This is a genomic window from Actinophytocola sp. (assembly GCF_036555685.1).
Classification (GTDB): Bacteria; Actinomycetota; Actinomycetes; order Mycobacteriales; family Pseudonocardiaceae; genus Actinophytocola.
In genome coordinates this window covers 1-56,091 of record NZ_DATBKY010000160.1, presented here as the reverse complement: position 1 = coordinate 56,091, position 56,091 = coordinate 1, and the positions used below count along the sequence as shown (strand labels likewise).

The following is a 56,091-nucleotide window of genomic DNA, read 5'->3' as shown; positions in this document are numbered from 1 at the left end:
GGCGGCGGACACCGCCTCGGCGAGCGTGACGCCGTCCGGGTCGGTGAGCCGGCGGGCGGCGTCCGGGTCGATGGCGCCGGTCAGCAGCCGCGAGCCGAGGCACGGCACGCCGAACCGGCCGCCCTCCTCCTCGGCGAACACGACCACGGCGACCGGCCGCACGGGCCGGAAACCCTTGGCGCGCAAAGCGTCCACGGCGGCCAGCGCGGCCGTCACGCCGAGCGGGCCGTCGAACGCGCCGCCGCCGGGCACCGAGTCGAGGTGGCTGCCGGTGACCACCGCGTCCGGCCCCGGCTCGCCCCACCACGCCCACATGTTGCCGTTGCGGTCCGTGCGCACCGCGAGGTCGCGGCTCAGCGCCTCGGCCGCGAACCACTCGCGCAGTTCCAGTTCGGCGCGGTCGAAGCCGTGCCGGGAGAAGCCGCCGCGCCGACGGTCCGCGCCGACGTCCGCGATGGCGGCGAGGAGGTCCGTCGCCGTGTCAGGCATGCGGCATCGGCACCCGGACGCCTCGCTCGGCGGCAACCTCGTCGGCGCGGTCGTAGCCGGCGTCGACGTGCCGGATGACGCCCATGCCCGGGTCGTTCGTCAGCACCCGCTCGATCTTCTGGGCGGCGAGCGGCGAGCCGTCGGCGACCGTGACCTGGCCGGCGTGGATGGAGCGGCCCATGCCGACGCCGCCGCCGTGGTGGATCGAGACCCAGCTGGCGCCGGACGCGGTGTTCACCATCGCGTTGAGCAGCGGCCAGTCGGCGATCGCGTCGGAGCCGTCGGCCATCGACTCGGTCTCCCGGTACGGCGAGGCGACCGACCCGCAGTCGAGGTGGTCCCGGCCGATCACGACCGGCGCGGACAGGTCGCCGGACGCGACCATCTCGTTGAAGCACTCGCCGGCCAGGTGCCGCTCGCCGTAGCCGAGCCAGCAGATGCGCGCCGGCAGGCCCTGGAAGGCGACGCGCTCGCCGGCCAGGCGGATCCAGCGTTCGAGGGACTCGTTCTCCGGGAACAGCTCGAGGATCGCCCGGTCGGTCGCGGCGATGTCGGCCGGGTCGCCGGAGAGCGCCGCCCACCGGAACGGGCCCTTGCCCTCGCAGAACATCGGCCGGATGTAGGCGGGCACGAAGCCCGGGAAGTCGAACGCCCGGTCGAAGCCGCCGAGCTTGGCCTCGCCGCGGATCGAGTTGCCGTAGTCGAACACCTCGGCGCCGCGGTCGAGGAAGCCGACCATCGCGCCGACGTGCTCGGCCATCGAGTCGCGGGCGCGGTCGGTGAACTCGTCGGGCTTCTTCGCGGCGTAGTCGTGCCAGTCGTCGAGGTCGACGCCCTTCGGCAGGTACGCGAGCGGGTCGTGCGCGGAGGTCTGGTCGGTGACGATGTCGATCTCCACGCCGCGGCGCAGCAGTTCGGGCACGACCTCGGCCGCGTTGCCGATGACCGCGACCGACAGCGGCCGGCCCTCCTTCCTGGCCGTCTCGACGCGGCGGATCGCGTCGTCCAGGTCGTCGGCGACCTCGTCGAGGTAGCGGGTCTCGACGCGGCGGTGTGCGCGGGCCGGATCGACCTCGACGCACAGGGCGACGCCCTCGTTCATCGTGATCGCAAGCGGTTGCGCGCCGCCCATGCCGCCGAGCCCGGCGGTCAGCGTCAGCGTCCCCTTGAGACTCCCGCCGAACCGTTTCCGGGCGACCGCGGCGAACGTCTCGTAGGTGCCCTGCAGGATGCCCTGGGTGCCGATGTAGATCCACGAGCCGGCGGTCATCTGGCCGTACATCGTGAGCCCCATGGCCTCCAGCCGGCGGAACTCGGGCCAGGTCGCCCAGTCGCCGACGAGGTTCGAGTTGGCGATCAGCACGCGGGGCGCCCACTCGTGCGTGCGCATGACGCCGACCGGCTTGCCGGACTGGACGAGCAGCGTCTCGTCCTCGCGCAGCGTGGTCAGCTCCCGGGTGATCGCCTCGAAGCTCGCCCAGTCGCGGGCGGCCTTGCCGGTGCCGCCGTAGACGACGAGGTCGTCGGGACGCTCGGCGACCTCGGGGTCGAGGTTGTTGTGGAACATGCGCAGCGCGGCCTCGGTCTGCCACGTACGCGCGGTCAGCTTGGCACCACGAGCAGCGCGAACGCGACGGGGCTTTCCCGCCTCCCCGGAATTAACCCTTGTGGTCACTGTGGCTCGTCCCTTCAGATCGGCACGTGCTTGTGGCTGGGTTGCTTCCCGTTCCCCTAAGGTGCGGTTGACGGCCACTTGCTTCGCGCAAGGTCATGGAAGTTCTCCTGAGCGGATCAGGGTTTCGGCGGCGTGGATCTCGGGGGCGAGGTGGCGGTCCGGGCCGGGCCCGGGCACCCGCTCGCGCAGTGTGGCGACGACGCGGCCGGTGGCCGGGGCCGGGGTGAGCGGCGCCCGCAGGTCCAGCGCGCGGGCGGCGGTGAGCAGCTCAATGGCGAGCACGGTGGTGAGCCCGTCGATGGCCGTGCGCAGCTTGCGGGCGGCGGACCAGCCCATGGAGACGTGGTCCTCCTGCATGGCCGAGCTCGGGATCGAGTCGACGCTCGCGGGCACGGCGAGGCGCTTGAGCTCGGAGACGATCGCGGCCTGCGTGTACTGGGCGATCATGTGGCCCGAGTCGACGCCGGGGTCGTCGGCGAGGAACGGGGGCAGGCCGTGGCTGCGGGTGGCGTCGAGCATCCGGTCGGTCCGGCGCTCGGCCATGCTGGCGACGTCCGCGACCGGGATGGCGAGGAAGTCGAGCGGGTAGGCGATCGGCGCGCCGTGGAAGTTGCCGTTGGACTCGACCCGGCCGTCCGGCAGCACGACAGGGTTGTCGATGGCCGCGGCGAGCTCGCGGTCGGCGACGGTCTCCACATAGGACACCGTGTCGCGGGCGGCGCCGTGCACCTGCGGCGCGCAGCGCAGCGAGTAGGCGTCCTGGACGCGGTTGCAGTCCGGCCCGCGGTGGCTCTCGACGACGGCCGAGCCCCTGAGCAGCTCGGTCATCCGCCTCGCGCTCGTCGCCTGGCCGGGGTGCGGGCGCAGGCGCTGCAGGTCGTCGCTGAAGACGCGGTCGGTGCCGAGCAGCGCCTCGACGCTCATGGCGGCGGTGAGGTCGGCGACGTCGAGCAGCTTGGTGAGGTCGGCGAGGGCCATGACGAGCATGCCGAGCATGCCGTCGGTGCCGTTGATGAGCGCGAGGCCCTCCTTCTCGGCCAGCTGGAGCGGCTCGATCCCGCTGTCGCGCAAGGCTTCCCGCGCTCGTGCGGGCGCGCCGTGCACGGTGACCTCGCCCTCGCCCATGAGCGCGAGCGCCACGGCGGACAGCGGCGCGAGGTCGCCGGAGCAGCCGAGCGAGCCGTACTCGTGCACGACCGGGACGATGCCGGCGTTGAGCAGCTTCGCCATCGTCTCCACTGTGGACTGACGGACGCCGGTGCGGCCGGTGGCGAGCGTGCGCAGCCGCAGCAGCATGAGCGCGCGCACCACCTCGGGTTCCACGGGCCGTCCCGCACCCGCGGCGTGCGAGCGGATCAGCGAGCGCTGCAGGGCTGCGCGCCGGCCGGGCGGGATGTGGCGGGTGGCGAGCGCGCCGAAGCCGGTGGAGACGCCGTAGGTGGGGGTCTCGGCGCCGGCCAGCTGCTCGATGTGGGCGCGGGACTTGGCGACCGCGTCGAGCGCCGCCGCGCCGACCGTGACGGTAGCCCCGCCCCGGGCGACCGCGACCACGTCCGCACGGGTCAGCGGCCCGCCGTCGATCTCGACCTGGTGCATGCGTTCATCCCAGCCTCTTTGCCGCGCGCGCACGACCCGGGATGGCGGTTCTTGGTCTGGTATTCCAGACTGATACACGTGGGAGCCAGTTCCGACGTGCCGGCACTGCGCCGCGGCCTGGCGGTGCTGCGCCTGCTGGCGACGAAGGCCGGCCCGGTCACGGCGGGCGCGGTCGCCCGCGAGCTGTCGCTGCCGCGGTCGACGACGTACCACCTGCTGGCGGAGCTCGCGGCGGCCGGTTTCGTCACGCACCTGCCGGAGGAGCGGCGGTACGGGCTGGGGCTGGCGTCCTTCGAGCTGGGTTCGGCGTACCTGCGGCACGACCCGCTGGAGCGGCTGGCCCGGCCGGTGCTGCGCGCGCTGATCACGCGGACCGGGCACACCGCGCACCTGGGCATCCTGCACGGCAGTGAGACGCTGTACCTGCTGCGCGAGCAGCCGCCACACCCGCACGCGACGGTCGTCACCGACGTCGGCGTCCGGTTGCCGGCGCAGCTACCGGCCTCGGGCCGGGCGATGCTGGCGCTGCTGCCGGCGGCGCAGGTGCGGGCCCTGTTCCCCGGGCGTTTCGTCAACCGCACGGGCCGGGGCCCCCGGCACCTGCCCGACCTGCGCCGGCTGCTCGCCTCCGGACGGCGCCGAGGCTGGTCGGTCGAGGACGGCTACGTGACGGCGGGATTCGCCTCGGTGGCGGTTGCCGTGCTCGATCACGGAGGCCGGCCGGTGGCGGCGATCAGCACGACGTTCCGGCACTCCTGCGCGGACGAGTGCGGGGAGACCTGGCCGTCGCTGGCGGCGCAGACCCGGCGGGCGGCCGAGGAGCTGACGTCCCGCATCGGCGGCAGCCCCGGGTGATCGCGCGGCCCGGCATCTCGCTTCGAAATGACCGCACGGGGTGGACGGGTCGAACTCGTCGGACCCCGGGCCAGGGGAGCCAGTTCGGCTCGGCCGGCCGCCAACAACGTGCACCGGAGTCCGCGCGGCGCCGTTCGGGTCGACGATCCGTGCGGTGGCCGGGCGTGGATGTCCGGCCGGCAGTCGCCGCAGCGCGGCCGGATCGCCGGTCCGAATGGCATGCACGGCCACGCGCTCGTTTACCCCGTCTTCTTGCCCACACCAACCCAGATGGCCGCGTGACTCGGTGAGTCGAACGTGATGGGCCGTGCGTTCGGACCTGTCTCCTCGGGATGCCATTCCGGCGTCCAGACGGTGCCCGGCGGCAGGATCTCAAAGCCGCCGAACAGGGCATCGATCTCGGCACGAGGTCGCCAGATCACGTTGCTGCTGCTCGACGTGTCATACATACGTTTCAGCTCGACGAGCTTGGGCCCGAGTTCGTCAGGAACGCCCTCGTCCGTGATATGAGAAATGGCGAGGAAAGAGCCGGGCGGCAGGAGCTCGCGGTATCGCCCGACGGCCTGCGCGCCCATGTCCTGCCCGTCGGGCCCCGGCTGGTGGACATGAAGCACGGCGATGAGCAGGAGCGCGACGGGTTCCCCGGGATCCAGGACTCCGGTCGCGATCGCCTTTTGCCATAGCTCGTCCGGAGCTCGGAGATCACCCTCGATCACCGCATGGAGACGCGGATCGCCTTGTTCGTCCAGCAGCATCTTCCCGTGCGCGACCGCCATCGGATCGTTGTCGACGTAGACGACTCGGGTATCGGCGGCTGTTTCGGCGGCCACCTGATGGGTGTTCCCGGCGGTCGGCACGCCCGCGCCGATGTCGAGGAACTGGCGGACGCCGAGCTTTGTCAGGTGGCGGACGACCCGGTTGAGGAAAAGCCGGTTGGCGAGCGCAATGCTTTTCAGCAGCGGAAACTGCTCGAGGACGCGATTCCCGAACTCACGATCGATCGGCCAGTTGGCCGTGCCGTCGAGATAGTAGTCATAGACCCGTGCGACGCTCGGGCGCGTGGTGTCGACACCCGCGGGCGGAGTTCGTTCAGGCTTGGACTCGGACACGGGAATGAATCCCCCATTTCATGTCGCCGGGCGCGTGGTTTCGCATGCTATCCAACTGAACACGGGTAGCCGCCGAGCCTGCCGGCGCGCGCGGCGCCGTGTGCGAGCGCGGGCTCGGCCGCGCGTCCAGTGGGTCGCCGACGTGGCGAAAAGACAGCGGTCCCCCGCCCGCCGAGCGGCGCGCGGGGGACCGATCGAGCGGAACTACTTGGCCAGGCCGGCCTCGTCCAGCCACTCCTTCGCCACGTCCGCGTAGTCCGGCTTGTCCGGGGCGTTCAGGCGCGCGTTCAACTCCAGCAGGGACTTCGTGTCAAGCTTGGCCGAGATCGCGTTCAGGGCCTCCTTCACCGTGTCGCTCGCCTTGTCCTTCGCCACCAGTGGAACGACGTTCTGCGCGGCGAAGTTGTTCTTCGGGTCCTCGAGCACCACCAGGTCGTTCGCCTCGATGGCGGCGTCCGTGGTGAAGATGTCGGCCGCCTGCACGGTGCCGTCGAGCAGGGCCTTCGTCGTGATTGCGCCCGGCTCGAGCGAGCTGAAGCCCTTGAACGTGCAGTCGTACTTCTCCTTCAGGCCCGGAATGCCGTCCGGCCGCGTCTTGAACTCAGGCGCACCACCGAAGGTCGACTCCGCGCAGTGCGGCACCAGGTCGTCGATCGACTTGAGGCTCCACTTGTCCGCGGTCTCCTTGGTGACGACGACCGCGTCCTTGTCCTCGGCCTCGGCCTTGTCCAGCACGATGAGGTTGTCCGGCAGCGCCTTCTGCAGTGCCGAGTAGACCTCGTCCGGCGCGGTTTCCTTCGCCTCCTTGTCGATGAACTGCAGCAGCACGCCGGTGTACTCCGGGATCAGGTCGATCGACCCGTCCTTGAGGCCGTCGAAGTACTTCTCGCGGCTACCCAGGTCGAACTGCCGGTCGACCTTCACGCCCTTGGCCTCCAGGGCCTGGGAGTAGATCTCCGCGAGCAGCTGGCTCTCCGGGAAGTTCGCCGAGCCGACGGTGAGCGTCTCGTTCGAGCCGCCACCGCTGTCACCACTGTCCTCCGACAGGGGGTCGGAGTTGCCACAAGCCGTGAGTGCCAGCGCCGCCGCCACGGCGGTCGCCACACCGGCGAGTACGCGCTTCATGCCAAAGTCTCCTCGGTTGATGTTCCTAACTGACCAAATCCGGTGTCGGCCGCCGCCAGATGCGTGCGGTGCGCTTGCGGGTCGCCGCGTTGCGCAGGCCCGGCGACACGGCCATCCGCTGGACCAGCTCCAGCACGCCCTCCACGACCAGCGCCAGCACCGCGATCATGATGGCGCCCGCGGCCATCTGCGGGTAGCCGTCCGGCGAGCCGGCGCCCGAGTTGTTGCCGTCGATCACGAACCGGCCGAGCCCGCCCAGCGACACGTACGCGGCGATCGTCGCGGTCGCGATCACCTGCAGGGTCGCCCCGCGGATGCCGCCCAGGATAAGCGGAAGCGCGTTGGGCAGCTCGACCCTCCAGAGCACATGGGACTCCCGCATCCCCATCCCACGCGCGGCGTCCACAACGGACGGATCGACGTTGCGTACGCCGGCGTACGTGCCGGCGAGCACCGGCGGGATCGCGAGGATCACGAGCGAGATGACCACCGGCAGCAGGCCCACATACGTGAGCAGCACGAGCAGGGTCAAAAGGCCCAGCTCGGGCAGCGCACGCAGCCAGTTGGTCATGCCGGCCACCAGGAACGTGCCCTTCCCGGTGTGCCCGACGAACGCGCCGATGGGGATCGCGATGATCGCGGCGATCACCACGGTCAGCAGCGTGTACCAGAGGTGCTCGACTATCCGCGTCGGAAAGCCCTCCGGGCCGCTCCAGTGCGCCGGGTCGAACAACCACGACAAAGCGGAGTTCACGACTGTCCCGCCTCCCCGCGCTTCGTACGTTTGGTCGCGTCCTTATGCACCACGCCGTTGATCACGTACCTGTGGCCGGCTGCCGTCACGTTCCCCCGAGGTGCGGTCACGTAGCCCGCAACCTGATTCGACCTCGCGGTGGTCCCGAGAATTCTCATGGCTTCACCACCGCACGCCGGGCCCGCGTCCACGGGGTGATCGCCTTGCCGGCGAGCAGCAGCAGCGCGTCGATGACCAACGCGATGAGCACGATGAGCAGGATCGCCACGACCATCTCCACCGCGTTGTTGCGCTTGAAGCCCTCGGTGATCAGCCCGCCGAGCCCGCCGATGCCGATCAGGGCGCCGACCGACGCGAGGCTCATCGCCGACACGGTCGCCACGCGCAACCCGGCGACGATCACCGGGATCGCGAGCGGCAGCTCGACGGTGAGGAAGCGGCGGAACGGCCGGTACCCGACCGCGGTCGCCGCCGCCGTGACATCACCGGGCACCGCGATCAGTGCGTCGGAGATCGAGCGGACCAGGAGCGCGACCGTGTAGATCGCGAGCGGCACCTGCACGTTGAGCGGGTCGATGATCTTCGTGCCGAGAACCAGCGGCACCAGCGTGATCAGCGCCAGCGACGGGATCGTGTAGAGCACGCCGGCGAGCGGCACGAGGATGAGGCGGGCCCAGCCCCACCGGCTCGCCGCCCAGCCGAGCGGGATCGACACCAGCAGGCCGACGAGCACCGGGAGCAGCGCCAGGTAGAGATGCTCGCCGGTGGCCTCGACGATGTCGTCGATGTTGCGTGGCAGCCATGGCCACGGCCAGTCGACGTTCACGTGGGCACCTCACCGGACCGGCGCGCCTCGGCGAGCGCGGCCAGGACCTTGTCCGCGGTGACGCCGCCGACCACCGCCCCCTCCTTGTCGACCGCGATGCCCACCGCGGCCGGCGAGCTCAGGGCCGAGTCGAGCGCGTTGCGCAGCGAGCCCGCCGTACCGCTGGTCGTGGAGTCCACTTCGAACAGCGAACCGCCGGATACCAGCCCGTCGGCCGACACCGTGCCCTCCTCCGCGGCGTCCGGGGAGACCCAGCCGAGCGGCTTGTTGTCCGCGTCGACCGCGACCGTCCAGCCTTCCGTCGTGCCGCGCGGCTCGCCCACCTTGACCGTCGCAAGAGGACCGACCGGAACCCCGCTCGCGGTGAGGAAGCCGAGCGCGCGGTAGCCGCGGTCGCGCCCCACGAACGAGGACACGAACTCGTCGGCCGGCTTGGCCAGCAGCGCCGACGGCGTGTCGTACTGCGCGAGCCGGCCGCCCACCCGGAAGACCGCGACCTTGTCGCCGAGCTTGATGGCCTCGTCGATGTCGTGCGTGACGAACACGATCGTCTTGTCCAGTTCGGACTGCAGACGCAGCAGCTGCTGCTGCAGGTCATCGCGGACGATCGGGTCGACCGCGCTGAACGGCTCGTCCATCAGCAGCACCGGCGGGTCGGCCGCGAGCGCCCGCGCGACGCCGACGCGCTGCTGCTGGCCGCCGGAGAGCTGCGCCGGGTAACGCTTGGCGAACCCGGCGTCCAGGCCGACCAGCTCGAGCAGCTCGGCCGCCTTCTTGCGGGCGTCGCGCTTGCTCGTGCCGGTGAGCAGCGGGACCGTGGCCACGTTGTCGAGGACCGTGCGGTGCGGGAAGAGCCCGGCGTGCTGGATGACGTAGCCGATGCCACGCCGCAACAACGGCGGGTCGGACTCGCGAATGTCCTTGCCGTCCAACAGGATCGAGCCACCGGTCGGGTCGATCATCCGGTTGATCATCCGAAGGGACGTCGTCTTGCCGCATCCGGAGGGCCCGACGAACACGGTGATCTGTCCGTCCTCCACCGTGATGTCGAGACTGTCGACCGCGACGGTGCCATCGGGGTACTGCTTGGTCACGGCCTGGAACTCGATCACCCTCGAGGCTCCTCAGGTCGGAACGGCCACCTTCCGGCCGCAGGTCGCATGACCTTAGCCGGTAGCTCCGACAACGGCAGGCCGTTCCAGAATCTGACACGCACGCTCGGCCTAGTCAGACTAGCCCGGATGGCCCAGTCGTTGCCAAGTCGAAACGCTCGAACAATCTGGCCGGAACCGGCAGCCGTCCGGCGACCGGCGTGCACCGCTCGCCGATGCGCGCGGCGGTCGCCGGGAGGAACGGCGCGAGCTCGTCCGCGAGCGCGCGGCAGGCCCGGACCAGCGTGGCGAGGACGCCGTCGCGCGCCTGTTCGTCGTCGAGCGCCCACGGCCGGGCCTGGCTCACGTACCGGTTGGCCCGCGTGACGAACGCCCACACCACGCCGGACGCCTGACGGAAGTCGTACGCGGCCAAGGCATCGTCGACCCCGTCGTGGTCGAACGGCAGGTCCTCGCCGCCCTCGGGCACGACACCGTCGCGGTAGCGGTGGACCATCGAGGTGACCCGGTGCACGAGGTTGCCGATGCCGTTGACCAGCTCGTCGTTCGCGCGCCCGACCAGCCGCTCGACCGTGAAGTCGGTGTCGCCCACCCGTGGCACGTCGCGCAGCAGCCACCAGCGCACGGCGTCCGCGCCGAACCGCGTGGCGAGCTCGCCGGGGTCGGCGGTGGCGGGCCCGGACTTGCTGATCTTGCGGCCGTCGACGGTCAGGTAGTCGTGCACGGCGATGTCGGTCGGCAGCGGCAGGCCTGCGGAGAGCAGCGCCGCGGGCCAGTAGACGGCGTGGAAGCGCAGCACGCCCTTGCCGAGCAGGTGGATCCGCTTGTCCGCGGCGCGCCAGGCCGCCTCGCCCGGCGCGGTCACGTAGTTGCCGAGGGCGTCCCACCACACGTAGATCACCTGGTCCGGGTCGCCCGGCACCGGAATGCCCCAGCCACGGGCCCGGGCGGTGTCCCGCGAGACGGAGATGTCCTCGAGCCCGCCGGCGAGGAAGGCCAGGACCTCGTTGCGCCGCTGGGCGGGGTGGATACGCAGCCGGCCCTCCTCGATCGCCGCGCGCAGCGGGTCGGCGTAGCGCGAGAGGCGGAAGAACCAGTTCTCCTCGGCGACCCGCTCGGGTGGCACGCCGTGCTCCGGGCAGCGGCCGCCGACGAGCTCGGCGGCGGGGTAGAACTGCTCGCAGCCCACGCAGTAGCTGCCCTCGTAGTGCTTGCGGTAGAGGTCGTGCGCGCAGGCGTGCCACAGCCGCTCGACGCCGGCTCGATGCCGCGGGTCGCTGCTGGTGCGCAGCACGTCGTCGAAGCTCAGCGAGTACGGCTCGTGCAGCGCGACGAACGCGGCGGCGTTGCGGTCGACGAACTCACGCACCTCGACGCCCGCGGCCTGCGCCGCCAGGACGTTCTTGAGCGAGTTGTCGTCGGTGCCGGTCTGCAGCCGCACCGGCTCGCCACGCCGCCGGTGGTGCCGGGCGAGTACGTCGGCCTGCACGAGCTCGAGCAGGAAACCGATGTGCGGGCGGGCGTTGACGTACGGGATGGTGGTGGTCAGCAACATCGAAACCTCCCACGGGGCTCCGATGCCGTGCCGAGGCCCCGATTCGCGGGCCTGGCAAGGAAATGACGACGACTCAGCAGCCCCGGAAGCGGGGCATCATGGTCCGGAAGGTCGTCATGTTTCCAGACTAACCGCGCGCACCAGCGGTTTTCAGGCGCCGGTGGGGATGTCGAGCGGGCCGCGGCCCAGCAGCTCGCGGAAGTCGGCGGCCGCGATCGGCCTGGACAGCAGCCAGCCCTGGTAGGCCTCGATGCCGAAGCTGCGCAGGACGTGGAACTGGGAGTCGTTCTCCACGCCTTCGGCCACGCACGAGCGGCCCATCGCGCGGGCCATGTCGACCAGTGCGCGGACGACGGCGAAGTCGGCCGCCTGCGTGGCCACGCCGTTCACGAACGCGCGGTCGATCTTGATGATCTGCGCCGGCAGCTCCTTGAGCCGGGCGAGCGAGGAGTAGCCGGTGCCGAAGTCGTCGACGGCGAACCGCACCCCGCGGTCGGCCAGCTCGGCCATCGTCTCGCGGGTACGCGACGGCAGGTCGATCAGGCTGGTCTCCACCAGCTCCAGCACGACCCGGTCCCACTCGATGCCGGACTCCGCGACCGCGGCGGACACGATCTCCACGAACTCCGGGTCGCCCGGCACCAGCCCGGCGAGGTTGACCGCGACACCGGGCCCGCCACCCAGCACGCCGCCGGCCAGCACCGGCCACTTCGCGGCTTCGCACAACGCGGTCCGCAGCACCCAGCGATCCAGCTCGCGCAGCATGTCGCCCTGCTCGGCGACCGGCAGGAACTCGCCCGGGCCCAGCATCCCGCGCTCCGGGTGCGGCCAGCGCACCAGCGCCTCGGCCGACAGCACCGTGCCGTCCGGGCTGACCACCGGCTGGTAGTGCAGCACGAGGCCGTCGTTGGCGATCGCGTCGCGCAGCTGGCCCTCGAGCAGCATCTGGCTGTTCGCGTTCTTGATCAGCTCGGCGTTGGCGATCGACACCCGGCCGGCACCCTGCCGCTTCGCGCTGAACATGGCCGCGTCGGCGAAGCGCAGCAGGTCCGCGGCGGACGTGTCGTGCGCGCTCGGCACGGCCGCGCCGATCGTCGCGGACACCCGGAGCAGCTGGCCGCGGACGGGCACCGCGGTCCGCAGCAGCCGCGCCACCCGGTTGGCCAGCGCCTCCACCCCGCCGGCCTCCTGCACGTCCGAGCAGATGACGACGTACTCGTCGCCGGACATGCGGGCCGGCGTGCACGACGGCGGGAGCCCGCGCTCGAGTCTTCGGGCCAGCGCGATGATCAGCTCGTCGCCGACCTCGTGGCCCAGCGAGTCGTTGACCCGCTTGAAGTTGTCGACGTCGCACCACAGCAGCGCGACGCGGTCCGCGTCCGCCCCGCCCAGCAGCCGGCCGAGCAGCTCGTTGACCGCGGCGCGGCCGGGCAGCCCGGTCAGCTCGTCGTGCGTGGCCTGGTAGCGCAGCCGCTCGGCGGCCCGCCTGCGGTCGGTGACGTCGGAGAACACCACGAGCCAGAACCGCCGGCCGTCGTCGGCCACGGACTCGGTGACCCCGAGCTCGCAGTACAGCGTCTTGCCCGACGAGGTGATCAGCACCCGCTGGCCGGCCCGCAGGTCCGCGGTGACCGCGCCGTACCGGGCGGTGTCGTGCCTGGTCAGCAGCGGCTTGCCGCGGTCGGACGGGTGGGTCAGCTGGGTGGCGGTCGTGCCCCGCAGCCGCTCGAGGTCGAGCTCCAGCAGCCGGCAGAGCGCGTCGTTGGCGTCGACCAGCCGCTCGGACTCGTCGAACAGGCCGATGCCGACCGGCGCGATCGCGACCAGGTCGCTGAACCGCTGGCTCGAGCGCATCATCCGGGTCTCGGTGGACCGCTGCTCGGTGACGTCCTGCGCGGTGCCGATCATGACGGTGCCGCCGCGGTCCAGGGCGGCGCCACGGCAGCGGAACACGCGGGTCGCGCCGTCCGGCAGGATCACCCGGTGCTCGGCCTCGACGGGCCGGCCGCCGGTGGCGAGCTCACGCCACCGCTCGTCGACCCAGCCGCGGTCCTCGGGGTGTACGAACGTGAGGTACTCGGTGTACGAGATGGGCGTGCCGGGCTCGACGCCGAAGAGCTCGTACAGCATCGACGACCAGATACATTCGCCGGTTGCCGTATTCCACTCCCAAGTGCCCAAACGGGCCACCTGTTGCGCGTCGCCGAACAGCCGGCGATCCTGGCTCGCCCGGCGCTCGAACTCCCGGTACGGGCTGACGTCGTGGACGATGCCGAGGATGCGCACGACCTCGCCGGCGTTGTCGATCTCGGGCCGGCCACGGACCTCGAACGTGCGCTCGCCGTCCTTGCTGCGCACCTCGAGCTCGAGGGGCGACCCGTCGGGTTCGCAGAGGCGCGCGCGGAACGCGTCGAGGGCCTCCTGGTCGTCGGCGTGGACGCTCTCCAGGACCTGGTCGACCGTGCAGTCCGGGGGTAGCCCGCACAGCTCGCGCAGCCCCTCGGAGAGGTACATCGTGCCGGCCCGCAGGTCGACGCTCCAGACCCCGAGGCGGGCGAGATCCTCGACGTCGGCGAGCGGAAAGCTGCCGGTCGCGTCGGTGATGACGCGGTCGATCAGCGGGGCGGGTTGCGACTGGGTGGCGAGCGCGGGCACGGCTAACTCCCCGGCCTGTACCCCGCTGCGGGGCATGCCGGCACGCAAGACATGCTCGGCCACCACGCCATCCTCTCGCCCGCATGCCGGCGGGTCGGGCGAAGTCGCCGATCTTCCCGCCGGTGCTTAGGCTACCCCGTCCTCCCTGGCCGCCTGAGCCACAGCCGCGGCGACCTCGGGCGCGACCCTCGGGTCGACCCCGCTCGGCACGATGTGGTCGGGCGCCAGATCCTCGGCCGCGACCGCGGCGATGGCCTCGGCCGCGGCCATCTTCATGCGCTCGGTGATGCGCCGCGCACCCGCGTCCAGGGCACCGCGGAAGACGCCGGGGAAGGCCAGGGAGTTGTTGATCTGGTTGGGGAAGTCGCTGCGTCCGGTGGCCACGATCGCGGCATGCCGGCGGGCCACGTCGGGGTGGATCTCCGGGTCGGGGTTCGACAGCGCGAACACGATCGACTCCGGCGCCATCGTCGCGATCAGCTCCTCCGGCACGGTCGAGCCGGAGAGCCCGACGAACACGTCCGCGCCGTTCAGGGCCTCGGCGACGCCGCCACGCAGGCCGGTCTTGTTGGTCCGGGTGGCGAGCTCGGCCTTGACCGGGTTCAGCCCCTCGCGGCCGGAGTGGATGATGCCGCGCGAGTCGAGCACGATCACGTCGCCGGCACCCGCGGAGAGCAGGAAGTTCGCGCACGCGATGCCGGACGCGCCGGCGCCCGCGATGACGATCCGCTCGTCGCCGATCGGCCGGTCGAGCACGGCGTTCGCGCCGCGCAGGGCGGCCAGCAGGATGATCGCCGTACCGTGCTGGTCGTCGTGCATGACCGGGCAGTCCAGGGCCTCGATCAAGCGGCGCTCGAGCTCGAAGCAGCGCGGCGCGGCCACGTCCTCGAGGTTCACCGCGCCGAACGACGGGCGCAGCCGGACCAGCGTCTCGACGATCTCGTCGACGTCCGTCGTGTCCAGCACCAGCGGGATCGAGTTGAGCCCGCCGAACGTCTTGAACAGGGCGGACTTGCCCTCCATGACCGGCAGGGCACCGCGCGGGCCGATGTCGCCGAGGCCGAGCACCGCCGTGCCGTCGCTGACCACGGCGACGAGGCGGTTGGTCCAGGTGTACTTCTGCGCGAGCGAGGCGTCCTCGGCGATCGCGCGGCTGACCTTGGCGACACCCGGCGTGTACACGATCGACAGCGTCCGCGGGTCCGCGATCGGCCGGGTGACCGCGACGTCGAGCTTCCCGCCTTCGTGAGCGCGGAAGATCTCGTCGTCGGTGACCGGCACGCCCAGCTCGGACTGCACGAACGGATCATTCACGGTGGTCATTGCGTCCCTCCAACGGGCCGAAGCGGGGATAGCAGAAGGTAGCCCCGCGGGATCTCGGCGTGATCGAGCGCCGATCGGGTGCTGTCGGCGGTCGGAAACGTTGCCGGCCGGTCGGCCACCCGCCGATGGTTGGCGGGCAACCGCGGACGCTGCGGTGTCTCACATTGTGACAGGTGCGCCGGGCGAGGCCCGTGGGCGGGGCCAGTACTGTGCGTCACATGGAGGTGCGCGAGCTGGCGGTACCGGGCGCGTTCGAGTTCACGCCACGGGTGTTCCCCGACGACCGCGGGGTGTTCGCCTGCCCGTTCGAGGAGGAGCCGTTCCTCAAGGCCGTCGGCCACCCGCTGCGGCTCGCGCAGACGAACCACAGCAGGTCACGTCGCGGGGTCATCCGCGGGCTGCACTTCGCGGACGTGCCGCCGGGACAGGCGAAGTACGTGTACTGCCCGCAGGGCGCGCTGCTCGACGTCGTCGTCGACGTCCGGGTCGGCTCGCCCACGTTCGGCGCCTGGGACGCGGTGCGGCTCGATCCGGTCGAGTTCCGCGCGGTGTACGTGCCCGAGGGCCTGGCGCACGGCATGATGGCGCTCGAGGACGACTCGGTCATCTCCTACCTGTGCTCCACCGGGTACAACCCCGGCCGCGAGCACGGCGTGGACCCGCTGGATCCGGCGCTGGGCCTGCCCTGGCCGTCGGACATCGAGGTCGTCCTGTCGGCGAAGGACCGCGCGGCCCCGTCGCTCGCGGCGGCCGAGTCGGCCGGCCTGCTGCCCGGCTACGCCGACTGCCAGGCGTACTACCAGCGGCTACGCACGGCGTAGCGGCCAGATCCGCCGGCGCACCACGCCGTGCACGGTGGCCGGCCCCAGCTCTCGCGAGTCGGTCGAGGCGATCTCGTTGTCGCCCACGACGAACCACCCGTCCCCGTCCGGCCGCACCGCGCGCTTGATCGACAGCTGCCCCGGCCGGCCGGCCCACGTGACCACGACGACGTCGCCCGCTCGCGCTCTTTCACCGCGCCGCGCAAGCACGACGTCGCCGTCCCGGAGGGTCGGCGCCATGGACGGTCCGCGCACGCGGATCCGCCGGTAGGGCAGCCGTCCCAGCGGGTTCAGATCGATCACCTCCGTCGTGTCCGGACCGCATGCCGGGAGTAGTGTCCGGGCTGTCGAAGCGTCAACCCGTTCAGGAGGAAAGATGCGACTCCTGTCGCGCATTCTCGGCCCACGCCTGGAGGCCACCGCGCACTGCGACCTCCCCTGCGGCGTGTACGACCCGGCGCAGGCCCGCATCGAGGCCGAGTCCGTGAAGGCCATCCAGCAGAAGTACCAGGACAACGAGGACCCGGAGTACCGCACGCGCGCGATCCTCATCGCCGAGCAGCGCAGCGAGCTCGTGAAGCATCACCTGTGGGTCCTGTGGACCGACTACTTCAAGCCGCCGCACTTCGAGAAGTACCCGCAGCTGCACGAGCTGTTCAACAAGGCCACGAAGGCCGCGGGTGCGACCGGCACCAAGGGCTCCATGGACCCGTCCACCGGCCAGCAGCTCCTCGACTACATCGCCGAGATCGACAAGATCTTCTGGGAGACCAAGCAGGGCTGAGTTCGAGACCCCGAAAACGGCGCTCACCAGCGGCAACATGTTCCGCTGGGGGCGTCGTTTCTCGTTGTCCGGCGGTGTCCAGCGGCCCACGGGCGGCGCGGGCCGGTCCTCATTGGACGACGTCGCCAAGGCAACGAACGCCGATGCTTCCCCGCGCGCCAGCCGTCACTTCACGTCCGGGCTCCCCGGCGAGCCGCGGCACCGAGCCGATCGAGGTCGGCGGTCAGCCGCGCGTTCCGGTTCCGGTGGGCCGGGACCACCAGGGCGTAGAGCCGGTCGACCAACCAGGGCGCGTGGAGCACGGTGAACGACTGGGTGATCGCCGTCCCCTGCGCGGTGGCCGCGAGCTGGATCCGCCATTCCGTGCTGTCGGGGAAGAGCCATGTGGGGATCGTCCGCCAGACCAGCTCGCGGGGCTCCTCGACGGCAACGACCTCGGCCGTCCGGTTCCAGCGCAGCCATCCCGCCCGGTTGCGGCCACGGAATCGTGCACCCGGGACGGGTGCGCGGGCCCCGCCCAACCATCGCGCCGAGCGGCACTCGTGGCTCCACTCACCGATCCTCGTGACGTCCGTGACCACGCGCCAGACGTCCTGCAGGTCCGCGTCCACGACCACCTGGAGACGGCCACTCTTCTGGACCTGGCTCACCATCGGCCTCCTTCCCGCTACATGTCGGTCTCCTCGCACCGGTACATCTCTTCCTCCAACAAACCTTGTCGTGGATCAAGTGTCAGCGGTCAAACGGGTAAAAGCTGGATGCGTTGTGACTACCCAGAGTGCACATGCAGCTGCCACCGCACATGCACACTCACCACCTGCGCGAGGTGGCAGTGGCGGTCGATCGTCACGGGCGCCCACCTCGGCGTACCTGCTTCAACCCGGTGCGGCGTTGGCGCATCGAGATACCCGTCTCAGACGAATTCCAGTTCGCTCGGGGGTCCGGCGGCCCCGCCGTTCAGAGTTCGTAGTCGAACGAGATCCGGTGCGTGCCGTCCTCCTCGACGGTCATGGCGCCGGTGCCCGTGATGCCCGCGAGCTCGCCCGTGCCCGAGGACGGGACGATCGTGAAGAACTCGCTCTCCCGCGTCGTGCCCGTGGTCGTCGCCGAGTGGACGAAGTTGAACGCGCCCGCGCGGCCCGCGACCGAGCCCTCGAACGACTCCATCGCCACGTACGTGCCCACGCCGGCGGCCTGGTCGAACGCCGACGTGAACAGCGTCGCCGACCGGCCCGCCACCTCGCCCGCGTACCGCTTCTCGATCGTGGCCACGCCGACGGGCAGCGCGGTCGCCACGTCGGGCTCCACCGAGGTCGGCGTGAACGCCGTGACCTCGAACGTTCCGGAAGCTCTCATGCCGCGAACCGTAGCCGCTCGGTCCGACACGTCCTTGCATCCGGTACCCGGGTACGGGCTTACCGTGGCTCCATGACCTGGGTACCACCCGCCTGCACGCTCCCCACCGCCGAGCAGCCGCTCCGAGTCGCCGAGTTCGACGCGCTCTTCGCGCGGTCGGTCCGCGGCCACGCGCGGCCCGCCCGCCGGCGGCTGACGCTCACGCTCGAGCCCACCCCCGAGGTGGCCGCCACCGCGGCCGGGCTCGTCATGAGGGAGACCGGCTGCTGCTCGTTCTTCACGTTCACGCTGACCGCCGCGAACGGGCGGCTCGAGCTCGATGTCGAGGCCGACCACGAGGACGTCCTCGACGCGATCGAGCGGCGGGCGTCCTGATGCGCAGCGGGCAGGTGGCCGCCGCGGCCGGGGTCCACCCGCAGACGCTGCGCTACTACGAGCGCCGCGGCCTGCTCCCCGAGCCCGACCGCACGCTCGGCGGGCACCGCGACTACCCGGTGGCCACGGTCAGCGCGCTGCGGACGATCAAGGCGGCCCAGCGGCTCGGCTTCACGCTCGACGAGGTGGCCGAGCTGCTCGACGTCGGCCGGCTCGGCACGCGAGCCGAGGCGAAGCTGGCGGAGGTCGAGGCGAAGATCGCCGACCTCATGGTCATCCGCGACACGCTGCGGGCCGCCGTCGCCGCCGGGTGCGACGACCTCGAGACCTGCGCCGCCACCCCGGGCTGCCCGCTGCCGCTGCCCGCGACATGAGCGTCGTCCGCTCGCTCGTTCTCTTCGTCCTGGCCGCGCTCGCGGAGATCGGCGGCGCTTGGCTCGTCTGGCAGGGCTGGCGCGAGGACCGCGGCCTCTGGTGGATCGCCGCCGGCGTGCTCGCGCTCGGTGCCTACGGGTTCGTCGCCACCTTTCAGCCGGACCCGCACTTCGGCCGCATCCTCGCGGCGTACGGCGGCGTCTTCGTCGCCGGCTCGCTCGCGTGGGGCGTCGTCGTGGACAGGTTCCGGCCGGACCGGTGGGACTACGTCGGAGCCGCGATCTGCCTCGCCGGCGTCGCCGTGATCATGTACGCGCCGCGTTCTTCCTAGTCACCCAGATAGTGATGGCCGCGTGCACGACCTCCTTGTCGGCGGCGTCGCGCACGGACACCGGCACGGTCACCTCGACCGGCTCGTCGCCGAACTCGGGCAGCGCGTCGAGGGCGGCCGTGGCCCGCAGGCTCGTCGTCGCCTTGGCCAGGTACTCGACCGTCATCGCCTTGGGAATCCAGCGGTGGCTCGACGGCACGGTCGCCTCCGCGAGCATGCCCATCGTGATCTCCGCGAGGTTGCACGCGGCGATCGCGTGGAACGTCCCGATGTGGTTGTGCACGCCCCACCATTTCGGCGCGCGTACCTCGCACCGGCCGGGCACCATCGTCTCGACGGTCGGCAGGATCGTGCCGAAGTACGGTGCGCGGGCCACCACGGCCGCCGAGAACAGCCGCTTGCCGAGCGGCCGGCCGGCCAGCCGTCGCCACATGGCCAGAGTGTTCGTCACCCCACTAAGCTACCAGTCAGTAACAACCGGCGGGAGGCCCGATGACCGCGGTGTACCTGTTGCGGCACGGCGAGACCGAGTGGTCCCGCGACGGCCGGCACACGAGCACGACCGACCTGCCGCTGACCCCGACCGGCGAGCACCGCGCCGGGGACGCCGGGCGCCTGCTGGGTGCGATGCGCGGTGGCGAGCCGCCCGCGCTGGTCGCGAGCAGCCCGCGCACGCGCGCCCTGCGCACGGCCGAGCTGGCCGGCCTGACCGTCGGGCTGGTCACCGAGGACCTCGCGGAGTGGGACTACGGCGACTACGAGGGCATGTCCACGCCGCAGATCCGGGAGACCGTGCCGGGCTGGACCATCTGGACGCACCCGTCGCCCGGCGGCGAGACGGCCGAGCAGGTCGGCGCCCGGGCCGCCCGGGTGATCGAGCGGGTGCGCGCGGCGCTTTCCGACGGCGACGTGATCCTGGTGGGGCACGGGCATTTCAGCCGCGTCCTGGTGGCGACCTGGCTCGCCCTCGACCCGCACGCCGGCGTCCACTTCGGACTCGAGGCGGCGGCCATCACGGTTCTCGGCGACGAGCGCGGCACCCCTCAGGTCAAGCGGCTGAACGTGCCGCCGGCGCTGGACTGAAGACGGCACCCAAGGCGCAGAGGAGGTCTGCATGCCGGATCCACGGGTACGCCGCGTCCGCGAGTCCGACGTGGACGCGGTGGTCGGGTTGGTGTACGAGCTGGCCGAGTACGAGCGCGCACCCGCCGAGTGCCACCTGACCGCCGCGCAGCTGCACGAGGCGCTGTTCGGCCCCTCGCCCGCGCTGTTCGGTCACGTCGCCGAAGTGGACGGTGAGGTCGTCGGCTGTGCGTTGTGGTTCCTGAACTTCTCGACGTGGCGCGGTGTGCACGGGATCTACCTGGAGGACCTGTACGTGCGCCCGACCGCCCGCGGCGGCGGGCTCGGCAAGGCGCTGCTGACCGCGCTCGCGGAGGAGTGCGTGGCGCGCGGCTACTCGCGGCTGGAGTGGTGGGTCCTGGACTGGAACGAGCCGGCGATCGGCTTCTACAAGGCCCTGGGCGCGGTCGCCATGGACGAGTGGACCGTGTACCGCGTCACCGACGAGGCGCTGAGCCGGCTCGGCGGGGCCCGCGGCGAATCCCTTTAGCGCGACGCTTTCGATAATTCAAATCGGTAGACCTCCCCGGACTCAGTCGTCGGATCCTCGGAATTCGTTACTACCCGTGCGGGTGATACCGCCCTGCGCCGGCGCATATACAGTCTCCGTCGGCCTGGGCGGGAATTGGTTCCACCACCGTGTGATCATTTCCGTCCCGGTCGCCGCTGCAGCGCGCGTCATAGACAAAAACCTTGACACGGGAGAAAATACATGCGGAAAATCCGCGAGATCCTGGTGGTCGCCGCCGCCGTCACCGCGGCCGGGCTGGCGAGCACCGCCGTCGCGTCGGCGGACGACGGGCACGTCTACGCCAAGGCGACGAGCGTGGCGGGCACCGAGAGCGGCGGCAGCGCGCACGCCGACCTGCACTTCACCGGCAGGCAGACGTTGACCTACAACAACTTCGTGGTCAACGACACGTGCCCCGGGGACAACTACGACGTGCACGGCAGAGCGATCGCGATCTACATGGACGGCACGAGCGGGTACGGCACCTGGCACCGCGACGACGAGCCCACCTGCGACGGCGCCGGCTGGGGACCGGTCAGCGGGCTCGGCTTCAACGGCAGCAAGAACATCAAGAAGGCCGGCGTCGAGGTGTGCGTTATGCGTCCGAACGCCACCGACATCTGCAAGACGGATTTCCGGCTCAATCCCTACACCAGCTGATGCAGCCGTCGGTGATGGAAATCACTGAAACAGGTTAATTGCCGGCGGCGGAGTCCTGCCGAACTGGCGGGACTTCGCCGTTCCGGCCCGTGATTTCGAATTCGCCGCGATCGGCAACGGCCCCCGCAGGGCGAACGCCGCGCCCGGGATACCGGACGCGGCGTTCGGGCTCTGCGACAGGCGATCAGACGCCGGCGACGCTGGCGATCCAGTCGCGGTACTGCGTGACGTTGCCGTACGCGGTGAAGGTCTGGCGGTCGCTCGTCGAGGCCACGCCGACCTGGACGTACGAGCCGTCCGGCGCGGTCGCGAACATCGGGCCGCCGGAGTCGCCGCCGGCGGTGATGCCGTCGATCCGGTTCGCGCACACCGCGGTGCCGCCGATGTAGTCCGAGCACGCCGTGTCGGTCACGCCGACGTCGGCGACCTTCAGCATCTGCGACTGGCATTCGATCTCGGGCCGGTCGGTGCACGTGGCGCCCCAGCCGTAGACCTGCACGGTCTGGCCGACAGACACCGCGTCCGGGTTGCCGAGCGGCGAGTATGTCGCGTTCACCGCGTGGTCGAGCTCGACGAGCGCGAGGTCGGCCGACGGGTGGGTCTGGATGTTCACACCGGTCGCGCTCTCGCCCTGGGTCTGGTCCAGGCTGCCGATGTGGAAGGTGTAGGTGCCCTGGCTCGCCACGCAGTGCTGCGCGGTCAGGATCCATGTCGGCGCGATGATCGTCGCCGAGCAGTTCTCCTGGCCGTTCACGAACAGGCGAGCCGCCCACGGAGCGTTGTCCGCGAGCCGTCCGTCGATGATTTTCGGCTCGATCTTGCCACCACCCGACTGGTCGGCGGACGCACCGCCAGTCGCCATCGTGATGCCCAGCACGACAGCCGCCGCGCCCACCAGAGCCGCCCCGACACGAACAAGACGCATTCGAAACCACCTCGTACCCACGGCCGCTCACCGTGGGAGCAGGGAAAAGGAACCCCACCAGGGTCACCCGTTCGAGGTTGATCCACTACCCGCCGTTAGTTGGGAATGCGGTTTCCGGCTCAGTGTCCGGTTTGATCGGCGTCCTTCTCGTCCAGACCCATCGACCATTCCCGGGACTTCGAGGCGAACAGCAGGTACAGCACGACCGCGCACAGCACGCCGACCGGTACCCCGATCTCGGGGCGCCCGGATGGGCCAGCCGCATACCAAGCGACACCGAGCAGCAGCAGTTCCACGACCACTGCCGGGCTGCGTGCCCAGTGCTTGCCGAGGAAAAGCGCCACCCCGACGCCGACCACGGCGCCGCCGAGCACCGCGAAGTAGCCCGCCTCGCCGTAGATGTTGTTGCCGGCCGTGGACGCGCCGCCGATCGCCCGCACGAGCAGCGCCACGGCGAACGCGACGCCCGCGAGTCCCTGCAGGCCCACGAGAATCGCGGCGCCGCGGATGGTCGGCGGGGCGGCGGAGGCGATGCGCACGCGGCGGTCCTTCACGGCTCGTCGGCAGGGTTCGGCATGGATCGTAGTCCGCCATCCGGGGTGAACTCGCCTACGCTGCGGTTATGCGCGCAGTCCTCGTGGTGAACCCGAAGGCGACGGCGACCACGGCGGCCGGCCGCGACGTGCTGGCCCACGCGCTGGCCAGCGAGGTCAAGCTCGAGGTCCTGGAGACCGACTACCGCGGGCACGCGATGGCGGCGGCGACGCAGGCGGTGATCGACGGGGCAGACCTCGTCGTCGCGCACGGCGGCGACGGCACGGTGAACGAGGTGGTCAACGGGCTGCTGGCCAGCGGGCGGCGGGGCGCGCTGCCGATGCTCGGGATCGTGCCGGGCGGCTCGGCCAACGTGTTCGCCCGCGCGCTCGGCCTGCCGCGCGACCCGGTCGACGCGACGCACCAGCTGCTGCACGCGCTGCTGGACGGCCGGCAGCGGCGGGTCAACCTCGGCCGGGTCGACTCGGACGGCCCGGAACCCGCGCGCTGGTTCACGTTCAGCGCCGGCGTCGGCTGGGACGCGGACGTCGTCGCCGAGGTCGACCGCAAGCGCGGCAAGAAGGCAAGCCCGGCGCTGTACACGCGGGTCGCGGTCACGCAGTACCTCAAGCCGGCCCACGGCAGGCCACAGTTGACGGTCCAGATTCCCGGCGAGGAGCCGGTTTCGGGGCTGCGCCTGGTCTTCGTGTCCAACACCGACCCGTGGACCTACCTCGGCACGCGCGCGATCCACCTCAACCGCGGCTGCGGTTTCGACACCGATCTCGGCATCTTCGCGTTGCACAGCCTGCGTCTACCCACGGTGCTCCGGCACCTCCGTCAGGCGATCAGCCGCACGGGTGAACAGAAGGGCGGCAAGCTCTACCGCCGTGACGACGTCCCGATGCTGACGATCACAAGCCCCGACCCGGTCCGCGTGCAGTGCGACGGCGACCTCATCGGCGACCGGACCTGCGTGAAAATCTCGTCGGTCAGGCATGCCCTCGTCGTCGTCGGGTAGCCCCTCGGGTAGTCGAAACCAGCTCGATCCCCAGTGGTGAACCACGAGACGTAGCTGTGACCCGATTGTTACGCAACGCATTGACAACGCTCTGACGTCGATCTTTCGGGTGAGTTCACGCACTGGCTGATGAAGGACTCTTGACATATGGCTGGTTCGTGAAAGCATTCACAAGCACCCCAACGACCGGTTGACGACAGAGGCGCATCGGAACGCGCCCAAGCGAGGAGCAAGTAGAAATGGACTGGCGCCACCGCGCGGCCTGCCGTGACGAGGACCCTGAGCTGTTCTTCCCCGTGGGGACCAGCGGTCCTGCCATATTGCAGGTTGCCCAGGCGAAGGCCGTTTGCCACCGCTGCACCGTCGCTTCCAACTGCCTGACCTGGGCGCTGCAGAGCGGCCAGGACGCAGGCGTGTGGGGCGGGATGAGCGAGGACGAGCGACGTGCGCTCAAGCGGCGCAGCGCTCGCACGGCGACGCGCAGCAACGCCTGATCTCTGAAGACGCCACAAGGCCCGGTTCCCGGATGGGAGACCGGGCCTTCGTGTTTCCGCGAGCAGGTCAGCGGCGGTGCGACAACGGCACCCGAAGCACGGCCTCGGTCCCTCCGCGATCGCGCCGCTTCATGGAAAGCGACCCGCGCAGCTCCGACTCCACCAGGGTCCGCACGATCTGCAGCCCCAGGCCGTTCGACCGTTCCAGCGAGAAACCCTTCGGCAGCCCGCGCCCGTCGTCGGTGACGACGACGTCGAGCCACCGGGCCGTGCGCTCGGCGGAAACCGTTACGTCGCCGGAGACTCCGGGCGGGTACGCGTGCTCGACCGCGTTCTGCACGAGCTCGGTCAGCACCATCACCAGCGGGGTCGCCACCTCGGCCGCGACCACGCCGAACTGACCGGTCCGCCGCACCCGCACGTGGTTCTCCGCCACCGCCACGTCGCCGACGACCGGGATCACCTTGTCCACCAGCGAGTTCAGGTCCACCCGCTCGTCGACCGAAGTCGACAGTGCCTCGTGGACCATCGCGATCGCGGCCACGCGGCGGACCGACTCGCCCAGCGCCGCGCGGGCCTCCTCGCTCGCCGTACGCCGGGATTGCAGGCGCAGCAACGCCGCCACGGTCTGCAGGTTGTTCTTGACCCGGTGGTGGATCTCGCGGATCGTCGCGTCCTTCGACATCAGCGCGCGGTCGCGCCGGCGGACCTCGGTGACGTCGCGGACCAGGACCAGCGCGCCCGCCGCCTTGCCATCAGGACGAAGCGGCAACGCACGGAACAGCACGGCCGCGCCGCGGTGGGACTCGGCCTCCGCGCGCATGCTCGGCTGACCGTCCAGTGCGGCCAGAATCCGCTGCGCGATCTCCGTGGCGTCGAACGGATCCGCGATCAGCCCGCGCGTCAACGGCGCCAGCCGCACGCCGACCAGCTCCGCGGGGTGGCCCATGCGGTGGTACGCCGACTGCGCGTTCGGCGACGCGAACACGACCGTGCCGGTGTTGTCGAGCCGCACGAGGCCGTCACCGACGCGCGGGCTCGTGTGCACGTCCGCGGCCGGCTCCGAGGTGGGGAAGCTGCCGTCCGCGACCATCTGGCACAGGTCCGCCGCGATGCCCAGGTAGGCGATCTCCAGCGAGCTCGGCACCCGCGGGACCGCGATGTCGGTCTCCCGGGAGAGCACCGCGATCACGCGGTCGTCGTAGGTCACGGGGATCGTCTCGCGGCGCACCGGTACGCCCTGGTGCCAGCGCGGATCCTCCTCGCGGCAGATCCGCTGCTCGGTCATCGCGCGGCGCAGCTGCGGGTGGTCGGCGGCCGTCGTCGTGCTGCCGACGACGTCCTCGGGGTGCGCGGTCGGCGCGGTCGTGGCGCGGGCCTGCGCGACGCAGAGGTACTCGACGTCGGTCGAGCCGGGCGTGGGCGGCTCGCCGATCGGCACCCACATGAGCAGGTCGGCGAAGGACAGGTCCGAGAGCAGCTGCCACTCGGCGACCACCATCTGCAGGTGGTCCACCTCGCCACCGGAGAGCTTCGTGTGCTCGGCGAGCAGGTCGGAAAGCGTGGACAAGCCGGTAGGCCTACCTTCCGTGCAGGCGCCCGCCGCGGTTACGGCGCGTCGGTTCCATCCTGCACGGTCACGATGGTCTGCTCGACCACCACCGTCTTCCGGATCTTCTCGCGGAGCCGCTGCTTCAGCGCCTCCGGCGCGTGCTCACCGCCGCACTTGCGGGCCAGCAGCACCTTCAGATGCTCCTCGATGCCGAACTGCTCGAGGCACGGGCTGCACTCTTCCAGGTGCTTCTGCAGCAGCTCGCGGCGCTGGCCGTCGCACTCGTGATCGAGGAAGAGCCAGACCTCCGCCAGCACTTCGGAGCAGTCGGTCTCATGTGGTTTGCCGCAGCTCACGATCCGGTCACCTCTTGCTCGGTCGTACGCAGGAACCCGCGTTCCCGCGCGACCCCGGCCAGCAGGTCACGAAGCTGCCGGCGGCCACGGTGCAGTCGGGACATCACCGTGCCGATCGGCGTGTGCATTATCTCCGCGATCTCCTTGTATGCGAACCCCTCGACGTCGGCGAGGTACACGGCGAGCCGGAAGTCCTCCGGCAGCTGCTGCAGGGCTTCCTTGACGTCGCTGTCCGGCAGCCGGTCCAGGGCCTCGATCTCGGCCGAGCGCAGCCCGGACGAGGTATGGCTCTCCGCCTGGGCGAGCTGCCAGTCGGTGATCTCCTCGGTCGGCGACTGCTGCGGCTGGCGCTGCCGCTTGCGGTAGCCGTTGATGTAGGTGTTGGTCAGGATCCGGTACAGCCAGGCCTTGAGGTTCGTGCCCTTGGAGAAGGACTCGAACGCGGCGTAGGCCTTCAGGTAGGTCTCCTGAACGAGGTCCTCGGCGTCGGCGGGGTTGCGGGTCATCCGCAGGGCGGCCGAGTACAGCTGGTCCAGCAACGGCATGGCGTCCCGCTCGAACCGCTCTGCCCGCTGCTCCTCGGTCTCGACCGACGCGTCGGCGTGGGTCTCGGTGCTCGGCACCGTGCTCCCTTCGAGTTGGAACCATCCCGTGCCAGGAAGTTCACGGGACAGGGACGAGGGTACCCGGCGGCTTGAGGTCAACACGTGAGACGGAACGCCCCCGGTCGGCGCCGCATTCCCGCCGGCCTGCTCAGTCGAGCGGGCGCAGGATCCGGTCCAGCCACTCCTCGACGGTCCGCGACAGCGTCGTGGCTTCGCGCCGCAGCGAGTGGTCACCGGGTAGCACCATGATCTCGCGGTGCGGCGCCGGGCCCGGCATGCCGAACGGGTCGGACTCCCCCTGGACCACCAGCGTGGGCACGGTCACGCCGTCCAGCTCGGGCATCCGGCTCTTGTCCGGCTTGCCCGGCGGGTGGACGGGGAACGCGAGGCAGAGCACGCCGACGGCCTCCCCGTCGGCCGACGTCCGGCAGGCCACCCGCGCACCTGACGACCGCCCGCCGAACACGAGCGGCAGGTCGTGGAACCACTCCCCGGCGAGCCGGTCGGCGACCGCGAGCCAGGCCGTGTCGAGCTGGTGGGCCGGCGCCGGCGCGCGGCGGCCGGCCACCCGGTAGGGCTGCTCGACCAGCGCGACGTCCACGCCCGCGGCCCGCGCCCCCCGGCTGGCCGCGACCAGATCGGGGGCGCCGACACCCCCGCCCGCGCCGTGCCCGAGCAGCAGGCCGGCCCTCGCCTCGGGCGCGCAGTGCAGCTCGGCACGGGCCGTGCCGTGCGGGGTGTCGATCTCCATGATCATGCCGCCGAGCCCACCTCCCAGCCCGCCGCCGAGCCCGCCTCCCCGGAATTAGCCCTCACCATGGGTTGACGCCGTCCAGCTCGGCACGTACCTGTGGCTGGGTTGCGTCCCGTTCCCCTTGGGTGCGGTTGGCGGCCACGCGGTTCGGGCGATGTCATGCGCGTCCTTCGTCTCTAGAACAGCTTCGGGTCGTCCAGTTCCGCGGCCGGTTCCTCGCGGGCGACGAGCTCGGGCCCGTTGTTGCGGACGTTGTTGACCTTGCTCGACACCGGGCGCAGCTCGAGCTCCTCGATCAGCTCCAGGGACGGCTCGAGCAGGCCGTCGACCTCCTCCGCGTCCGGGTCGAGCCACGCCGCCCAGCGCTGCGGGGTCATGATCAGCGGCATCCGCTCGTGGATGTCGGCCAGCTGGCCCTGGGCCGCCGTCGTCAGGACGGCCGTGCTGACCACTGGCGGACCGTCCTTTTCCTTCGGGTCGCGCCACACGGTCCACAGGCCGGCGAGCGCGAGGCTCCGGCCGTCCGGGCGGGTCATGAAGAACGGCTGCTTGTGGCCGCCTTCCTTCTTCCACTCGAACCAGCCGTCCGCGGGCAGCAGGCAGCGCCGCTTGGCGAGCGAGGTCTTGAACGCGTTCGACGTCGCCGCCGACTCCGACCGCGCGTTGATCATCCGCGCCCCGATCGAGCGGTCCTTCGCCCAAGCCGGGATGAGCCCCCAGCGCATGACCCGCAGGCTGCGCTCGGTGCGGCTGTCATCGGCCTTGCCGTCGTCGTCGCGCGGGTGCCGCTGCACCACCGCGACCACGTCCTTCGTGGGTGCCACGTTGTGATCGGCCGGCGGCGCATGGTCCTCGGTCGCGTCGTACGCGTCGAACTCCGCGGCCAGCGTGGCCGGATCCTTCGCCGCGGCGTACCTCCCGCACACGTCAACCACCTCCGTTCGCGCCGACGTGCCGAATCGTGGCACGTCGCACCGACAGTGTGCACCGCAAGGGGCGGCATGCGGGATCATCGACGCATGAACCAGTGGCAGGCGCCCGTCGCGACCCAGCCCGTGCGGGCCACCGTGGCCGTTCCGGGCTCGAAGTCGATCACGAACCGGGCGCTGCTGCTGGCCGCGCTGAGCGAGGGCGGCGGGACGCTGACCGGTGCCCTGCGCAGCCGGGACACCGACCTGATGATCGCCGCGCTGCGGGCGCTGGGCGTGCCGATGACCGTCAGCGACGACGGAGCCGGTGACGGCGTGACGGTCGAGCCGCACGCCGGGCTGACCGGGCCCGCGGCGGTGGACTGCGGGCTCGCCGGCACCGTGATGCGGTTCGTGCCGCCCGCCGCCGCGCTCGCCGACGGCGAGATCCGCTTCGACGGCGACCCACGAGCCCGCGAGCGGCCCATGTCGACCGTGCTGGACGCGCTGCGCGCGCTCGGTGCGTCGATCGAGGGCGACGCGCTGCCGTTCACCCTGCACGGCAAGGGCAGCCTGCCAGGCGGCGCGGTGACGATCGACGCGTCGGCGTCGTCCCAGTTCGTCTCGGGCCTGCTGCTCGCCGGCGCCCGCTACGAGGCCGGCCTGACCGTCCACCACGACGGCAAGCCGGTCCCCTCGCTGCCGCACATCGACATGACCGTGCGGATGCTGCGCGAGACCGGTGTCACGGTCGACGACGCGACGCCGAACACCTGGCGCGTCGAGCACGGTCCGCTCGCCGCGCGCGACTGGCGGGTCGAGCCGGACCTGTCCAACGCCACCCCGTTCCTGGCCGCGGCCGCGGTCACGGGCGGCACGGTCACGGTGCCCGGCTGGCCGGCCGAGACCACCCAGCCGGGCGACGCGATCGGCGACATCCTCGAGCGCATGGGCTGCGTGGTGACCCGGTCCGCCGCGGGCCTGACCGCGACCGGCCCCGCTCGTCTGTCCGGAGTGGACATCGACCTGCACGACGTGGGAGAGCTGACGCCGACCGTGGCCGCGCTGGCGGCACTCGCGGACGGCCCGTCGGTGCTGCGGGGCATCGCGCACCTGCGCGGCCACGAGACCGACCGGCTGGCGGCGCTGGTCACGGAGATCAACGGGCTGGGCGGCGCCGCGCACGAGACCGAGGACGGCCTGGCGATCGACCCGTCGCCGCTGCGGAGCGGCACCTGGCACGCCTACGCCGACCACCGGATGGCCACCGCGGGCGCGATCGTCGGCCTGGTCGTGGACGGTGTCGAGGTGGACGACATCGCCACCACGGCCAAGACGCTGCCCGACTTTGCGGCCATGTGGCAGTCGATGCTGGACGGCGCCAGCTCGTGACCGGCCGGCGGCGGTCGGACTGGAACCGGCTCGACGAGTCCGACGTCCGCGTGCGGCCGGGGAAGGGCAGCCGGCCACGCACGAAGCGCCGCCCCGAGCACGCGGACGCCCGCGCGGCGATGGTCGTCGGCGTGGACCGCGGCCGCTGGACCTGCGCGCTGGACGGCAAGCCGGACCAGCTGATCGTCGCCATGCGGGCCCGCGAGCTGGGCCGGACCCCGATCGTCGTCGGCGACCTCGTCGACCTCGTCGGCGACACGTCCGGCCGGCCGGACACGCTCGCGCGGGTCGTGCGGGTGGCCGACCGCTCGTCGGTGCTGCGCCGCACGGCCGACGACAACGACCCGTACGAGCGGGTCGTGGTGGCGAACGCGCAGCAGCTGCTGATCGTGTGCTCGCTCGCGGATCCGCCGCCCCGCACGGGATTCATCGACCGCTGCATCGTCGCCGCGTACGCCGGCGGGCTGCATCCGGTGCTGTGCCTGACGAAGTCGGACCTGGCGAGCCCGGACGACGTGATCGCCGCGTACGCGGACCTGGCTCTGCCGACCCTGGTGACCCGCAGCGACCGCGAGCCGGACGAGGTGCGCGCACGGCTGACCGGCCAGGTTTCCGCGCTGGTGGGGCATTCCGGCGTCGGAAAGTCCACTTTGGTCAACAAGCTGGTGCCGGATGCCATGCGTGCCACCGGGGACGTGAGCGCGGTCGGCAAGGGCCGGCACACGTCGACGACCGCGGTCGCGCTGCCGCTGCCCGGCGGCGGCTGGGTGGTCGACACCCCGGGCATCCGGTCCTTCGGCCTGGCGCACGTGGAGCCGGACGACATCGTGGCGGCGTTCGAGGAGTTCGTGGAGCCGGCGGAGGAGTGCCCGTCCGGGTGCGGTCACCTCGGACCGCCGGAGGACCCGGACTGCATGCTGGACGTCGTGGTCGGGGAGGGCCTTGCCTCTTCGGGCAGACTCGCTTCCCTTCGCCGGCTTCTGGCCTCACGGGCCCGCCTCGACGAGTACGGTGACTGACCGACACGACTGACCGACATGAACGTGTGAACGTTAGGCTCGTCGGCGGAACGAGCCAATCCGAGGGGAGCAGGCATGCGCAGGATCGCGGCGTTGGGATCGGCGCTCGCGCTGACCGTGTCGCTGGCCGCGTGCGGCGGCACGACCGAGGGTAGCGCGACGGGCGCCGACGCGAACGAGGCGGCCACCAACCTCGTGGCGCTCGCCAAGCAGGTGGGTGACCGGACCGCGGAGTCCAGCACCGCGCACATGGTGTTCACCGGTGGCGCCGGCGAGATGCAGGTCAAGGGCGAGGGCGACATGAAGCTCGACGGCTCGGACCCGGCCATCTCGATGGACATGGACGCCGGGGGCATGGGCAAGATGGCGGTGGTCCTGCTCGACGGCGTCTTCTACATGAAGCTGCCACAGGGCCTGTCCCCCGGCGACAAGCCGTGGATCAAGATCGACTCCAAGGACAAGAGCAACCCGATGGCGCAGGCGCTCGGCAGCCTGACCGACCAGATGCGCCAGAACGCGGACCCGCGCCTGGCGCTGGAACAGTTCAAGGAGTCCGGCACGATCGAGTCGTCGGCCAAGGAAGACCTGAACGGCGAGCAGACGACGCACTACAAGATCAACGTGGACGTCCAGAAGCTGGCCGACACCCAGGACGACCCGACGCTGAAGCAGGCGATGCAGCAAGCGATCAAGTCGGGCCTGAAGGACTTCCCGGTAGACCTGTGGACCAACGCCGACGGCCTCCCGGTGCGGATGATCATCGACATGCCGACGGCGGACCCGACGAGCGGCAAGGCGGTCCCGGTGAAGGTCCAGGTGGACTACACGAAGTGGGGCGAGCCGGTCGACATCCAGGCGCCTCCGGCGGACCAGGTGGGCGAGTTCCCCGGCACCCGCTGACGGACGAGACAACGCCCCCGCCGAGGCGGGGGCGTTGTCCTGTGCGGACGATCACCGCGGCCGAGGCGGCCTCCGACCCCCGAGATCCAGCCTGGCGACGACCACCGACAAGCTCGGCGCGAACGCCTGAGACCTGTGGTCGAACGCCGCCGGCTCAGCCGTCGGGACGAGCCGCCGACCCCAGCCGTGGGACCGAGCCGTGGGGCCAGACCGACCGGCGGCCCGCCCCACGGCGTCCCCCTACTTCACCGCATACGCACGGATCACCGTCTGCGTCACCGAGTTCCCGTCCCGATCCGCTACCGAACCCCGCAACGAGACGAACGACGTGCCCGCCGGGTGGTCGACCGAGGCCAGCCACCCACCGTCGTGGCGGGTCAGCCGGACCGCGGACCACGTCTTCCCGTCGTCGTACGAGACCTCCACCCGTGGCTCATGGAGCCGCCCCGGCCTCGCGGAACCGTTGCGCTGCACGTACACCGGGAAGCGGAACCGGCCCGCCGGGGCCGCGTTCGACGAGTCCAGCTTCGGCGCGAACCGGACCGCCAGCAGCGGCAGCGGTGCCGGCGCCGCGCCGTCGACGTGTGCGGACCGGAACGTCCACTCCGCACTGACCGAAGTAGACAGCCCGCTGCCGGGTGCCGTGCCCGACGTGCGCAGGGTGTACGTGGCCGGCTCCGGCGGCAGGGTGAACTCGCCGAGGCCCGGGTAGTCGCTCGAGCCCACCGGCTGCCCGTCACGCAGCAGTTCGGTCGTGCCCTGCGCGGTCACGTCCCAGCCGTCGTGTGCCGGCGACTGGTCCGCGCGCAGCGGCAGGTCGACCTGGACCTCGTCGCCGAGGCGGGCGGCGTAGCGGTCCGGGTAGCCGTCGAACACCGGGAACGCCGGGCCGAGCACCGCGTGGTTCCACTGCTGATGGGCGACCTTCCCCTTCCGGTACGTCTGCCCGGTGGCCGTCGTCAGCACGGTGGCCGGGAAGTCGTTCGGATCCGCGGCCTCCATGAAGTCGTCGTACCACTTCTCGCCCGGCGTGTAGAACTCCGTGAGCCGGAAGGGCAGCTTGTTCGTCAGGAACTGGTCCCGGACGCCGAGCACCCCGGGCACGGCCGCCGCGTGGTCGGTGATCGCCTTCCCGAGCTGCCGGTCGTGCACGGTCCGCGTGAGTCCGGCCGGCACGGAACCGTCCTGGTGCCAGCGCAGGTGGTACAGGTACGGGCTGCCGTAGAAGCTGTACTGCCCCGCCGAACCGTCGGGCTCGGCGAGCTCACCCTCCACCTGGAACGTGAACGCGTCCGACGACGTCTTCGAGGGCGTCACGTACAGCCCGTCGAAGTTCGACATGACCATCGTCACGCCGGTCCCGCCCCACGGCGTCGACAGGCCGAACGAGAGCACCGCCCTGCCCAGCGCGGCGTCCGGCTCGTCCACGGTGAACCCGGGCCGCTTGCCGTCCCGCGCGTCGACCACGATCTCCGCGTCGCGGTCGACGACGTAGTCCGGCTCGACGTACTGCGTCAGCAGCCAGTCGTCGTCCCCCCGCGCCGTCTGCACGAACTCCTCGAAGTAGAACCGTCCCTTGGGCAGTCGCGCGACGACCGTGCCGGACTCGTCGTAGGGGAAGTACGCCTTCGGGTGGTCGATGTCGACGAACCGGAACGAGTACTCCGGCGTCGGCTTGCCGTCGTGGTCCAGCGACCTGACCGTCACGTCGTAGCTCTCCACCTCGCGGGTCACCGCGACCGGCGTGTGCACCGGGACCGCACCGCCGGTCGCGGTCAGCGAGCCGGTGTAGACACCGTCCGGCGCGGCGACGCGGGTGTCGATGGTGAGCGTGACCTCCGCGCGCCCGCCGGCCGGCACGGTGACCCGGCTCGGCGACACGGTGAACATGCCGGCCGGTGCGGCGCCGCCCGGTCCGGTCATCTCGCTCGCGACGTCCAGCGTCACCGGCTCGGCGCCCGCGTTGGTGTAGGCGAGCGTCTTCGCGATCGGCTGGTCGTCGTCGTGCGGCCACTGCGCGACCCCGGCGGAGACGCTCGCCGGCACGGTGGCGACCGTGCCGCGCACCGCCGCGGCGACGTCCACCCGGCCGGCTCCCTGCTGGAACACCGTGCCGTCGGTCGGCTTCGCGGTCGCCATCAGCGTTGACTTGAGCTGCGCCGCGGTCCAGTCCGGGTGCTCGCCGGCGACGATCGCGGCCGCGCCGGCCACGTGCGGCGTGGCCATCGAGGTGCCCGAGAGCGACATGTAGCCGTCCTCGGCGGGCTCGCCGATCGGCTGTGCGTGCGCGGCCCGCGCCGCCACGATGTCCACGCCCGGGGCGGTGAGGTCCGGCTTGATCGCGCCGTCGCCGAGGCGCGGGCCCGCGCTGGAGAAGTCGGCGAGCCTGTCCTCGTCGTCGACCGCGCCGACGGTCAGCGCGGCGTCGGCGGCCGCGGGGCTGCCGATCGTCTCCTCGCCGCCCGAGTTGCCGGCCGCGATCACGAACAGGGCGCCGGTCTGCTGGGTCAGCCGGTTCACGGCCTGCGACATGGGGTCGGTGCCGTCGCTGGGGAACGGGCTGCCGAGGCTCATGTTGATCACGTCGGCGCCGCTGTTCGCGGCCCACTCCATGCCCGCGATGATCCCCGACTCCTGGCCGCCGCCGAAGTCGTCGAGCACCTTTCCGTTGAGCAGCTTGGCATCCGGCGCGACGCCCTTGTACCTGCCGCCGGACTTCGCGCCGCTGCCGGTGATGATCGACGCGACGTGCGTGCCGTGGCCGAAGTAGTCGTCGGTGCCGGTCTCGCTGCCGGTGAAGTCCTTCGCGCCGGCGACCGCGTCGGCCAGGTCCGGGTGGCTCGCGTCGATGCCGGTGTCGAGCACCGCGACCGTCGCGCCCTTGCCGGTGTACCCGGCCGCCCACGCCTCGGGCGCGCCGATCTGCGGCACGCTGTGGTCCAGGCTCGCGCGGACCGGGCCGTCGAGCCAGATCTTGCGGGCCGAGGCGCCGGCACCCGCCCAGAACAGGGTGCTCTTGTCCGCGCGGACCGCGACCGCGGAGACGGCCGGCAGGTTCCGCGTCACCTCCGCGCCTGCCGCGCGCGGGGTCGCGCCCGCGTAGTCGACGATCAGCGGCAGGTCCCTGCGCCTGGCGTCGTCATAGCCGTCCCGGACGAGCTCGGTGACGTCGAACAGCCGCGGGTCGAGCTTGCCGGCCGCCAGTCGCGGGGCGACGTCCTGCGGCACGACGTGCACGTCGCCGTGCTCGTCGGTGCTGTTGAGGAACCTGACGTGCTCGCGTCCCTTCGCCCCCCGCACTACGACGCGCGAGCCGGCCAGCGTCACGCGGTCCCCGGTCAGCAGCGTGACCGTCCTGCTCGCGGCCGCCGGTCTGCTCGATGCCCCCGGTGCCCCCGCCCCCGACGCCGCGGCCGATCCGCCGAGCACCAGCGTGCCCGCGGCGGCGGTCGCCACGGCGAGTAAGCCCGCGACACGTGCGCGGGCTCGGTCGTGGATCATCCACCCTCCCAGAAGAGCGCGGCAGCACCTCACCGGCTGCCGCTGCGTCCAGTGATAAAGACACCAAATCCGCCGGCGAGGTTGTCGCACTCAACAAATCGCCTGGTTCGCGACGTTCTACGGTCACCTGTCCCCGACGAAGGGAGCTCCGGTGCGGGACCGCTTCGAGGCGTTCGTGACCGATCGGCTCGATCGTCTGCTGCGCTATGCCACCGCGCTGACCTGCGACGCCCATCTCGCGCAGGATGTCGTGCAGGACGTCCTGCTGCGCGCGCAGCACCGCTGGGCGCGCATCGAGTCGATGCAGGCGCCCGAGGCATACGTCAAGCGGATGATCACCAACGAGTACCTGTCGTGGCGCAGACGCCGCGCGGCTCGCACGGTCGCCTCGACGCACGGCACCCTCGACGCCCTCGGCACCCCCGTCGCCGACCCGGCCAACGCGCACGCCGAGCGCGACGCGATGCGCCACCGGATCGCGCGGCTGCCACGCAAGCAACGGGCCGCGATCCTGCTGCGCTACTACGAGGACTGCACCGACGCGGAGATCGCCGACCTGCTCGGCTGCAAGGCCGCCACGGTGCGCAGCCACATCTCCCGCGCGCTCGCGACCCTGCGCACCGACGAGTCCCCCTCGCTCAAGGAGGCCATGACATGACCGGCGACACGACCGGCGACACGACCGGCCGAACAGGACAGCTGATCCGGGAGGCGTTCGCCGCCGAGGCCGACCAGGCCCCGGACTCCCGGGCGATCCTGGCCGAGCTCTCGCGCGCCCGTCCGCCACGGCGCCGCACGGCCCTGGTCGCGGCGACCGTCGCGGTCGTCGCCGTCGCGCTCGCCGCGGTCGCGGTGCCGACGTTGCTGCACCGCAACACCCCCGCGGCCGGTCCGCAGGACCAGGACGTGCTGCTGCTGGGGCTGGACAGGTCGAAGAAGACCGAGCTGCTCATGCTCGCCCACCTCGACGGCGACGGCACCGCCTCGGTGGTCTCGCTGCCGGACATCATGCCGAGAGGGGACGGTTCCACGTACGCGCTGAACGAGGTGTACCGCGCCTTCGGCCCCGACCGCCTGCTCCAGGACGTCGCCAAGCTCACCGGCGTCCGTGTCGAGCACTACGCGGCACTGGACCTGGACGCGTTCGGCGACCTGGCCGCCGCGGTCGGCGGCGTGCCGGTGTGCCTGCGGAAGGCGACGAAGGACCCCGACTCCGGGGTGTCGTTCCCGGCCGGCACGCACACCATCACGGGTGCGAAGGTCCTCCCGTTCATCCGGCAGAAGGACGACGTCCGGCCGTACCGCGACGACGACACGGTCCCGTATCCCTACTTCGTCCAACGGCAGGAGGCGTTCCTGACCGGCCTCGCGAGCAAGGCCGGCGACGCCGACCCCGAAGCGGTGCTCGACGTGCTCGGCAAGCACCTGCGCACGGACGGGGAGCTGGACGTCCTCGGCCTCGCCGAACGAATCGCGACCGCCAAGGGCGTCCGGTTCATCGAGGTCGACGCCGGCCTGGACATGCCGATGGACACCGGAAGAGGCGGAACCGTGATCCCGCTCGTACCCGTACGGGCGTTCGTGCAGGACATGTTCGCCGGCAAGGCCCACCCGGGCGGGCCCCGCACGCCCGAGCTGAAGTTCAGCAAGCAGCGGTGCGTGTACTGAACACGGCGACGGGCCCGGCCGCCACGGCCGGGCCCGTCTGCGCGCGTCAGCCCATGTGCGGGTAGCCGTGGTCGGTCGGCGGGACGAACGTCTCCTTGACCGACCGCGGGCTCACCCAGCGCTGCAGGTTGTAGATCGAGCCGGCCTTGTCGTTGGTGCCCGAGCCGCGGCTGCCGCCGAACGGCTGCTGGCTCACGACGGCGCCGGTCGGCTTGTCGTTGACGTAGAAGTTGCCGGCCGCGAAGCGCAGCGCGCGGTGTGCCTCCTCGATCGCGGCGCGGTCCGTGGCGAACACGGCGCCGGTCAGCGCGTACGGCGTGGAGCTGTCGACCAGCTCCAGGACCTTCGCGTACTCGGCGTCGTCGAACACGTGGACCGCGAGGATCGGGCCGAACCATTCGGTGGTGAACACGTCGTTCATCGGGTCGCTGCCGAGCAGGATCGTCGGCTGGACGAAGTAGCCGACCGAGTCGTCGCAGCTCCCGCCGGCCAGCACCTCGAGCGTCGAGGTGCTCGCGGCCATCTCCAGCACGCCCTTGTGCTTGGCGAACGCCCGGTTGTCGATCACCGCGCCGCCGAAGTGGGAGAAGTCGGTGACGTCGCCGAACGACAGCGACTTCGTGACGTCGACCAGCTGCTCGCGCAGGCCCGACTCCCACAGCGAGCGGGAGATGTAGGCACGCGAGGCGGCCGAGCACTTCTGGCCCTGGTACTCGAAGGCGCCCCGGACGAGGCCGGTCGCGACCGCGGCGGGGTCGGCCGAGCGGTGCGCGACGACGAAGTCCTTGCCGCCGGTCTCGCCGACGATCCGCGGGTAGGACCGGTAGGTGTCCAGCCGCTCGGCCATCGAGCGCCACAGGTACCTGAAGGTCTTGGTGGAGCCGGTGAAATGCAGCCCGGCGAAATCCTGGTCGGCCAGTGCGACCTCGCTGACCGCGGCGCCGTCGCCCGTCACCATGTTGATCACGCCCGGCGGCAGGCCGGCGGCCTCGAGCAGGCGCATCGTGTAGTACGCGGCCAGCTGCTGGGTCGGCGAGGGCTTCCAGACGACCGTGTTGCCCATCAGCGCGGGCGCGGTCGGCAGGTTGCCGGCGATCGCGGTGAAGTTGAACGGCGTGATCGCGGTGACGAACCCGTCCAGCGGCCGGTGGTCGAAGCGGTTCCACCCGCCGGCCGCCGAGAACGGCTGCTCCTCGAGGATCCGGCGCGCGTAGCTGACGTTGTAGCGCCAGAAGTCGATCAGCTCGCAGGCACTGTCGATCTCCGCCTGCTGCACCGACTTCGACTGGCCGAGGATCGTCGCCGCGTTCAGCGTGTCCCGCCACGGGCCCGACAGCAGCTCGGCGGCACGCAGCAGGACCGCGGCCCGCTCGTCGAAGGGCAGGTCGCGCCACGCCGGCGCGGCGAGCTTGGCGGCGCTGACCGCGTCGGCCACGTCCTTGGCGGTGGCCTGCGCGGAGACGCCGAGGACGTGCGCGTGGTCGTGCGGCTGGACCACGTCGATCGGGTCGCCGCCGGCCATCCGCCGCTCGCCGCCGATCGTCATGGTCAACTCGTGCCGCTCGCCCTCCAGCTCGGCGATCCGGCGTTGCAGCGACTCGCGCTCGGGGCTGCCCGGCGCGTAGGCGTGGATCGGCTCGTTGACCGGCACGGGCACGGACGAAATGGCGTCCATGTTGTGGCTCGCCTCCCTGGTTTGGTCTCGGGCCGGCTCGTGACCGGCGGCTTCCGCCATCCTGTCACGACTCCGGTGTCCACCAGCCTGCCAGTGCGTCGACCTCGGCCTTGAACAGCAGCTCGGGGTCGACCCCGCTCAAGGCGAACTGGTTGGTGATCTCGAGGCTGATGACGCCGTGCAGCCGGCTCCAGACCGTCAGCCCCCAGTGCAGCTGCCGCGGGCTCAGCTCGCCGTAGCCCATGCGCTCGCCCCAGGCGGTGACCTGCCGGTAGAGCGCCGAGCGGCGGGGCTTCGCCGTGTCCGGGCCGGCGGCGGAGAGCAGCGCGGCCATCGTCCGGCTGGCGGCGGCGAGCGTGTGCTCGGGCGCCTCGTAGCCGGGCACGGGCGTGCCGAACAGCAGCAGGTAGCGGTGCGGCTCCGCCCTGGCCCAGTCGCGGATCGCGGTGGCCGCGGCGCGCAGCCTGCCGTTCCTGGCCCTGGCGAGCGCGGCCTCGACGGTGTCTGCCAGGTCGTGGTAGCCGTCCGAGATCAGCTCGGTCAGCAGGGCGTCGCGGTTCGCGAAGTACCGGTACAGCGCGGGGCCGGTGATGCCCATCCGCTTGCCGATCGCGTTGACCGAGATGCCGGCGAGGCCGTGCGCGGCCAGCTGCTCGAGCGCGATCCGCTTGGCCTCCTGGCGGGTCTGCTCGCGGTACTGCTCCCTGCGGTCCATGTCACCCTCCTTGACACGGCGACTCTAACAGCTTCTAATCGTTGTTAGAAGTTATAACTCCAGTGAGAGGGAGTCACATCATGGAGATCGTGCTGACGGGCGAGGGTGGCCCGGAGATGCTGCGGGTGACGTCCGGCGACGGGCCGGAACCCGGCAAGGGCGAGGTCCGGGTGCGGGTCGAGGCCAGCGGGGTGAGCTTCGCCGAGGTGCAGATGCTGCGCCGGCGCTACCCGCGCCAGCCCCGGTTCCCGTTCGTGCCGGGCTACGACCTGGTCGGCGTCGTGTCGGCGGTGGGCCCGGGCGTACGTGGCGTGCGGGTCGGTTCGCGAGTGGCGGCGATGACCCGTACAGGGGCGTGGCGGACCCACGTCGTCGTGCCGGCGTCCCACGTGGTGCCGGTGCCCGAGTCGCTCGATCCGGGCGTGGCGGCGGCCGTGGTGATGAACGGCGTGACCGCGTGGCAGATGGTGCACGACGTGGTGCGGGTGCGGCCGGGCCAGACCGTCCTGGTCCACGGCGCCGCGGGCGGGGTGGGGTCGCTGCTCGTCCGGCTGGCCGTGCTGGCCGGCGCCCGGGTGCTCGGCACGGCCTCGGCGGCGAAGCACGACGTCGTGCGCGCGCTGGGCGCCGAGCCGATCGACTACCGGGCGGGGCCGGTGCCGGCCGCGGTGCGCGCCCTGGCACCGGCCGGGGTCGACGCGGTGTTCGACCACGTGGGCGGGCGGAGCCTGGCCGACTCGTACTCGTTGCTCGCGGACGGCGGCATCCTGGTCAACTACGGCTCGGCGGCGAGCCTGCGCGACCCGGGCCACTGGCTGCGGCCGTACCTGGGCACGATCCGCCGCTTCACGGGCTGGTGGCTCGCGCGCGTGCTCGGCGGTGGCCGGGGCCGGCGGGCGACGTTCTACTACGTACGGTCCGGCCCCCGGTTCGCCGCCGCGCTGGCGGAGGTGTACGCCCTGGTCGCGCGCGGTTCGCTGGAGCCGACCATCGGGTCGCGGCTGCCGATGTCGGAGGCGGCGGAGGGGCTGCGGCTGCTCGTCGAGGGGCGGGCGAGCGGCAAGGTCGTGCTGGAGGCTTAGAGCAGTTCCAGCAGGAAGGGCAGCTCCTCGGTGGCGTACCAGGCGAGCTCGTGGTCCTCGGCGTCGCCGAGGGTGAACTCCGCGTCCGGATCGCCCAGGTCGGCGGCGTCGATCACCTCGGCGGCCGCGCGGACGGCGGGCTCGGCGTCCTCGGTGTCCAGGTGCACGGCGGCGACCTGCGACACCTGCACGGAGCCGGCGAGGCGGACGACGGCGAAGTCGAGGTCGGGGCGCAGCGTCGCGTCCTCGACGTCGGCGGAGATCACGGCGCGGCGGGGCAGCGTCAGCTCGGGGTCCTCGGCGAGCTCGCCGGCGAGCAGCCGCAGCGAGGCGCGGGCGGCCTCGGTCATGGCGGCGTACTCCAGCTCCTCGGCGGTGCCGGAGGCGTAGGACTCGCGCAGCGCGGGGGTGAGGGCGAACGCGGTGTCGCCGACTGCGGCCAACTCACCCTTGGCGTTGAGCGCGCGGAGCATGGTCACGGTGGCCGGTATGTACACCCTCACGGGTGGATCCTGGCACATCGCGGCCCGGATGACGTGGAATGCTCCATCTCGTGAACGCCTCTTCGCCCGCTTCTTCGCCCGCCTCTTCGCCCAAGGACCGGTTCGTGACGGTGTTCGGGCGCAAGCCGGTGCTGGAGGCGCTCGCGGACGTGGAGCTGCGGGTGGACAAGGTGATCCTGGCCGACAACGCCCGCGGCGCGGCCGCCCGGGAGATCCTGGACGCGGCGTCGTCGCGGTCCGTGCCGGTCGAGCGGGCGAGCGCGCACCGGGTGAAGGTGTTGGCGGGCAACGGAAAGCAGGACCAGGGCGTGCTCGCGGACGTGGTGGCCCCGCGGATGCGCCGGTTGTCGGACGCGCTGGCCGCCGGCTCGCTGTCGTCGGTCCTGTTGCTGGACGGCGTCACGACGCCCGCGAACGTGGGGATGATCCTGCGCACCGCGACGGCGGCGGGGATCTCCGGGATCGTGGTGCCGAGGCGCGGGGTGGCGTCGCTGGACCCGCTGGTGGTGAAGGCGTCGGCGGGGGTCGCGTTCCACGCGCCGGTCCTGCGCTGTTACACGGCCGGGGAGGCGGCGTCGGCGCTGCGCTCGGCCGGCTTCCCGTTGTTCGCACTCGACGGCGCGGCCCGCACGTCCCTGTTCACCGCGGAGCTGCCGGCCCGGGCGGCGTTCGTGCTGGGTGGCGAGACGGCCGGTATCAGCCCGGAGGTCCGGTCGTCGGTGACCGGTTCGCTGTCGATACCCCTGACCGGCGGCGTGGAGTCGCTGAACGTCGCCTCGGCAGCCGCGGTCCTGTGTTTTGAGCTGGTCCGCCGCCGCTGACTCTTCGTGTCCAGCCGGACACGTTCGGGTGGTCATTGTCCGGGTTGCACGGCGAGCCGGATCTGTAGGGCATGACCGCACCACTTCGGTACCCGTACGAGCCAGGCCCCGTGCTGCGCGCGCTGCCCGAGTACGAGCCGTCGCACGCCCCGGACGAGCTGCCCCCGCGCCGGTGGTCGAGCCTCCGCCCGGCCGCCGGCCCGCAGCTGCGCCTGGTCGCCCAGCCGCAGGAGACCACGATCACGCCGGAGGCGTTGTGGCGCCTGCTGGTCCGGGTGCTGGAGGTGCTGGAGGGCCGGCGCAACGTGGGCCAGCTGCGCCGCCTGCTGTCGGACGCCGCGTACGAGGCCCTGCTGACCAGGCTGCGCATCACCACGCCGGGCCGCACGCACCGCCTGCGCCGCCTGCGTGCCTGCTACCCGACCGCGACAGCGGCAGAGGTAGCCGCGGTGATCGACATAGCCGCGGCCACCACCGAGCAGCGGCGGGTATGTGCCCTGGCAGCGCGCCTCGAGCGGGTCGAAGACGTCTGGCACTGTGCCGTGCTCCGCCTCCTGTGACACACGGAAGCAGCGCAGGCCGCAACCGCCCCGCGCACTGGTCTCGCGCCCCCCGAGATTCGGGCGGGTGCGGGCGCGTCTGTGGACAGGTCGCCTCGGGGTGGGCGGTTGCGGTGCGTGGCCGTTGTGTCGATCGGGGGTCTGGGACGGGTCTATACGGGACGGAGCCCGGTTCCCACGAGTGGGGACCGGGCTCCGTTCCGGACTTGTCTAGCGGCGGGGGCCCTTCTTGCCCTTGCGCTGCGCGTCGCGCGCGGCGGCTCGGCGTTCGCGGCGGGTGCCGCCCGCGCCGGGCTTCTGGGCGCCGTTGCCGTTCTGGTTGCCTCGGGACTGCACGCCGCCGCCCTCGGCAGGACCCGAGTACGTGAACTGCTGCTCGTTCGGTGGGTGGACACCGCCACGCAGGGCCGGCGGGATCTCGCTCTGCGGCGGCATCTGGCGCGGCTGCTGCTGTGCCTGCGCCGCACGCGCCGCGGCCTGCTGGACCCGCGCGGCCCCGGTCTGGGCGGGCACCGGCTGCTGCGGCTCCGGCTCGGCGACCGACACGCGGAACAGCTGCGTGACGCACTCCTCCTTCAGCGCATCGAGCATCGCGTTGAACATGTCGAAGCCCTCGCGCTGGTACTCGATCAGCGGGTCGCGCTGCGCCATCGCCCGCAGGCCGATGCCGTCCTTGAGGTAGTCCATCTCGTACAGGTGCTCGCGCCACTTGCGGTCGAGCACATCGAGCATCACGAACCGCTCGACGCGGCGCATGCCGTCGCCGGTCGGGCGGCCGTCGGGGCCGAGGATCTTGGAGTTGACGTCGGCCTCGCGCTGGTCGTAGGCGTGCCGCGCGTCGGCGAGGACCTCCTCCAGCAGCGTCTCCGCGGTGAGGTCCTCGCCGCGTGCCTCGACGTCGTCGACGACCTGCTCCCACGCCAGCGAGATCGGGTACAGCTCCTTGAGCGCACTCCACAGCTTGTGGTGGTCCCAGTCCTCCGCGTACCCGCCCGCGGTCTCCTTCTCGATGTAGTCGCCGATGACGTCCGCGATCATGCGGTCGATCTGGTCGCGCAGGTTCTCGCCCTGCAGCACGCGCATGCGGTTGGCGTAGATCTCCTTGCGCTGCTGGTTCATCACCTCGTCGTACTTGAGGAGGTTCTTGCGGGTCTCGAAGTTCTGCTGCTCGACCTGGGTCTGCGCACTCTTGATCGCGCGGGTGACCATCTTCGCCTCGATCGGCTGGTCGTCGGGCACCCGCATCGTCACCATCACGCGCTCGACGAACTGCGCGTTGAACCGCCGCATCAGCTCGTCGCCCAGCGACAGGTAGAAGCGCGACTCGCCCGGGTCGCCCTGGCGGCCGGAACGACCACGCAGCTGGTTGTCGATGCGCCGTGACTCGTGCCGCTCGGTGCCGAGCACGTACAGGCCGCCGGCCGAGCGGACGTCCTCGGCCTCCGCGCGCACCTCCTCCTTGGCCCGGGCGAGCGCGTCGGGCAGCGCGACCGTCCACTCGTGCGGGGTCTCGACCGGGTCCAAACCCTTGGCGCGCAACGATTCCTCGGCGAGGTGGTCGGGGTTGCCGCCGAGCATGATGTCGGTACCGCGACCGGCCATGTTGGTCGCGACGGTGACGGCGCCGCGGTGCCCGGCCTCGGCGACGATCGCCGACTCCTTCTCGTGGTGCTTCGCGTTCAGCACGTTGTGCGGGATGCGCCGCTTCACCAGCAGCTTCGACAGGTACTCCGACCGCTCCACGCTCGTCGTGCCGACGAGCACCGGCTGGCCGGCCTCGTGCCGCTCGGCGATGTCGTCGGCGACCGCCTCGAACTTCGCCTCCTCGGTCTTGTAGATCAGGTCCGTGCGGTCGTCGCGGATCATCGGCCGGTTGGTCGGGATCGGCACGACGTGCAGCTTGTAGGTGTTCCAGAACTCGGCCGCCTCGGTCTCGGCGGTACCGGTCATGCCCGACAGGCGGGTGTAGAGGCGGAAGTAGTTCTGCAGGGTGATCGTGGCGAGCGTCTGGTTCTCCGCCTTGATCTCCACGCCTTCCTTGGCCTCGATGGCCTGGTGCATGCCCTCGCTGTAGCGGCGGCCGGCCAGCACGCGGCCGGTGAACTCGTCGACGATCAGGACCTCGCCGTTGCGGATCAGGTAGTCCTTGTCGTTCTGGAAGAGCTCCTTGGCCTTGATCGCGTTGTTGAGGTAGCCGACGAGCGGGGTGTTCGCGGCGTCGTAGAGGTTGTCGATGCCGAGCTGGTCCTCGACGAACTGGACGCCCCGCTCGCTGACGCCGATCGTGCGGCGCTTGCGGTCGACCTCGTAGTGCTTGCTGTTGATCTCCGCCGTGCGGGCGTCGCGGTCGCGCGGGGTCATCGCGGTGACGTCGATGCCGGACATGCGCCGGGCGATCCGGGCGAACTCGGTGTACCAGCGCGAGGACTGGTCGGCCGGCCCGGAGATGATCAGCGGCGTGCGGGCCTCGTCGATGAGGATGGAGTCGACCTCGTCGACGATGGCGAAGTTGTGGCCGCGCTGCACCATCTGGTCGAGGCTGCCGGCCATGTTGTCGCGCAGGTAGTCGAAGCCGAACTCGTTGTTCGTGCCGTAGGTGATGTCCGCCCGGTACGCGCGCCGGCGCTGCTCGGTGGTCATCTCCGACAGGATCGCGCCGACCTCGAGACCGAGGAAGCGGTGCACGCGGCCCATCCACTCCGCGTCGCGCTTGGCCAGGTAGTCGTTGACGGTGACGACGTGCACGCCGTTGCCGGACAGCGCGTTGAGGTAGGAGGGCAGCACCGCGGTCAGGGTCTTGCCCTCACCGGTCTTCATCTCGGCCACGTTGCCCATGTGCAGCGCGCCGCCGCCCATGATCTGCACGTCGAAGTGGCGCTGGCCGAGCACGCGCTTCGCAGCCTCGCGGACCACGGCGAACGCCTCGGGCAGCAGCATGTCGAGCGCGTCGAAGTCGGTGGCGTCCGGGTCGTCCTCGTCGACCTCGCGCATCTCGTCGTAGCGCCTGCGGAACTCTTCGGTCTTCGCGCGCAGCTGCGCGTCGGTCAGGTCGACGAAGGAGCTCTCGAGGTCGTTGACCTCGACCACGGTCTTGCGCAGCGTCTTGAGCGTCTTGCCCTCGCCGGCGCGGAGTATCCGGGACAGCACCATCAGGTCAACCTCACTAGCTGGATTGTCGCGCCCGCCACGGGCACCTCGTCACCTGCCATCGTAGGCGGTCACGTATCGGTGTCGTCGCGGCTTGTCCCGACCGGGCCGGTGAGGTCGAGGATGGATGGGCAGGTCGACACACGGACGGGGCGCCCCGAGCGGTGGCCCGGGGTCGCCCCGTCAAGTCCGTGAGTGGTCCGTGGGTTTGCCTCAGACCAGCCGGATCACGCCGTAGTCGAATCCTCTGCGGCGGTACACCACGCTGGGCAACCCGCAGCTCGAGTCGTTGAAGAGGTAGAAGTCGTGGCCGACCAGCTCCATCTGGTAGAGGGCTTGGTCGACGCTCATCGGCTGGGCGGAGTGTTCCTTCTCGCGTACCACGCGACCGGGCAGGTTCTCGTCCTCGGCGCCGTCCCAACGCGGTACGGGTACGGCCGGGACGCCCTCGAGCTCCTCGGTGCGGGCGGGCAGTACGGCGGTGCTGGCGCGGCCGTTGGTCTCGCCGCCTGTCGGCATGGTGGGCATGGCGGCGGTGGCCTCCGCGACGGAGGACGGGCTGCGACGCCCGTAGTGCACACGCCGGCGGTCGTGCAGTCTGCGAAGTCGGTTCTCAAGCTTGGTCACCGCGGCGTCGAGCGCGGCGTAGAAGTCGCCCGCGCAGGCCTCGGATCGGACGGCAGGGCCCCTGCCCTTGCCGGTGATTTCCACGCGCTGGCAGTTCTTTGCCTGGCGGCGGTTGGGTTCGTGAAACAACTCCACGTCGAAACGGATCACCTTGCGGTCGTACCGTTCGAGCCGGGCCAGCTTCTCCTCGACGTGCACTCGGTAGTGCTCGGGCACCTCGACGTTGCGGCCTTTAACGACGATGTCCATACACGACCTCCCTCGCCTGAGCGAGCTAGTGAGCGAACTTTCGGCGCCTTAGAACTGGGATCCAGGTTTGGCGGACGGCCAGGCCGTTGAAGGACTGAGGACTCCCCTCCTCAACGCTCCTCCGGCGCCAGGGTCATGGGCTCCTCGCCTCCTCCCTGCGAACCGGGAAAGCTGATAGCGGGCACGTTAGCTTGGCTTGTGCGTTGGCAAAAGCCCCCTCGGCGGGCGAACTTGACCGGCCCGTGGCGCTTACGGAGAGCAACCATCGGCGGCCCGGCCACGGCCGATCGAGCATGATCATCCGGACGACCCGGTTCGCCGTCACTCGCCTGGCCGTACCAGGCACACGCAGAGACTTCGTCGCATCCCGCGGCGGCCCGCCACCGCTGTCGTGCCCGTCGCCCATACCCGTCGAACGATCATCTCGTCCTCGTGGTTCCCATCCATAATTCACTCGTACGGACGCATCCGCATGACGAAACGGATCACCTCCGCCGATGGTTGCGCGACTCGATAACCCGATCGGTCGGCGGAAAACATGAATGCGCGTGTGTACTGATCGGTAATCTTTGGTGGCATTTCGGTATCACACGCCGATAACGGTGGTTTTGCCGCACGTGCCCCGCGCGCCGGGCCGAGGGGGAGGCCTGCCGGGCGCCGCGCACCTCGGCACGCGCCGGAGTCGGTGGGGCCGTTTGATCGACGGCCGGCGTTGGTTCGGTCGGCGCAGTGATGTGGTCCCTCCGGTCGGGTGGGAAGCGACCTTGCGTGGGTTGGTCGGTGGACAGGGCGGGCACGGCGGCCAACCCGGGCCGACCGACACCCGGAAGGGCGCGCACGCCGTGGCAGCGGCGGTGGCTTGCCGGTGGTCTTCCGTCGGGGTAGGGCGGGCGGCGAGCGGCGGTGGGCCGGAAGCGGCGTCAGCCGCGTGCACGTGCCCTCGGGCAGGAGCGGCCGTCGGTGGCATGTGCACTCCTCGGTCAGGTGGTGGCGGTCAGGGCCAGGACGGCGGCTACCTGCACGCCGATCGAGCGCAGGGCTGCCGTGCACGCCGCGGCTGTGGCGCCCGTGGTGATCACGTCGTCCAGGATCACCGCCGGAACGCCTCGCGGCGGGCGGTGGCGTGGGTTCGGGCGCAGGCGGCCCAGCAGGTTCGCCGCGCGGGCGTTGGCGTCCAGCCCAACCGAGTCCGCGGCTCGGCCGTCCAGGCGCAGGGCCGGGACGACGGTCGCCTCGGGCAACGAGTCCGCGCAGCGGCGGGCGACGGTGGCCATGTGCTGGCCACCGCGCGATCTGGCCGCCGCCGGGCGGGACGGGGCCGGGACGAGCACCACGGGCCCCGCCCGGATCGACGGCAGGGCGGCGGCCAGGGCACGGCCGAGCGGCGCGGCCAGCTCGCGGCGGCCGCGTTCCTTGTACGCCAGTACGGCCCGCCGCGCGGCGCCCCGGTATTCGGCCAGCGCATACGCCGACGACAGGCCGGGCCGGGACACCGGCACGGGCGCGCGCAGCGTGCGGGCACACCACGTGCACCACGCGACGCCGGGTGCCGCGCAGCCGGCGCAGCGCTGGGGAACGATCAGGTCGAGCAGTCGAGACGAACGCATGACCGAATCATGGCAGTGCCCACTGACAATTTCGGAACCGCAGGTCAGCCTGGGTAGAACGGGATCGCGTTGGGGCCGGGGCCGTGCGGTACCTGGCGCCACAGCTGCCCGACGCCGGGCACGCTGGACACCGCCGCGCTGTCGGTGACGATCACGTTCCGGTCGGGTGCCGCGGCGACCGACTTGACCGGCAGCTGCAGGTTGTTCCGGTCGAATACCTCGAGCTTGAGGCCGTCGACCGACAGGCTCGCCACGGGCAGCGCGGCCTGCCGCGTCGCCACGACCAGGGTGTCCTGGCTCAGCCAGTCGACCCCGACAGCCTGCACGATGTTGAGCGTCTGCAGCCGTCGCGGGAAGCGCAGCGACACCGAGTCCTGGTCCCGCACGACCGACGCCACGCCCAGCCGGCCGCGGGCGATGAACGCGGCCCGCGTCCCGTCGCGGGACAGCCGGAGCTCCGTGATCGGCCCGAAGTCGGTCAGCTCGGACGCGTTGACCTGCAACGCCTTCCACGTGCCGTCGGCCATCCGCACGACGCGTACGACGTCGCCGTCGGCGACCGTCCAGACCTCCTTGGCCGCGACCTCGTTCGTCGTGCTGAGCAGCCAGGTCGGCCGGGTCATCCGCCGTCCCTCGAGGTTGACCGCCTGCATCGGGCCCTTGACCGGGCCGATGCGCAACCGCGGCCCGGCGTCGGTCCGCACGACCAGGGCGAGCTGGCCGCCGTCGATCGACTGGGCGCCGTTGAGGACCTCGAGCTCGCCGTCACCGGCCGGCCCCTCGATCGGCTTGCCGTCGTGCAGCGAGTGCAGCCGGCCGTTGGCGGCGACGAGGCCGGGCTGGTCGGAGTCGGGCTTGGTGGGCGCGTCGTAGACCTTCAGGTCGCCCTGCCGCCAGTCGCGGCGGCCGGGGATCAGGTCCTGGCCGTCGGCGCGCAGCCGCAGCCGGCTGGACGTGACGGTCTGCAGCGAGAGCACGATCTGGGTGGCGATCTGTTCGCGTTGCTCGGCGGACTTGTCGCCGAGCTCCTTCAGGTCCACGACCAGCGTGCCATCGGGGTCGGGGACCACGTTGGTTCTCGTGCCGATGCCGTCCAGGGGCGAGCGCACCGACTTGCGCATCGCGTCGGACGGACCGGACAGCAGCACGTTGATGACGCGCGCGGGCAGCCCGCTGACCGGCTCGGCGGCCACGTATCGCAGGTCGGGCACGGTGACCCGCAGGTCGGGGTCGAAGTAGTAGACCGTCACCGCGCGGTAGCTCGCCTCGAAGTCCGACAGCGGGACGTAGATCTCGGGCGGCGGCCTTTCGATCCGCCACTGCCCGTCGTTCCGCTTGCGGACGACGACGTGGTACTCGCGGTTCTCGATCCGCGGGATGAACGCGTTGTCCGGGCCCAGCCGGCCCACGCCGGCCACCTGGAGCACGACGGTCTCGACGTCGCTCGACGGGGCGCCGGGGTCCTCGTTGAGGCCCGGGTTGCGCAGCGGCACGGTGTCGAAGGTGTCGAGGATGATGTTCGGCTCGGACTCGCCGTTCCAGCCCTGCTTGCCCTTGTCGGTCAGGTACAGGGACGCGGCCTCGGGGTTGCCCGACCGGTGGATGAACTCGCGCACCAGGTCGTACGCGTCGAGGTCCTTCGTCGGCCCGTCGACCGTGCTGTTGGGCTCCTCCTTGTCGTCGCGCACCGCGTGCGGGGTGGACACCTCGGGGATGTTCGCGCAGCCGGCGACCAGCAGGACCGACAGCAGGAACAGCACGAGCGCGCGCGAACGTCTCACCGGACCTCCTCCCACGCGGGTGCCGCGGGCGGTCCCGGGGTGGTCGGTAAGCCGTCGCCGTCCCCGTTCGTGGATTCGGTGGGCACGGTGACCCGGTAGACGTCGTGGTCGACCGGTGCCTCGACGGCGTCGGCGTAGCCGACGTGGGCGTCCGGCGGGGGCAGCTCGAGCGGGCTGGCCTCGTAGTCGACACCCTGCTGGCGCGGCAGGGTCAGGCGGAAGCAGGCGCCCTTGCGCGGCTCGCCCCACGCGTCGAGCCCGCCGCCGTGCAGCCGGGCGTCCTCGACGCTGATCGCGAGGCCGAGGCCGGTGCCGCCGGTGTGCCGGTTGCGGGACGGGTCGGCGCGCCAGAACCGGTTGAACACGAGGTCGGCCTCGCCGGCGCGCAGGCCGATGCCGTAGTCCCGGACGGTTACCGCGAGCGCGTGCTCGTCGAACGCCATGCGCAGCCGGACCGGCCGGCCCTCGCCGTGGTCGACGGCGTTGGCGAGCAGGTTGCGCAGCACGCGCTCGACGCGCCGGGCGTCGACCTCCGCGGTGGCCTCCTCCTCGGGCAGGTCGAGGGTGATCTCGCAGCCGGCGTTGCGGGCGATCGTGGCGACGGACCGGGCGGCGCGCACGGCGATCGGCCGCACGTCGACGTGCTCGGCGACGAGCTCCTCCACGCCGGCGTCGAGGCGGCTGATCTCCAGCAGGTCGGCGAGCAGCGACTCGAACCGGTCGAGCTCGTCGACCAGCAGCTCGGTGGAGCGGGCGAGGCCGGGCGGGAACTGCTCGCGGGAGGCGTGCAGGACGTCGGCGGCCATCCGGACCGTGGTCAGCGGCGTGCGCAGCTCGTGGGAGACGTCCGAGGTGAAGCGGCGCTGCAGCGTGCCGAACTCCTCGAGCTGGCGGATCTGGCGCTGGATGCTCTCGGCCATCAGGTTGTAGGACTCGGCGAGCTTGGCGACGTCGTCCTCGCCGACCACGAGCATGCGTTGGTCCAGCTCGCCGCCGGCGAACCGGGCGGCGGCCTGGGCGGCGCTGCGGACCGGGCGGACGACCTGGCGCGTCACCAGGTTCGCGATGCCGGCGAGCAGGAGCAGCAGCACGAGTCCGCCGACGATCAGCGTGCTCTGCACGACGCTGATCGTGTGCTGCTCGGCGGTGAGCGGGAAGAGCATGTAGAGCTGCATCGGCCGGTTCGCGGTGCCGAACGGCGCGCCGACGATGAGGAACGTGGTGCGGCCCGAGGCCCGGTCCACCGTGTAGATCTGCACGGCGAACTCGTGGGCCTGGACGAAGTGCCGCAGGCTGTCCGGCACGTCGTGGTAGGCGCCGACGCTGATGCTGTCGCCGGACTCCGCGAGCCCGGGCGAGTCGCTGGCGAGGACCGGCTCGAACGCGCCGGCCGCGGAGCTCGCGGTGCTGCTGTTGGGCGACGAGCTGGTCAACCGGTTGAGCGCGCTGGTGAGCCGGTTGCGCACGGCGTCGGCGGTCGGGTTGACCCCGGCGAGCTGGGTCTCCGCGACCTGGACCGCGTCGCGGGTGGCCGCGATCGCGGCCTCCTCCTTGGTCTCCAGCAGGCGGTCGGTGATCTGGTTCTGGAGCACCATGCCCAGCACGAAGACCACGGCCGAGGACAGCGCGAGCGTGCTGACGACGACGCGCACCTGCAGCGAGCGTCGCCACAGCTCCCCGAAGTAGGCCGCCCGCTGCCGGCAGAAGTCGACGGCGCGGGCGCCGGCTGAGACGACCGCCCGTAACTTCCGTTTCACCTGGCTATCACGGCGGGCCAGCCTTGTACCCGACGCCACGGACCGTCAACACCACCTCGGGGTGCTCGGGGTCGGTCTCGACCTTGGAGCGCAGCCGCTGCACGTGGACGTTCACCAGGCGGGTGTCGGCGGCGTGCCGGTAACCCCAGACCTGCTCGAGGAGCACCTCGCGGGTGAACACCTGACGCGGTTTGCGGGCGAGCGCGACCAGGAGGTCGAACTCCAGCGGGGTGAGCTGGATGGCCACGCCGTCCCTGGTCACCTCGTGCCCCGGCACGTCGATCGTGAGGTCCCCGATCGAGAGCATCTCGGCGGGCTCGGAGTCGGTGCGGCGCAGCCGCGCCCGGACCCGCGCGACGAGCTCCTTGGGCTTGAACGGCTTGACCACGTAGTCGTCCGCGCCCGACTCGAGGCCGAGCACTATGTCGACGGTGTCGCTCTTGGCGGTCAGCATCACGATGGGCACACCCGACTCGGCGCGAATCGCCTTGCACACGTCGATCCCGTTGATGCCCGGCAACATCAGGTCGAGCAGGACGAGGTCGGGCCGCAGCTCGCGCAGCGCGGGCAGCGCCCGGTTGCCTTCCGCCACCACCGCGGTGTCGAAGCCTTCGCCGCGCAGCACGATGGTCAGCATCTCAGCCAGGGCCGGGTCGTCGTCCACTACCAGCACACGTGCCTTCATGTGTACATCGTCGCACTTCGTGAGTGTTGTCCGCGTGGGACCCGCTGATCGTTTCCTCCCTGCCGGGTGACAGAGGTGTAACGCGAGCATACTTTCCGTCGCTGTACCCCTTGAAGCGTCAACCATGGGTCGCCCGCCATGGAGGTGCGTCGATGGGCATCCGCAGGCTCAATCACGCCGTGCTCTACGTGCGGGATGTCGGGAAGAGCGTGGCTTTCTACCGGGACGTGCTGGGCTTCGAGGTGGTACACGAACGGCCTAACGCCGCCTTTCTGCGCGCGGCCGAATCGGACAACGACCACGACCTCGGCTTGTTCGCCGTCCGCGGCAACGCGCCTCGGAACACCGGGACGACGGTCGGTCTCTACCATCTCGCGTGGTCGGTGAACACGCTGCCGGAGCTGGCCGCGTTCGCGGACCGTCTGACGGCGGCGGGCGCGCTCGTGGGTTCGTCCGACCACGCCGTGTCGAAGTCGTTGTACGGCAAGGACCCGGACGGGCTGGAGTTCGAGATCTCCTGGTTCGTGCCACGGGATCGGGTCACACCGGAGATGACCGCCTCACCGATGATCGGGCGGCTGGACATTTCAGCCGAGATCGAGCGCTGGGGTGCCGATCTCGTCGGTGCGCCCTGAATTGTCGGTCCCGTTCGGTAGCGTTGACATCGGGGAACCCCGGGGGTGCGAATGGTCCATTCGCACCGGGATCACTCGAATGTGTCAGCGACGTGGGGCTTCGGCGCGCGGAATTGTCGGTGGGCGCGGGTAATGTTGAAACCGGCCCCCGGGGCGGCCGCGCGAATGGAAGATCCGTACGGGTTCGGTTGTTACCCGGGCAGGCGCGCGATTATTGGGTCACCAGCGAGGCGAGAGCTTTGTAGTCCGGTGTGGACGTTCCGTCCACCACGTGCCACGGGGCCAGCCAGTCGTCCTTCGCCAGGCCGTCGTAGACCGCCGCCACTCGGGACTGCAGGGGGGCGTCGGACTCCCACGTGTCCAGTGCGCGGCCGGACTCCGTGCGGGAGCGGTGGGTCGACCGCGATGCCGCCACTTCCACCGGGACTCGCAGCAGCAGGTGGGCATCCGGGACGGGGACGCCGAGGCGGTCGATCTCCAAGGCCCGCACCCAGTCGACGAACTCGCCCCGGGCGTCCTGGTGCAACCGCGCGGCGCCGAAGGCCGCATTGGACGCCACGTACCGGTCCAGCAGGACGACGTCGTTCGACGCCAGTGCGGCGGCGAGCGCGGGCACGGCCGCGTGGCGGTCCAACGCGTACAGCATCGCCATGCCGTAGACCTCGTGACCGAACCCGCCCAGCCGGCCGTGCAGGCCTTCGCGCACGAGGTCCGCATGGATCGAGTCGCCGTAGCGGGGGAACGCCAGGCGGGCCACGCGGGCGTCGAGCGCCGCGGTGAGGGCGTCGGCCATCGTTCGTTTGCCGGCGCCGTCCAGACCCTCTATGACGATCAGTCGTCCCACGACGCAAGACCCTACGAGAACGGGATGTTCGCCCAGGGACTGGACCGGTCGGTCATCAGCAGGTGGTGTGGCCCGCGCACCGACAGGTACATGTGCCCGTACGACTCGTTGTCGAACCGGATCACCCGGCCCAGCGCGTACCCGGCGCTGAAGTCCGCCCACGACGTGTACTGCTGGCGGCACAGCTCCCCCGCCCGCAGCACCACCGCCTCCGCCGTGCGGTAGTCGCAGAACCGGCCGCCGTAACCCCAGCGCGCCATGTTCACCGCGCGGCCGAAGTCGTAGCCGAGTACCGAGTCGACCGTCCCGTTCGGCGCCAGGATGCCGTCCGCCTGGAACCGCGCCTCGTAGCGGGTGATCACATCCACCGACGCGACCAGCTCGTCGACGTCGGCGACCTTCTGCCAGCGTCCCCAGTTCTCGGTGGCCGTCCGCCACGTCGGCAGGTCCCATACGCCATGCTGGCGCACCAGCGTGCGCCGCACGTTCAGCACCGCGTCGATCTCCATGCCGACGTTCAGGCCCTGCAACAGGTAGTCGACCTGCCGTTGCCAGTCCTCCGCGGTCGTCACGCCCCAGCTGTCGGCCAGCGCCTCCCGGTCGGTCTGGTAGTCCCGAACCGGGTCGTCCAGCGTGTTCCACGGGCTCGACACGTGCACCGGAATGTGGGCCCCACAGGCGAAGCCATGCGCGAGCGGTCCGAAGAACGGGCCGGCGGGGCTGCTGACAACCCCCTCGACATGATCGCAAACCGCCACGCTCCCGGAGTCTAGAGACACAGCGTGCAACGACGCTCACGTGCCGGTACGTCCAAGGCGCATGAGACCCGCCTGGGCCATCGGCTCGCTCCTGCTCGTCGCCGCGTGCGGGACGCCGACGCCGCCGGCCGGGGAGCGGCCGCTCAGCGGACAGGTGTTCCTCTCCACCGCCGTGACCGTCGCCGGCAAGCCGCACGCGCTGGTGCCGAACACGCAGGTGTCGCTCGACTTCACCGACGACGGCCGGCTGCTCGCGACCGCAGGCTGCAACACGATGAGCGGCCCGGTACGGACCGACGCGGGCCGCCTCCGCGTCGACGACCTCGCCGTGACCGAGATGGGCTGCGACCCGCGACGCCACGCCCAGGACGAGTGGCTCGCCAGGATCCTCGGCGCCGGGCCGGCCTGGCTCCGGCACGGCCCGACGCTCACGATCACTGCCGGCGACACGGAGCTCGTGCTCACCCGCCGCGCGGACCGCGCGCTCGAGAACACGACCTGGACGGTCGACACCATCCTCGACGGGCAGACCGCGAGCAGCACGCCGGCCGGCGAGACCGCCACGATCACCTTCGACGGCAGGCAGGCGAGAATCCACACCGGCTGCAACGGCGCGGTGGCGGACTACACCACGACCGGCGACACGATCCGCTTCGGCGAGGTCGTCCACACCGACATGATGTGCGCACCTGGCATCATGCGAGTGGAGTCGGCGGTGTACGACGTGGTCCACGGGGAGATCACGATCGAGCTCGACGGGGACCGGCTGACCCTGACCCATCCGTCCGGCAAGGGAATTCAGCTACATGCCCGATGAGCACGGCGAGAAGAACGGCCTGCCGATCCTCTCCTTCACCGACCAGGCCGAGTTCGCCGAATGGCTCGCCGGGAACTTCGAGACCCGCGGACTGTGGATCCGCATCGCCAAGAAAGGCACCGGCAGCGCGTCCGTCGACCACGACCAGGCCCTGGACATCGCGCTGCGCTACGGGTGGATCGACGGCACCGCCCAGCGCGTGGACGATCGCTACTTCGTCCAGAAGTTCACCCCGCGCACCAAGCGCAGCCGGTGGTCGAAGATCAACCGTGCGTCCGCCGAGCGGCTGATCGCGGCCGGCGAGATGCACCCGGCCGGCCTCCGCGAGGTCGAAGCGGCCCGGGCGGACGGCCGCTGGGACGCCGCCTACGCGGGCTCGGCCGGCTCGACCGTCCCCGACGACCTGCGGCGCGCGCTCGACGCCAGCCCCCGGGCCGCTGCCTTCTTCACCACACTGACCAGCCAGAACCGCTACGCGATCCTCTACCGGGTCGAGGAGGCCAAGCGGCCGGAGACCCGCGCGCGACGCATCGAGAAGTTCGTCGGGATGCTCGAAAGAGGCGAAACTCTGCACTGAACTTGTGATTCACTCACTCGTATGCGTGCGATCTGGACAGGAATTGGCGCGATGGCGGCCGTCGCGGTGGCCGCGGCGGGACTGATCCCCGCGCTGGCCGCCGAGCAGGCACCCACAGAGGTGCAAGCCGCGGCGGCGAACGACGACCCGGCCTTCGTGCAGGTCGTCGACAACAACCTGGAGAACCTGCCGACCGTGGACCTGCAGTGCCCC

Annotated in this window: 57 protein-coding genes (1 of these 57 only partly in view); 23 read left to right on the top strand and 34 right to left on the bottom strand. The window is 71.3% G+C overall.

Features of this window, described 5'->3' with window-relative positions:
• The 3 genes from VH969_RS15455 to hutH all read right to left on the bottom strand — a co-directional run.
• Positions 1-489 carry the 5' end (the start) of an allantoate amidohydrolase gene (locus VH969_RS15455; RefSeq protein ID WP_331974614.1) on the bottom strand. It extends 717 nt beyond the left edge of the window, so the window shows 489 of its 1,206 coding nt (coding positions 1-489); its start codon is at positions 487-489; the stop codon falls past the left edge of the window.
• A complete protein-coding gene (hutU, locus tag VH969_RS15450; protein ID WP_331974612.1) occupies positions 482-2,164 on the bottom strand; it encodes a urocanate hydratase in 1,683 nt (560 codons plus the stop codon). The genes VH969_RS15455 and hutU overlap by 8 nt, the downstream gene beginning before the upstream one ends.
• A gap of 93 nt (positions 2,165-2,257) precedes the next feature.
• Positions 2,258-3,760 carry a histidine ammonia-lyase gene (gene hutH, locus VH969_RS15445; RefSeq protein ID WP_331974610.1) on the bottom strand — a complete coding sequence of 501 codons (1,503 nt, stop codon included), beginning with the start codon at positions 3,758-3,760 and terminating at the stop codon, positions 2,258-2,260.
• 78 nt (positions 3,761-3,838) lie between these two features.
• On the opposite strand from hutH, the gene VH969_RS15440 reads away from it, so the two are divergent.
• Positions 3,839-4,615: an IclR family transcriptional regulator gene (locus VH969_RS15440; RefSeq protein ID WP_331974608.1), complete on the top strand. Its 777-nt coding sequence runs from the start codon at positions 3,839-3,841 to the stop codon at positions 4,613-4,615.
• 239 nt (positions 4,616-4,854) lie between these two features.
• On the opposite strand, the gene VH969_RS15435 is transcribed toward VH969_RS15440, so the two are convergent.
• The 8 genes from VH969_RS15435 to VH969_RS15400 all read right to left on the bottom strand — a co-directional run bounded on the left by VH969_RS15435 (position 4,855) and on the right by VH969_RS15400 (position 15,074).
• Positions 4,855-5,724, bottom strand: coding sequence for an SAM-dependent methyltransferase (locus VH969_RS15435; RefSeq protein ID WP_331974606.1), 870 nt, complete (start codon positions 5,722-5,724; stop codon positions 4,855-4,857).
• Between the two features lie 204 nt (positions 5,725-5,928).
• On the bottom strand, positions 5,929-6,849 hold the full coding sequence (locus tag VH969_RS15430; protein ID WP_331974604.1) for an ABC transporter substrate-binding protein: 921 nt from the start codon (positions 6,847-6,849) through the stop codon (positions 5,929-5,931).
• 25 nt (positions 6,850-6,874) lie between these two features.
• Positions 6,875-7,603, bottom strand: coding sequence for an ABC transporter permease (locus VH969_RS15425; RefSeq protein ID WP_331974602.1), 729 nt, complete (start codon positions 7,601-7,603; stop codon positions 6,875-6,877).
• A 154-nt stretch (positions 7,604-7,757) separates the two neighbouring features.
• Complete coding sequence (locus VH969_RS15420) at positions 7,758-8,429, bottom strand: ABC transporter permease (RefSeq protein ID WP_331974600.1); 672 nt, start codon at positions 8,427-8,429, stop codon at positions 7,758-7,760.
• Complete coding sequence (locus VH969_RS15415; protein ID WP_331974598.1) at positions 8,426-9,541, bottom strand: ABC transporter ATP-binding protein; 1,116 nt, start codon at positions 9,539-9,541, stop codon at positions 8,426-8,428. The genes VH969_RS15420 and VH969_RS15415 overlap by 4 nt, the downstream gene beginning before the upstream one ends.
• Before the next feature lie 115 nt (positions 9,542-9,656).
• Positions 9,657-11,096, bottom strand: a complete 1,440-nt coding sequence (locus tag VH969_RS15410) for a methionine--tRNA ligase (protein WP_331974596.1) — start codon at positions 11,094-11,096, stop codon at positions 9,657-9,659.
• A 150-nt stretch (positions 11,097-11,246) separates the two neighbouring features.
• Positions 11,247-13,814 (bottom strand): sensor domain-containing protein, encoded by a 2,568-nt coding sequence (locus VH969_RS15405; RefSeq protein WP_331974594.1) that lies wholly within the window; start codon positions 13,812-13,814, stop codon positions 11,247-11,249.
• A gap of 63 nt (positions 13,815-13,877) precedes the next feature.
• Positions 13,878-15,074 (bottom strand): NAD(P)-dependent malic enzyme, encoded by a 1,197-nt coding sequence (locus VH969_RS15400; protein ID WP_331974592.1) that lies wholly within the window; start codon positions 15,072-15,074, stop codon positions 13,878-13,880.
• Between the two features lie 218 nt (positions 15,075-15,292).
• Between VH969_RS15400 and rfbC the strand changes: the two genes are divergently transcribed.
• Positions 15,293-15,895 (top strand): dTDP-4-dehydrorhamnose 3,5-epimerase, encoded by a 603-nt coding sequence (gene rfbC / locus VH969_RS15395; RefSeq protein WP_331974590.1) that lies wholly within the window; start codon positions 15,293-15,295, stop codon positions 15,893-15,895.
• Here the strand turns inward: rfbC and VH969_RS15390 are convergent.
• Complete coding sequence (locus VH969_RS15390) at positions 15,881-16,198, bottom strand: S26 family signal peptidase (RefSeq protein WP_331974588.1); 318 nt, start codon at positions 16,196-16,198, stop codon at positions 15,881-15,883. The two genes, rfbC and VH969_RS15390, sit on opposite strands and share 15 nt — an antisense overlap.
• Positions 16,199-16,271: 73 nt before the next feature.
• Here VH969_RS15390 and sodN point away from each other — a divergent pair, with 73 nt between their 5' ends.
• A complete protein-coding gene (sodN, locus tag VH969_RS15385) occupies positions 16,272-16,679 on the top strand; it encodes a superoxide dismutase, Ni (protein ID WP_331974586.1) in 408 nt (135 codons plus the stop codon).
• 170 nt (positions 16,680-16,849) lie between these two features.
• Here sodN and VH969_RS15380 read toward each other — a convergent pair whose 3' ends face one another.
• Positions 16,850-17,332 carry an SRPBCC family protein gene (locus VH969_RS15380; protein ID WP_331974584.1) on the bottom strand — a complete coding sequence of 161 codons (483 nt, stop codon included), beginning with the start codon at positions 17,330-17,332 and terminating at the stop codon, positions 16,850-16,852.
• A 304-nt stretch (positions 17,333-17,636) separates the two neighbouring features.
• A complete protein-coding gene (locus VH969_RS15375) occupies positions 17,637-18,035 on the bottom strand; it encodes a DUF3224 domain-containing protein (RefSeq protein WP_331974582.1) in 399 nt (132 codons plus the stop codon).
• 72 nt (positions 18,036-18,107) lie between these two features.
• On the opposite strand from VH969_RS15375, the gene VH969_RS15370 reads away from it, so the two are divergent.
• From VH969_RS15370 to VH969_RS15360, 3 genes are read left to right on the top strand one after another with little or no spacing between them, the layout of a single operon-like run.
• A complete protein-coding gene (locus VH969_RS15370) occupies positions 18,108-18,410 on the top strand; it encodes a hypothetical protein (RefSeq protein WP_331974580.1) in 303 nt (100 codons plus the stop codon).
• Positions 18,410-18,784: a MerR family transcriptional regulator gene (locus VH969_RS15365; RefSeq protein ID WP_331974578.1), complete on the top strand. Its 375-nt coding sequence runs from the start codon at positions 18,410-18,412 to the stop codon at positions 18,782-18,784. The genes VH969_RS15370 and VH969_RS15365 overlap by 1 nt, the downstream gene beginning before the upstream one ends.
• The gene (locus VH969_RS15360) at positions 18,781-19,116 is read left to right on the top strand and encodes a YnfA family protein (protein ID WP_331974576.1); all 336 of its coding nucleotides are present in this window, start codon (positions 18,781-18,783) and stop codon (positions 19,114-19,116) included. Before VH969_RS15365 ends, VH969_RS15360 begins: the two co-directional genes overlap by 4 nt.
• Here the strand turns inward: VH969_RS15360 and VH969_RS15355 are convergent.
• Complete coding sequence (locus VH969_RS15355) at positions 19,091-19,549, bottom strand: hotdog fold domain-containing protein (protein WP_331974635.1); 459 nt, start codon at positions 19,547-19,549, stop codon at positions 19,091-19,093. The two genes, VH969_RS15360 and VH969_RS15355, sit on opposite strands and share 26 nt — an antisense overlap.
• A gap of 59 nt (positions 19,550-19,608) precedes the next feature.
• Here VH969_RS15355 and VH969_RS15350 point away from each other — a divergent pair, with 59 nt between their 5' ends.
• The 3 genes from VH969_RS15350 (at position 19,609) to VH969_RS15340 (ending at position 21,409) form a co-directional block, all read left to right on the top strand.
• On the top strand, positions 19,609-20,199 hold the full coding sequence (locus tag VH969_RS15350) for a histidine phosphatase family protein (RefSeq protein WP_331974574.1): 591 nt from the start codon (positions 19,609-19,611) through the stop codon (positions 20,197-20,199).
• Between the two features lie 31 nt (positions 20,200-20,230).
• Entirely contained in the window at positions 20,231-20,728 is a 498-nt protein-coding gene (locus VH969_RS15345; protein ID WP_331974572.1) for a GNAT family N-acetyltransferase, read from the top strand.
• A 222-nt stretch (positions 20,729-20,950) separates the two neighbouring features.
• Positions 20,951-21,409: a hypothetical protein gene (locus VH969_RS15340; protein WP_331974570.1), complete on the top strand. Its 459-nt coding sequence runs from the start codon at positions 20,951-20,953 to the stop codon at positions 21,407-21,409.
• A 184-nt stretch (positions 21,410-21,593) separates the two neighbouring features.
• Here the strand turns inward: VH969_RS15340 and VH969_RS15335 are convergent, their stop codons facing one another.
• A complete protein-coding gene (locus VH969_RS15335) occupies positions 21,594-22,334 on the bottom strand; it encodes a S1 family peptidase (protein WP_331974568.1) in 741 nt (246 codons plus the stop codon).
• Between the two features lie 119 nt (positions 22,335-22,453).
• Entirely contained in the window at positions 22,454-22,873 is a 420-nt protein-coding gene (locus VH969_RS15330; RefSeq protein ID WP_331974566.1) for a hypothetical protein, read from the bottom strand.
• Between the two features lie 83 nt (positions 22,874-22,956).
• On the opposite strand from VH969_RS15330, the gene VH969_RS15325 reads away from it, so the two are divergent.
• Together VH969_RS15325 and VH969_RS15320 are read left to right on the top strand one after the other, a co-directional pair.
• A complete protein-coding gene (locus VH969_RS15325; RefSeq protein WP_331974564.1) occupies positions 22,957-23,889 on the top strand; it encodes a diacylglycerol/lipid kinase family protein in 933 nt (310 codons plus the stop codon).
• 239 nt (positions 23,890-24,128) lie between these two features.
• Positions 24,129-24,383 carry a WhiB family transcriptional regulator gene (locus VH969_RS15320; RefSeq protein WP_331974562.1) on the top strand — a complete coding sequence of 85 codons (255 nt, stop codon included), beginning with the start codon at positions 24,129-24,131 and terminating at the stop codon, positions 24,381-24,383.
• Between the two features lie 67 nt (positions 24,384-24,450).
• Here VH969_RS15320 and VH969_RS15315 read toward each other — a convergent pair whose 3' ends face one another.
• From VH969_RS15315 to VH969_RS15295, 5 genes are all read right to left on the bottom strand, one after another.
• Positions 24,451-25,953, bottom strand: a complete 1,503-nt coding sequence (locus VH969_RS15315; RefSeq protein ID WP_331974559.1) for a sensor histidine kinase — start codon at positions 25,951-25,953, stop codon at positions 24,451-24,453.
• A gap of 38 nt (positions 25,954-25,991) precedes the next feature.
• Complete coding sequence (rsrA, locus tag VH969_RS15310) at positions 25,992-26,291, bottom strand: mycothiol system anti-sigma-R factor (protein ID WP_331974557.1); 300 nt, start codon at positions 26,289-26,291, stop codon at positions 25,992-25,994.
• Positions 26,288-26,914, bottom strand: coding sequence for a sigma-70 family RNA polymerase sigma factor (locus VH969_RS15305; RefSeq protein ID WP_331974555.1), 627 nt, complete (start codon positions 26,912-26,914; stop codon positions 26,288-26,290). Before VH969_RS15305 ends, rsrA begins: the two co-directional genes overlap by 4 nt.
• Before the next feature lie 130 nt (positions 26,915-27,044).
• Positions 27,045-27,653, bottom strand: coding sequence for an alpha/beta hydrolase family protein (locus tag VH969_RS15300; RefSeq protein ID WP_331974553.1), 609 nt, complete (start codon positions 27,651-27,653; stop codon positions 27,045-27,047).
• Positions 27,654-27,826: 173 nt separating this feature from the next.
• Entirely contained in the window at positions 27,827-28,576 is a 750-nt protein-coding gene (locus tag VH969_RS15295) for an SOS response-associated peptidase (protein ID WP_331974551.1), read from the bottom strand.
• 93 nt (positions 28,577-28,669) lie between these two features.
• Here VH969_RS15295 and aroA point away from each other — a divergent pair, with 93 nt between their 5' ends.
• From aroA to VH969_RS15280, 3 genes are all read left to right on the top strand, one after another.
• Positions 28,670-29,950: a 3-phosphoshikimate 1-carboxyvinyltransferase gene (gene aroA, locus VH969_RS15290; RefSeq protein WP_331974549.1), complete on the top strand. Its 1,281-nt coding sequence runs from the start codon at positions 28,670-28,672 to the stop codon at positions 29,948-29,950.
• Positions 29,917-30,969: a ribosome small subunit-dependent GTPase A gene (rsgA, locus tag VH969_RS15285; protein ID WP_331974547.1), complete on the top strand. Its 1,053-nt coding sequence runs from the start codon at positions 29,917-29,919 to the stop codon at positions 30,967-30,969. Before aroA ends, rsgA begins: the two co-directional genes overlap by 34 nt.
• A gap of 75 nt (positions 30,970-31,044) precedes the next feature.
• Positions 31,045-31,869 carry an SCO4651 family lipoprotein gene (locus tag VH969_RS15280; protein ID WP_331974545.1) on the top strand — a complete coding sequence of 275 codons (825 nt, stop codon included), beginning with the start codon at positions 31,045-31,047 and terminating at the stop codon, positions 31,867-31,869.
• 240 nt (positions 31,870-32,109) lie between these two features.
• Here VH969_RS15280 and VH969_RS15275 read toward each other — a convergent pair whose 3' ends face one another.
• On the bottom strand, positions 32,110-35,370 hold the full coding sequence (locus VH969_RS15275; protein WP_331974543.1) for a S8 family peptidase: 3,261 nt from the start codon (positions 35,368-35,370) through the stop codon (positions 32,110-32,112).
• A 151-nt stretch (positions 35,371-35,521) separates the two neighbouring features.
• On the opposite strand from VH969_RS15275, the gene VH969_RS15270 reads away from it, so the two are divergent.
• Positions 35,522-36,028 carry a SigE family RNA polymerase sigma factor gene (locus tag VH969_RS15270; RefSeq protein ID WP_331974541.1) on the top strand — a complete coding sequence of 169 codons (507 nt, stop codon included), beginning with the start codon at positions 35,522-35,524 and terminating at the stop codon, positions 36,026-36,028.
• Positions 36,025-37,038: an LCP family protein gene (locus tag VH969_RS15265; protein WP_331974539.1), complete on the top strand. Its 1,014-nt coding sequence runs from the start codon at positions 36,025-36,027 to the stop codon at positions 37,036-37,038. The genes VH969_RS15270 and VH969_RS15265 overlap by 4 nt, the downstream gene beginning before the upstream one ends.
• Positions 37,039-37,084: 46 nt before the next feature.
• Here the strand turns inward: VH969_RS15265 and pruA are convergent, their stop codons facing one another.
• On the bottom strand, positions 37,085-38,713 hold the full coding sequence (gene pruA, locus VH969_RS15260) for an L-glutamate gamma-semialdehyde dehydrogenase (RefSeq protein WP_331974537.1): 1,629 nt from the start codon (positions 38,711-38,713) through the stop codon (positions 37,085-37,087).
• Between the two features lie 64 nt (positions 38,714-38,777).
• Positions 38,778-39,428, bottom strand: a complete 651-nt coding sequence (locus tag VH969_RS15255) for a TetR/AcrR family transcriptional regulator (RefSeq protein WP_331974535.1) — start codon at positions 39,426-39,428, stop codon at positions 38,778-38,780.
• 80 nt (positions 39,429-39,508) lie between these two features.
• Here VH969_RS15255 and VH969_RS15250 point away from each other — a divergent pair, with 80 nt between their 5' ends.
• Entirely contained in the window at positions 39,509-40,510 is a 1,002-nt protein-coding gene (locus tag VH969_RS15250; RefSeq protein WP_331974533.1) for a medium chain dehydrogenase/reductase family protein, read from the top strand.
• On the opposite strand, the gene VH969_RS15245 is transcribed toward VH969_RS15250, so the two are convergent.
• Positions 40,507-41,013 (bottom strand): DUF6912 family protein, encoded by a 507-nt coding sequence (locus tag VH969_RS15245; protein ID WP_331974531.1) that lies wholly within the window; start codon positions 41,011-41,013, stop codon positions 40,507-40,509. The genes VH969_RS15250 and VH969_RS15245 overlap by 4 nt on opposite strands.
• Before the next feature lie 38 nt (positions 41,014-41,051).
• On the opposite strand from VH969_RS15245, the gene VH969_RS15240 reads away from it, so the two are divergent.
• Entirely contained in the window at positions 41,052-41,834 is a 783-nt protein-coding gene (locus tag VH969_RS15240; protein WP_331974529.1) for a TrmH family RNA methyltransferase, read from the top strand.
• Positions 41,835-41,905: 71 nt separating this feature from the next.
• Positions 41,906-42,394 (top strand): Rv3235 family protein, encoded by a 489-nt coding sequence (locus VH969_RS15235; RefSeq protein ID WP_331974527.1) that lies wholly within the window; start codon positions 41,906-41,908, stop codon positions 42,392-42,394.
• Between the two features lie 210 nt (positions 42,395-42,604).
• Here VH969_RS15235 and secA read toward each other — a convergent pair whose 3' ends face one another.
• From secA to mtrA, 6 genes are all read right to left on the bottom strand, one after another.
• Positions 42,605-45,544: a preprotein translocase subunit SecA gene (gene secA, locus VH969_RS15230; protein ID WP_331974525.1), complete on the bottom strand. Its 2,940-nt coding sequence runs from the start codon at positions 45,542-45,544 to the stop codon at positions 42,605-42,607.
• A 210-nt stretch (positions 45,545-45,754) separates the two neighbouring features.
• Positions 45,755-46,417 (bottom strand): ribosome hibernation-promoting factor, HPF/YfiA family, encoded by a 663-nt coding sequence (gene hpf, locus VH969_RS15225; protein WP_331974523.1) that lies wholly within the window; start codon positions 46,415-46,417, stop codon positions 45,755-45,757.
• Positions 46,418-47,397: 980 nt separating this feature from the next.
• Positions 47,398-48,024 (bottom strand): ComF family protein, encoded by a 627-nt coding sequence (locus VH969_RS15220; protein ID WP_331974520.1) that lies wholly within the window; start codon positions 48,022-48,024, stop codon positions 47,398-47,400.
• A gap of 44 nt (positions 48,025-48,068) precedes the next feature.
• Complete coding sequence (locus VH969_RS15215; protein WP_331974518.1) at positions 48,069-49,805, bottom strand: LpqB family beta-propeller domain-containing protein; 1,737 nt, start codon at positions 49,803-49,805, stop codon at positions 48,069-48,071.
• Complete coding sequence (gene mtrB, locus VH969_RS15210) at positions 49,802-51,562, bottom strand: MtrAB system histidine kinase MtrB (protein WP_331974516.1); 1,761 nt, start codon at positions 51,560-51,562, stop codon at positions 49,802-49,804. Before mtrB ends, VH969_RS15215 begins: the two co-directional genes overlap by 4 nt.
• 7 nt (positions 51,563-51,569) lie before the next feature.
• Entirely contained in the window at positions 51,570-52,247 is a 678-nt protein-coding gene (gene mtrA / locus VH969_RS15205) for an MtrAB system response regulator MtrA (protein WP_075123969.1), read from the bottom strand.
• A gap of 23 nt (positions 52,248-52,270) precedes the next feature.
• Between mtrA and VH969_RS15200 the strand changes: the two genes are divergently transcribed.
• The gene (locus VH969_RS15200; RefSeq protein ID WP_331974510.1) at positions 52,271-52,882 is read left to right on the top strand and encodes a VOC family protein; all 612 of its coding nucleotides are present in this window, start codon (positions 52,271-52,273) and stop codon (positions 52,880-52,882) included.
• 211 nt (positions 52,883-53,093) lie between these two features.
• Here the strand turns inward: VH969_RS15200 and VH969_RS15195 are convergent, their stop codons facing one another.
• Positions 53,094-53,726: a dTMP kinase gene (locus tag VH969_RS15195; RefSeq protein ID WP_331974508.1), complete on the bottom strand. Its 633-nt coding sequence runs from the start codon at positions 53,724-53,726 to the stop codon at positions 53,094-53,096.
• Positions 53,727-53,737: 11 nt separating this feature from the next.
• Positions 53,738-54,379: a DUF1266 domain-containing protein gene (locus VH969_RS15190; RefSeq protein WP_331974506.1), complete on the bottom strand. Its 642-nt coding sequence runs from the start codon at positions 54,377-54,379 to the stop codon at positions 53,738-53,740.
• A gap of 166 nt (positions 54,380-54,545) precedes the next feature.
• Between VH969_RS15190 and VH969_RS15185 the strand changes: the two genes are divergently transcribed.
• The 3 genes from VH969_RS15185 to VH969_RS15175 form a co-directional block, all read left to right on the top strand.
• A complete protein-coding gene (locus VH969_RS15185) occupies positions 54,546-55,301 on the top strand; it encodes an META domain-containing protein (RefSeq protein ID WP_331974504.1) in 756 nt (251 codons plus the stop codon).
• Positions 55,291-55,878, top strand: coding sequence for a YdeI/OmpD-associated family protein (locus tag VH969_RS15180; RefSeq protein WP_331974502.1), 588 nt, complete (start codon positions 55,291-55,293; stop codon positions 55,876-55,878). Before VH969_RS15185 ends, VH969_RS15180 begins: the two co-directional genes overlap by 11 nt.
• Positions 55,879-55,899: 21 nt before the next feature.
• The coding region (locus tag VH969_RS15175; RefSeq protein WP_331974500.1) for a hypothetical protein at positions 55,900-56,091 on the top strand (192 nt) is incomplete at its 3' end.

What these genes read in the sequence shown, in the direction of transcription:
- VH969_RS15350 (WP_331974574.1), top strand. Translation starts at nt 19,609, where the DNA reads ATGACCGCGGTGTACCTGTTGCGGCACGGCGAGACCGAGTGGTCCCGC.
- VH969_RS15365 (WP_331974578.1), top strand. Translation starts at nt 18,410, where the DNA reads ATGCGCAGCGGGCAGGTGGCCGCCGCGGCCGGGGTCCACCCGCAGACG.
- VH969_RS15255 (WP_331974535.1), bottom strand. Translation starts at nt 39,428, where the DNA reads ATGGACCGCAGGGAGCAGTACCGCGAGCAGACCCGCCAGGAGGCCAAG.
- VH969_RS15335 (WP_331974568.1), bottom strand. Translation starts at nt 22,334, where the DNA reads ATGCGTCTTGTTCGTGTCGGGGCGGCTCTGGTGGGCGCGGCGGCTGTC.
- sodN (WP_331974586.1), top strand. Translation starts at nt 16,272, where the DNA reads ATGCGACTCCTGTCGCGCATTCTCGGCCCACGCCTGGAGGCCACCGCG.
- VH969_RS15360 (WP_331974576.1), top strand. Translation starts at nt 18,781, where the DNA reads ATGAGCGTCGTCCGCTCGCTCGTTCTCTTCGTCCTGGCCGCGCTCGCG.
- VH969_RS15300 (WP_331974553.1), bottom strand. Translation starts at nt 27,653, where the DNA reads ATGATCATGGAGATCGACACCCCGCACGGCACGGCCCGTGCCGAGCTG.
- VH969_RS15250 (WP_331974533.1), top strand. Translation starts at nt 39,509, where the DNA reads ATGGAGATCGTGCTGACGGGCGAGGGTGGCCCGGAGATGCTGCGGGTG.
- secA (WP_331974525.1), bottom strand. Translation starts at nt 45,544, where the DNA reads ATGGTGCTGTCCCGGATACTCCGCGCCGGCGAGGGCAAGACGCTCAAG.
- VH969_RS15340 (WP_331974570.1), top strand. Translation starts at nt 20,951, where the DNA reads ATGCGGAAAATCCGCGAGATCCTGGTGGTCGCCGCCGCCGTCACCGCG.
- VH969_RS15380 (WP_331974584.1), bottom strand. Translation starts at nt 17,332, where the DNA reads ATGGTGAGCCAGGTCCAGAAGAGTGGCCGTCTCCAGGTGGTCGTGGAC.
- pruA (WP_331974537.1), bottom strand. Translation starts at nt 38,713, where the DNA reads ATGGACGCCATTTCGTCCGTGCCCGTGCCGGTCAACGAGCCGATCCAC.
- VH969_RS15265 (WP_331974539.1), top strand. Translation starts at nt 36,025, where the DNA reads ATGACCGGCGACACGACCGGCGACACGACCGGCCGAACAGGACAGCTG.
- VH969_RS15370 (WP_331974580.1), top strand. Translation starts at nt 18,108, where the DNA reads ATGACCTGGGTACCACCCGCCTGCACGCTCCCCACCGCCGAGCAGCCG.
- VH969_RS15325 (WP_331974564.1), top strand. Translation starts at nt 22,957, where the DNA reads ATGCGCGCAGTCCTCGTGGTGAACCCGAAGGCGACGGCGACCACGGCG.
- VH969_RS15180 (WP_331974502.1), top strand. Translation starts at nt 55,291, where the DNA reads ATGCCCGATGAGCACGGCGAGAAGAACGGCCTGCCGATCCTCTCCTTC.
- VH969_RS15235 (WP_331974527.1), top strand. Translation starts at nt 41,906, where the DNA reads ATGACCGCACCACTTCGGTACCCGTACGAGCCAGGCCCCGTGCTGCGC.
- VH969_RS15280 (WP_331974545.1), top strand. Translation starts at nt 31,045, where the DNA reads ATGCGCAGGATCGCGGCGTTGGGATCGGCGCTCGCGCTGACCGTGTCG.
- VH969_RS15220 (WP_331974520.1), bottom strand. Translation starts at nt 48,024, where the DNA reads ATGCGTTCGTCTCGACTGCTCGACCTGATCGTTCCCCAGCGCTGCGCC.
- VH969_RS15430 (WP_331974604.1), bottom strand. Translation starts at nt 6,849, where the DNA reads ATGAAGCGCGTACTCGCCGGTGTGGCGACCGCCGTGGCGGCGGCGCTG.
- VH969_RS15375 (WP_331974582.1), bottom strand. Translation starts at nt 18,035, where the DNA reads ATGAGAGCTTCCGGAACGTTCGAGGTCACGGCGTTCACGCCGACCTCG.
- hutH (WP_331974610.1), bottom strand. Translation starts at nt 3,760, where the DNA reads ATGCACCAGGTCGAGATCGACGGCGGGCCGCTGACCCGTGCGGACGTG.
- rfbC (WP_331974590.1), top strand. Translation starts at nt 15,293, where the DNA reads ATGGAGGTGCGCGAGCTGGCGGTACCGGGCGCGTTCGAGTTCACGCCA.
- aroA (WP_331974549.1), top strand. Translation starts at nt 28,670, where the DNA reads ATGAACCAGTGGCAGGCGCCCGTCGCGACCCAGCCCGTGCGGGCCACC.
- VH969_RS15345 (WP_331974572.1), top strand. Translation starts at nt 20,231, where the DNA reads ATGCCGGATCCACGGGTACGCCGCGTCCGCGAGTCCGACGTGGACGCG.
- VH969_RS15185 (WP_331974504.1), top strand. Translation starts at nt 54,546, where the DNA reads ATGAGACCCGCCTGGGCCATCGGCTCGCTCCTGCTCGTCGCCGCGTGC.
- VH969_RS15275 (WP_331974543.1), bottom strand. Translation starts at nt 35,370, where the DNA reads ATGATCCACGACCGAGCCCGCGCACGTGTCGCGGGCTTACTCGCCGTG.
- VH969_RS15320 (WP_331974562.1), top strand. Translation starts at nt 24,129, where the DNA reads ATGGACTGGCGCCACCGCGCGGCCTGCCGTGACGAGGACCCTGAGCTG.
- VH969_RS15410 (WP_331974596.1), bottom strand. Translation starts at nt 11,096, where the DNA reads ATGTTGCTGACCACCACCATCCCGTACGTCAACGCCCGCCCGCACATC.
- mtrA (WP_075123969.1), bottom strand. Translation starts at nt 52,247, where the DNA reads ATGAAGGCACGTGTGCTGGTAGTGGACGACGACCCGGCCCTGGCTGAG.
- VH969_RS15355 (WP_331974635.1), bottom strand. Translation starts at nt 19,549, where the DNA reads ATGTGGCGACGGCTGGCCGGCCGGCCGCTCGGCAAGCGGCTGTTCTCG.
- VH969_RS15240 (WP_331974529.1), top strand. Translation starts at nt 41,052, where the DNA reads ATGCTCCATCTCGTGAACGCCTCTTCGCCCGCTTCTTCGCCCGCCTCT.
- VH969_RS15400 (WP_331974592.1), bottom strand. Translation starts at nt 15,074, where the DNA reads ATGACCACCGTGAATGATCCGTTCGTGCAGTCCGAGCTGGGCGTGCCG.
- hpf (WP_331974523.1), bottom strand. Translation starts at nt 46,417, where the DNA reads ATGGACATCGTCGTTAAAGGCCGCAACGTCGAGGTGCCCGAGCACTAC.